The following is a 57671-nucleotide window of genomic DNA, read 5'->3' on the forward strand; positions in this document are numbered from 1 at the left end:
CAAGGGATTGGCAAGCGCTTAATTTCTGACTTTATTTTGCAAAAAATTCAGCAAAATCGACCGCTTGTGGATTATGTTTCAGTCAGCTTCGGACTCACGGAACATCTATTACACTTTTGGCAACAATGCGGTTTTCAGTTAGTGCAAATTACCCCAACTAAAGAAGCCAGTAGCGGCTATCACAGTGCGATGATGCTCTACCCGATTTCAGCCGAAGGTCAGCGGTTTGTACAACAAGCTACTGCCAGATTTGAACGAGATTTAGCATTACAGCCGTTTTATGCAGAATTGCAAAATATGTTGCCAATTCGACCGCTTGTGCAACTGCAAATGGACGAACAAGATTGGCGCAATATAGAAGGTTTCGCATTAGCGCAACGTTCTCTGGCGGCAAGTTATGTCAGCCTAACACGTCTTTACCGGCAAGATCCTCGCAATCATGGTGTATTAGCCAATCTCTGGCAACAATTCGAGCGTATTCAAGGCAAAAAAGAATGGTTGGAAAACTTACGTAGCCTACTTGCTAATTACTTGCAATACACACGCTAATTGGTTGCAAATCGCTATAAAAAAACCACCGCTTATTGCGGTGGTTTTTCATTTACGAATACATTATTTTTTACGTTCTAGCCATTTACCGTCAAGATAATCGACAATCCATTTAGTCGCCTTACCGTCTTTTTCAGAGGTAACATATTGACGTTTTTCTTTACGGCTAAAGCGGATAATCGCTTCATTTCCTTCCGGATCTTGCTGAGGTGCATCGGCAAGATATTGTAATTTTTCCGGTAAACGATCACGGTATTGTGCTAATTCGGCAACTTTTGGCGCGCGTGTTTCACGCGATTTTGGGAAATTATGTGCTGACATAAACACACCGCTTGCACCGTCACGTAATACGAAATACGCATCCGATTTCTCACATTTAAGTTCCGGGAAATGCGTCGGCTCTTCGCGCGGCGGAGCCACTTCACCGTTTTTCAGAATCTTACGGGTGTTATCGCACGCGGTACAACCCATGTATTTACCGAAACGACCAAGTTTGAGGTGCATATCCGCACCGCATTTATCACATTCAACGATCGGACCGTCATAGCCTTTAATTTTGAATGAACCTTGTTCTAATACGTAACCGTCACAATTCGGATTATTACCACAAATATGTAATTTACGTTGCGGATCAATCACATAGCTATCCATTGCCGAATCACATTTCGGGCAACGCTTACGAGCTAATAAGGCTTTTGCTTCCGATTCTTCATCCAGCACATTAAGTAATTCCGCTTCCGGAATCAGATTCATTGTGGTTTTACAACGCTCTTTCGGCGGTAATGCATAACCGGTACAACCTAAGAATACGCCGGTAGAAGCGGTGCGAATTGCCATTTTTCTGCCACAGGTCGGACAGTCAATTTCCGTTGGCACAAGGCTATTCGGCTTCATTCCTCCTTCCAACTCATCTAATTCGGCTTTGGTAAGCTGTTCTGAGAAGTCCTTGAAGAAATTATTAAGCGCTTCTTTCCAGTTTTTATTACCTTCCGCAATTTGGTCGAGTGTTTCTTCCATATTGGCGGTAAAGTCGTAATTCATTAGATCGCTAAAGGATTCGTCTAAACGATCGGTAACGATTTCACCCATTTTTTCCGCATAGAAACGGCGATTTTCAGTACGTACGTAACCACGCTCTTGAATAGTCGAAATAATCGCAGCGTAGGTTGATGGCCGACCGATACCACGTTTTTCCAATTCTTTGACTAATGCCGCTTCAGAGAAACGCGCCGGCGGTTTAGTAAAGTGTTGGCTAGGTAATACTTCCTCTAACGCTAATTTTTCATTGAGTGCGACTTCCGGTAACACTTGGTCTTCAGCGGTTTTACCTTGTACCGGTAATGCCTTTGTCCAACCGTCAAAACGCAATACACGCCCTTTCGCTTTTAATTCATAATCGCCTGCCGTAACGGTAAGGCTGGTTGAATCATAACGAGCCGGTGTCATTTGACAAGCTAAGAAACGACGCCAAATAAGCTCATAAAGACGCTCGGCATCTTTTTCCATACCTTTTAAATCAGACATTTTTACATTCACATCTGACGGACGAATCGCTTCATGCGCTTCTTGCGCACCTTCTTTACTTGAATAGAAATTCGGTTTAGCCGGTAGGTACTCGGCTCCGAATTGATTTTCAATATAACCGCGCGCCATGGCTAATGCATCTTGGCTTAGATTGGTTGAGTCGGTACGCATATAGGTGATATAACCCGCTTCATATAAGCGCTGCGCCAACATCATGGTTTTCTTCACACCAAAACCTAAACGAGTACTTGCCGTTTGTTGCAGCGTTGAAGTAATAAACGGCGGACTTGCTTTTGAGGAAGTCGGCTTTTTATCAATCTCTGAAACGATAAATTCGCCACCTTGTAACGATTTTACCGCTTCATCCGCTTGTTTTTGGTTTTTTGCCGAGAATTTTTTACCTTTATAGCCGGTTAAATCAAGCGGTAATTTTCCTTTAGCCGTTAGCGTATTGGCTAAAATTTCCCAATACTCTTCCGGTTGGAACGCTTTAATTTCACGCTCGCGCTCGACTAAAAGTTTCACTGCAACCGACTGTACACGTCCTGCGGATAAGCCTCGCGCGACTTTTTTCCAAAGTAAAGGCGATACCATAAAACCCACCACGCGGTCTAAAAAGCGGCGTGTTTGTTGCGCGTTTACACGGTCTAAATTCAAATGATCCGGTTGTTCAAACGCTTTTTGAATGGCATTTTTGGTAATTTCGTTAAATACGACACGGCTAAAACGTTCGTCGTCACCGCCGATAACCTCTCGCAAATGCCAAGCAATCGCTTCCCCTTCTCTATCCAAGTCGGTTGCGAGATAAATATGATCGGCTTTTTTGGCTAAAGATTTTAATTCGGAAACCACCTTTTCTTTATCAGGAAGAATTTGATAATTCGCTTTCCAATCATGGTAAGGGTCGATCCCCATACGTTTAACTAATGCGGCACGTTCTTTTTCTGCTTTTAATTTTGCTTTTTGTTCTGCAGTCATGCCTTTGGTGGAAACCGGTTTTGCTTTTTCGTTTTTCTCGCTTTCACTACCGCTTTTAGGTAAATCACGAATATGACCGACACTCGATTTCACTACATAATCGCTACCTAAATATTTATTGATCGTCTTGGCTTTCGCCGGCGACTCCACAATAACCAATGATTTTCCCATGAATAACTACCCAAAATATAAATAATTTAAGAAATATATTAGATTTTATTTCTTTTTAGTTGATATTTAATACTACTTGACCCAAAATGCACCGACAATAGCAAGCCTAATGATAAAAAACAATATCTAGAGAGATAAAAAATGGATAAGCTCAATGCGATTAATCTTTTCTGTCGTGTAATCGAAACACAAAGTTTTACTCAAGCGGCACAACTTGAACAGATCTCGTTAGCAATGGCAAGTAAATTGATTGCTCAACTTGAAGAACATCTCAACGTACGACTATTACACCGTACAACTCGTAAGATCACTCCCACCGAAGCAGGTTTACTTTATTATCAACGCTGCCTGCCCATTCTTAACGAATTAAAAGATGCGGAGAATAGTGTAAGCAATATTACCTCAACATTACAAGGGAAAATCACAATTTCTCTGCCGATGGACTTCGGGTCACGTTTCGTTGCGCCTTATTTAGGGCAATTTATGACAACTTATCCGAATATTCAGCTCAATATTGAATTTAGTGATCGTCGTGTTGATGTGGTGGCAGAAGGCTATGATTTAGTATTACGTATCGGTGCCCTTGAAGACAGCTCTATCGTCGCAAAACGTATTGCCCGTTCGGAACTCGTACTGCTTGCCTCGCCGGAATATTTAGCAAAACACGGTACGCCGGAAAATTTAGCACAATTAGCCGAACATACGTGCTTAATCTATGAAAATCATCAGCAATGGCAATTTACGGACGGTGACCAGAAAGTGAAAATAAAACCGAATGCGCACGTCATTTCCAATAACGGCTATGCGCTATTACAGATGACTAAAGCGGGACAGGGTATCGTTAATTTACCGCTGTTTCTAGCCAAAGAAGAAATAAGTGCCGGTAAATTGGTGGAAATTTTACCTCAATATAAACAACATTCGATCGATATTAGTATTTTATATCCGCACCGCCGTTACTTATCGCCCAAAGTAAAAGTGCTGATTGAATTTTTGGCAACTCTTATGCAAGAGCGTCATCAATATTTAGTGAAATAAGTAATAAACGGTTTGATTTTCTATTTTTTGAAAAAACAAAACGCCTTTCTTTTAAGGAAAGGCGTTTGCAAATATTCAATAAAATCCAACCGCTTACTGTCCGAGATCTAGGATTAAAATCTTTGACATTCGTTGATAGTTATAATGTTCACGTTTCTCTTTCGGTAAATCGTCCGTTGTGGAAAGTACAAAGCCGCGCTCTTGAAACCACTGGGTTGTGCGTGTCGTTAGCACAAATAATTTCTCAACTTGTAATTTATAGGCGCGGCGTTTAATCGCTTCTAATAATACATCGCCTCGTGATGAATCTCGATAATCGGGATGAACCGCCACACAGGCCATTTCCGCCATTTTTTCTTCCGGATAATGATTCAATGCCGCACACGCAATCACAATACCGTCACGCTCAATAATGGTATAATTGCTGATCTCCATTTCTAATTGTTCACGCGAGCGTTTTACTAAAATGCCTTGTTCTTCTAACGGTCGAATCAAATTTAACAAACCGGGAATATCAAATGAGGTTGCCAAACGAATATTTTCCGAACTCTCTTCCGATAACTGCGTACCGATACCGTCACGAGAGAACAATTCTTGCAATAGTGAGCCGTCCTCTTTATAGCTCAACAAATGCGAACGTTTAATACCGGCATGGCAAACTTCAATGGCCGCTTGTAAAAAACGTGCGGCGGAATTGTGATATTGTCCGGATTCAATAAATTGCGTTAAATAACGTTTGGCTTCACGCGGGTGTAAATCCGATAATACATTACCTTCCGAATCCAAGATCCCTTGCTGATCGCAAAAACCGATTAGCTTATCCGCTTTTAACTTAATCGCAATTTGCGTTGCAATCTCCTCAAACGGTAAATTAAACATTTCGCCGGTAACCGAAGGCGCAATCGGACCGATAACCACAATCGCATCTTGTGCCAATTGTTGCTGAATCGCTTCGATATTAATCCGGCGAATCTTACCGCTTAACCCGTAATCCACACCGTCAATTACACCAAGCGGTTGCGCTAATACCGCATTGCTACTTACTACGTTTAGTACCGGAGAATTCGGCAAACGTAATGACAAACGAGAAAAAATATCATAATGCAATCCGCCGACCGCTTGCTTAACCACTTCTAACGTTTTGCTATCGGTAATACGAATATGCTTATGATAGGTGGAACTCATCTGATTTTTTGCCAATAACTCGTCAATTTGGCAACGAGCACCAAACACAATCACCAGCTTGATGCCCAAACTATGCAACAAACTGATGTCATTGGTAATATTAATAAAATTCGGGTGAGCAATCGCATTACCGTCTAGCATAATCACAAAGGTTTTTTCTCTGTGCATATTTACGTAAGGCGTGGATTGTCTAAACCATTGGACTAATTCTGTGTTACGCATAACTTCCTCATTATTTTTTTGTTTCTGACAAATGTATATTAAAATGAATATTTATGCAATTTTATTGAATTAAAATTTGTATCTGTCCATAAAAAAGCGGTTGGATTTGCAAATTTTTTTACAAATTCAACCGCTTATTATCGCTTGTTATGTTCTTTCCGACAACTTCTCAAATTCGGTGAAATAAGTCGGGAAGGTTTTTGCCGTACATTTTGGATCTAAAATCGTCACCGGTGTATCAGACAATGCAATCAACGAAAAACACATCGCCATACGGTGATCATTATAAGTGGCAATTTCTGCATGTTGGAATTGTGTGAGTGGCAAAGGCTGAATGCGAATAAAATCTTCGCCTTCCTCAACGGTTGCACCGACTTTACGCAATTCGGTCGCCATCGCCGTTAAACGATCGGTTTCTTTGACACGCCAGTTATAAATATTGCGAATCACCGTTTCCCCTTCGGCAAATAATGCGGCGGTTGCAATCGTCATCGCTGCATCCGGAATATGGTTCATATCCATATCCACACCTTTAAGCTTACCCTGTTCCGCTTGGATAAAATCGTCACCCCAAGTAATTTTAGCCCCCATTGCTTCTAGCACATTGGCAAACAAGCGGTCACCTTGGATCGAATTTTTACCAATACCGGTCACCTTCACTTTACCTTTAATCGCACCGGCAGCTAAGAAATAAGAAGCGGATGATGCATCGCCTTCTACCAAATATTTTTCCGGTGAGAGATAACTTTGATTACCTTTAACCACAAAGGTCTGGTAATTTCGATTCTCAACTTTTACTCCAAAATCTTTCATCATCGCCAAGGTAATATCAATATAAGGTTTTGATACCAGTTCACCGATAATTTCAATTTCCATATCGCCTTCGGCAAGCGGTGCCGCCATCAATAAAGCGGTTAAAAATTGACTTGAAATTGAACCGTCAATTTGCACCTTTCCGCCTTTTAAGCCGCTGTTTCGGATTGCAACCGGCGGATAACCTTCATTTTCCAAATATTGAACGCTTGCACCGGCTTGACGAAGCGCATCAACCAAATGTTTAATCGGACGTTCTTTCATACGAGGCTCGCCGGTTAAAACTACTTCCGCTTCCGAAGATCCTTTTAAGCAAAGTGCCGCCGTTAAAGGTCGCATTGCCGTACCGGCATTTCCTAAAAATAACGCCAAACCGTTTTTCCAATTAAACGCACCGCCGACACCTTCAACGGTACAAACGGTTTTATCTTCCGATAATGAATAATTAACGCCTAATGCTTTTAGTGCATTGAGCATATGGCGAATATCGTCACTGTCTAATAAATTGGTAACCTTAGTCGTCCCTTTCGCTAAAGCGGCTAATAATAACGCACGGTTTGAAAGGCTTTTTGAGCCGGGTAAATTAATCTCGCCCTCAACACGGCTGATCGGTGCTAATGTAATTTTTTCCATTTTATTCTCTAAATTATCCCAACACTTTTACTAATGCGGCAAACAAGCGGCCATTTTCTTGCGGTAAACCGATACTGATACGTAAATGATTCGGCATACCGTAACCTGCAATCGGACGAACAATCACGCCTTCACGTAATAAGGCTTCGTAAATCGGTGCGGCAGGACGTTTGAAATCAATCGTAATAAAGTTGCCTTTGGAAGGAATATAATCCAAACCTTGTGCTTGGCAGAATGCTTCATAACGTTGCATTTCTCGGCGATTATTTTCCGCAACTTTTTCTACAAAAGCATCGTCATTCATCACCGCAATCGCTGAAACCAACGCAAGGCTGTTACAGTTAAACGGCTGACGTACACGATTGAGTAAATCGGCGATTTCAGCGTTAGATACCGCATAACCGATACGCAGTCCGGCAAGTCCGTAAGCTTTTGAAAGTGAACGAGAAACAATTAAATTCGGATATTTTGCTAATAAACCGAATGAATCGACACGCTCGCAAACCTCTGTAAACTCGGTATAGGCTTCATCTAACACCACAAGCACATTTGCCGGCACTTTCGCTAAGAAAGTGTCAATTTCCGCTTCGGTTAAAAAGTTACCGGTCGGGTTGTTCGGATTGGCGATAAAAATCAATTTGGTTTTTTCATTGATTGCGGCAAGAAACGCCTCTAAATCGTGTCCCCAATTTTTCGCCGGAATCTCACGAGCCACCGCATTAATCGCTTTAGTCACTAACGGATACACGATAAAGGCATATTGCGAATAGATAATTTCATCTTGCTCGCCGGCAAAAGTATGCGCAAATAATTCCAATAAATCGTTTGAACCGTTACCTAAAGTAATTTGATTCGCTTGTACGCCGAATTTTTTTGAAATTGCCGCTTTTAATTCAAAACCGTTTGCATCCGGATAACGAGTGAGATCATTGAGTTGATTAATAATCGCTTGTTTTGCACTTTCAGGGAAACCGAACGGGTTTTCATTGGAAGCGAGTTTAATGATATTACTGATACCCAGCTCACGTTCTAATTCTTCGATCGGTTTGCCCGCTTGGTAAGGAGAAAGGGATTTTACACCCTCATTAGCGATGTTGAGAAATTGCATTTTTACCTCTGTAACATTATTTTTATTGAGTAATGTTCGGATTGTATTAGAGAATCCCAATCTTTGCCAGTAAAAAATATGTTACAGATGGAAAGAAATTAATACAAACGTAATGGATTGATTTTCTCTCTTCCCTTCATAAACAAGCGGTCGTAAGTCTAGGAAAATTTACGACCGCTTATACATTCATATTAAGTCTTTACACAGCTTGCTCAAATGCTTGAGTTAAATCCGCTAGAATATCTTCCAGCGTTTCGATCCCTACCGAAAGACGAATCAATGTTTCGGAAATATTCGCCGCTTTGAGATCTTCCGTACTTAACTGACGATGCGTAGAAGTTGCCGGATGTAACGCACAAGTACGAATATCCGCCACATGCACTTCTCGAGAAACTAACTTAAGCGCATTCAGCCATTTCATCGCAGTTTCTTTATTACCTTTTAATTCAAAAGAAAGCACGCCGCATAAGCCGTTAGGCGTATATTTTTGCTGTAATGCGAAATCCGGTGAACTTGCCAATGCCGGATAATATACGCTTTTTACTTGAGGATGCGCTTCTAAGAATTCCGCAACCGCCTTAGCATTGGCAAAATGTTGTTTCATACGGAGGGATAATGTTTCCAACCCTAAGTTCAGTAAGAAACTGTTTTGCGGTGCGGGCGTCGCGCCTAAATCTCTCATCAATTGCACTCGAGCTTTTACCATATACGCCGCTTTACCGAACGTTTCGGTATAAACTAGTCCGTGATAGGTTTCATCCGGTTGGTGGAAGGCTTTAAATTTAGGGTTATTCCAATCGAAATTTCCGCCGTCAATAATCACCCCGCCCAATGCGACCGCATGACCGTCAAGATATTTTGATGAACTGTGTACCACTATATTGGCGCCGAATTCAAAAGGACGGCAGAAATACGGCGTAGCAAAAGTATTATCGACAACTAACGGACATTCCGCCGCTTGCGCTAATGCGGCAAATTTTTCAATATCCAATACGCGTAACGCCGGATTTGCAATAGTTTCACCGAAGACCGCTTTAGTATTCGGACGAATCGCTTTTTTCAATTCTTCAATCGGGGCAAATTGATCGACAAAAGTCACTTCAATCCCCATTTTGCGGAACGTATGTGCGAATAGGTTATAACTGCCGCCGTAAATGCTGGATGCTGAAATAAAATGGTCGCCGGATTCAAGTAAATTCATCAGCGCATAGAAAACCGCAGACTGCCCCGATGCGGTACACATAGCCGCAACCCCGCCTTCTAACGCCGCAATTTTTTCTTCCACCGCATTCGTCGTCGGATTTGCTAAACGAGTATAAAAGAAGCCCGCTTCTTCTAAATCGAATAATTTCCCGATAGATTCCGCACTATCATAGGTAAATGTCGTACTTTGTACGATAGGTAAAGCTCTCGGCTCGCCGTTTTTCGGCGTATAGCCTGCATGTAGGCAAAGTGTTTCAAAATTCATAAATATTCCCTTTTTGGTTGAGTAAAGTTTTTTGATTGTAACAGAAAACGATACAGTTATACGCTTAGTTTTAGCGAATGATCCGTTAGGATTTTCCTTTCATATCAAAATAAAATAATATATTAAAACTTATCGGAAACATAAAATCGACCTGTAAAAAAACCACCTGCACGGCAGATGGTTTCTTTTTATATACGCTCAAGTATTACGCGTTTTCTTTCGCAAATTTATCCATAAATCCAATTAACGCTTGCACGCCTTCAATCGGCATAGCGTTATAGATTGATGCGCGCATACCGCCTAACACTTTGTGCCCTTTTAAAGCGTGTAAGCCGCAAGCGGTCGCTTCCGCCACAAATTTTGCATTTAATTCGTCATTATCGGTGGTAAAGGTTACATTCATCACGGAACGATTGGCTTCGGCAATATCATTACGATAGAAATTGCTGTTATTTAAATAGTCGTACAACAATTTCGCTTTAGCTTCATTACGTTTTTCAATCGCCGGTAAACCGCCTTCTTTGATTAAATGTTTAAATACCAATGAACATAAATACCATGCGAATGTCGGCGGCGTATTGATCATTGAATCGGCATTGACTTGCGTTTCGTAATTCCAAATAGACGGTGTAGCGGTACGCGCCTTACCAATTAGATCTTCACGTACAATCACTATCGTAATACCTGCCGGACCTAAATTCTTTTGTGCGCCGGCATAAATTAAACCGAACTTACTAATATCAATTTTACGCGAAAGAATATTTGAAGACATATCCGCAACCAATACGGCATTACCTACATTCGGAATCTCGTGAATTTCCACCCCGCTAATCGTTTCGTTCGGGCAATAATGCACATAATCGTATTGATCGGCGATGTCGCTGAAATCGGTACGAGTAACGGAAATGATCCCGTTTTGATCTTTTTCTACAATATTGATTTCATCGATTTCGCAGAAATTACGTGCTTCTTTTGCCGCCGTTCCGGACCAATGACCGCTGTTTAAATAAAGAGCCTTACCCTTTTCGCCGATCAAATTCATTGGAATCGCCGCAAATTGTCCTCTCGCACCGCCTTGTAAAAATAGGATCTTATAGTTATCCGGAATATTATAGACTTCACGCAGATCTTTCTCCGACTGTGTCGCTAACTCCATAAACAATTTACCGCGATGGCTGACTTCTATCACCGAAGTCCCTTGATTTTGCCAATTTAATAATTCTTGTTGAGCTTGTTCCAAAACGGCTTTCGGCATCATCGCCGGACCTGCGCTGAAATTATAAACTTGTGTCATTGTGTTTGCCTCTTTGTGTGTTTTTAAAAACTGATTTAGCCATTCTAGCGAAAATATTCGCTATTTTAAAAGTACTTTTTACGGAAAAACTTTTCTATCAATTATCACTTAACATGTTTAAATTTTTCTCTTTTTAAAGAAACTCCAAACATACTTCCTTTAGTACCTATTAAAAACTGATTATTTTACCTATTTATTTAACCTGCCAAAAAACCTCAAACACTAAACTTTCCTGCATTGTTTGATGAATTTTACCTTTTAACGCTTTCAACAGTTGTAATTCCTGTTCAGCAATTTCATCTTGTACATCGTCTAGCTCATTACGGGCTTTGCGAAGCTGTTTACGGAGTTTAGCCACTTCTTCTTGCAACTGAATTTGTTGCTCTATATCATCGGTTAGCACCAATTCTTTTTCTTTGCTACGCATCGCTTCTTTAAGTTCGCTAATTAAATCTTCTGCGGTTTGCATTTGATCTTTTGCCCAAGCGTTAATCCGTACAGTCTCTGCTTTTAGCAATGCATCATTTTCCGACTTAAGGCGAGCTTTTTCCAAATCAATCTGTTCTTTTACCAAATTTGCAAAAGCAAGCGGTGGACTTTTAGCAACGTTTTGCAAATCAGCCGAAAGTGAAAAGATCTTTTGTGCAAACTCTTTATCTAACGCATTACCTTGCTCGTCGCACACAGTAAAAACTAACGATTCTTGATTTTCAGCATTTGATTCCACGCTAATTTTATCTAAACGTAACCAGCCAGATGTACCTTGATATTGTTCTAACAAACTGATTTTTTCAGGAAAATTCGCATAATCAAAAACCAATGTCGCATTGGGCGTATAGGCATTTAATGCTTCATTGATACACCATTGCCCAAGAGGTTGGTTTAAGCGATATTCGTAACCTTGTAGGGTTGCTAGACGGTCTTTGCGTGGCAATAAATATCGTCCGAGTGGCACGCCGCCAAGCGGTGCATTTTCGAGTAAAAAATACCAATCCGTTTGATTAAACTGAGCTTTACCGTTTAAAGCAAATTGCGTTACGCCCCAAAACCACTGTTCCATTGCGTTTAAACGGTCTTCAGTCATCACTTTAAGTCGTTCCAATACTGACTGGTCAAAGCTCGAAACTAAGGCATTTTTGGTTTCTTGCACTCGCCCTTCAATTTCATCAGCAAATTGGGCTTGTAACTGATCAAATGCTGTCTGAATTTCGTTTTCCGTACGACAAGTGGCGTAGATATTCGCAATTTGATTTTCAATATCTACGCCAGACTCAATCCGCCCCAATACTTCATCAGAAGCCCCTAATACGCCTTGGAATAGCTTAAATTTTTCCGTAAGCAATTCCAAAACACGCTGATCGGCAACATTACGTTTGTTTAAGAAATTAATCACCACCACATCAAACTTTTGCCCATAACGGTGGCAACGACCGATTCGTTGCTCCACTCGCTGCGGATTCCAAGGTAAATCATAGTTAATCAACAACGAACAGAATTGCAGGTTTACCCCTTCGCTAGCGGCTTCAGTAGCAATCATAATTTGAGCTTTTTCTTTGAAATGCTCAATCAATGCCGAACGCTTATCCACTTCTGCCGAACCGGTGATTTTTGCCGTGCCTTGATAGCGAGCAAGCCAATCTTGGTAAATCGCCACCGAATTAGGATCGTTATTCGTGCCACTAAACAGCACCACATCATCGGCATAGCCATTTTGCGTTAAAAAATCAAACAAATATTTTTGTGTGCGGACTGATTCAGTGAAAATAATCGCTTTTTGGTTTGCCCCTAACTTATCCATTTCAGCAAAACCTGTTTGAAGTGCGGTCAATAAAGCGAGAATTTTGCTATCTTTTTGCAAACCTTCCGCCAAACGGATAAAATTTTCAATTTCGGCGATTTCAGTCTGTAATGCAGCTTGATTTAATTCATCACTCACAGATATTTCTGCGTTTTCAGCTTCTAATTCATCGGCTTCAACATCATCTGCGGTTAATTCTTCTCCATCAAATAAGGCTTCAATTTCGCTTAACGGCTCGTCTTGATTTTGCTCTAACTGCTGTAAATGTTGCAACCGTGCTAAAATTGCTTTTAACGTCCCAAGAACCGCTTGTGGGCTAGAGGCTAACAATTTTCGTAAAATCAAAGCAGTTAAATGTTTATGCCGTTTTGGTAAAGCGTAACTGCTTTCTTTGCGTAAAAATTCGGAGATTTGCTCATAAAGGGCAAATTCTGCCACTGTTGGCATAAATTCTTGGGTAATGGTTTTGCGTTCGGTATAACGCACATATTCCAACACATTTTTGCGTAGCGTCCGCTTAACAAAACTTGCCATTCTCGCTTTGAGTTCGGCGATATTGCCACGGCGGACAAATTCTTTTTGGAAAAATTTGCGGTCGCCAAAAATATGCTCATCAAGCAAGGTGGATAAACCATAAAGCTCCATCAGGCTATTTTGTAAAGGCGTTGCCGTCAGCAGTAATTTTTTCTTACTACCAAAGGCTTTACGCATCGCTTGCCCCATTTTGTTATCGGCTTTGTGAGCGTTACGCATTTTGTGAGCTTCATCAATAACGACTAAATCCCAATCAAACTGCTTGAATGTGGCTTGTTCCTTTGTAGCAAATTGGTGCGAAACAATCAGCACATTGTTGCTGATTTGTTCCTTGCAAAAATTAAACAGTTTTCCACCGCTTGTCTTTTTCATTGCTTGATTAACAACGATTTTATCCACCACCATCGTTGGCAAGCCAAACTTCTCGGCAAGCTCATTCGCCCACTGTTTACGCAAAATCGCGGGGCAAACAATCAACAAATTTCGCTTGCGTTCCGCCCATTTTTGGCAAAGCACCAAACCTGCTTCAATGGTTTTTCCCAAACCTACTTCATCAGCAAGCATTACACCTTCTTGCAACGGATTTTTAAGTGCAAATAATGCCGCATCAATTTGATGCGGATTTAAATCTACTTTGGCATCAAATAGCGATTGCGATAAACGGTTGTCGTCCGTACGGCGACAAGTGATTTCGTTGGCAAAATAACGGGCGTGATAAGGGGTAATTTTCATCATTGCATTTTCTCTAACATCTGCTGTAAATAGTTGTTTTCCATAAACAAAATATGTCGCTCGGCAAGTTCTTCTGCCGTTAAAGTCATATTTACCCAATCTTGCAATTTCGTAATCGATAGAATAAAGCTGTTGAGTACCAAATTCGGATCAGCGATTTTCGCTTCTAACGCTTTTACTTCTTGATACAACCCGAATTTTGGATCGTGCAAATCCATATTACGAATGCCTTTCGGATCAACAAAATTCAGCCATTGTTTGCCACTTGCGTGATCCACTACCCACAGCAAAAAGTCAGGATAGAAATTACCTGCCAAAGCAAAGCCCAAGCCTTTATCTTTTCGGTCAGCATTACGCATTAAATAGAGCGATTTTCCCCCGAGCCATTGTGCTAATTCGCCTGATTTTTCCGCTTGCATTAAGTCATCGATAAACTGCATTTCACTTTCTGCGGCAAGTGGTAACGGTGAAATTTTTATCGGCAAACCTGTTGATTTATCAAAGGAAAGTAGTGGATAAAACAAGTGACTGTTAAAACAAATCGCCTTAAATTCAGAAAGTAGCGACTGCCAATTCATCGCCTGCTCAATTTTTTTATCTCGAATTAAATCCGCTAATTCTTCAATTTTTTTGACCGCTTGTTCACGCTCATAAGGCAAGTTTTCTTCCTCGCCAAACAGCATTTTGTAAGTTTCAAAGAACGAACCGTTTTCTTCGGTAATTATCGCTGTTTCCATAAATTGCTGTTCATAGGCGTTTTTCAAACGGCGGTAAAATTGCTCGGTATATTCTTTTAACAACTGGAACAAAATATCCTGTTGCGTTTGAATATCGGCAAAACTGCGAATTTGCATCGCTGAATCTGGCACATAAAGCAAATACCAATCATCTCGACTTTCCACAAATTTACGTAACCCATCACGGCTAACACGCAAATTCGACCAAATGCGTTCCATTTTGTATTGCTGCAAATCCAAATAGAGCTTATCCCAATCAAACAAAGCAAAAATTTCTCGCTGAAATTTATTGCTTTGGCGTTCATCACTCTCGCTTTGGCGAACCGCCTTAGAACTTAGTGCTTCCAATCTTGGATACAGATCCAACACCGCCAAAATCGGCTTAATTTTGCCTTGAGCAAATTCAGGCAATTCATAAAGTTGCACCATTTCTTGGCGTTTAAAACCCATTTTTTGGTTATCTTTATAACCATCTTTTAAACGCAAGGTTTTCAACGCCACATTGGTCGGCAATTTTTTCTGCACAGGGAAATCCAACTGCAACACCTCATCAGGCACTTGAATACTTTCATTTTCCAAGTATTTACGAAATTCATCTATATAATTAGCTTTAATACCGAAAATATTGAGCGTTTCTAATTTATCCAATCCCAAGCCTTTTGGCATTTGATTGATAGGCGTTCTTCGCAACGAAAAATCACGCCCTTTCAAACGCACACCTCGTCCAAAAAGCTGAATAATTTGCGAACCCTCTCCTCTGCCCATATTAAGCAAGCCCATTGTCGAAACTCGCCAACTTGACCAACCTTCGGTAAATTTGCGAGAGCCGATAAGCAAGTTAAGTGTTGAGCTGTCTTGATTGATCGTGCCAAACAAGCCTTCTGAAAACTCGTCTTGTTGCACCGAAACATTATCTAATTTCACCGCACTTTTGAGTAATTCATTGCTGTCTCCCACATTAATCAGTGCAAAGCTCTTTTTTAGATCATTATCAATACTTAAGGCAATTTCACCACTGGCTTTTTTCAAATCATACAGATACAAATGCTGTGAACTGCCTGAATTAAACAACCTCTGCAAGATATCTTTATAAAGTCTGTCCAAATCGCCTTTAAAACTTGCCAATGGCAAAAAGCGGTGACGGAAAATCGCATTACCTTTACTATCCAAAAGTAATGGTTCATCACAAAGCAAATCATTGAGCCACGCCAAAATTTGCGGACGATTTTTACCATCTAAGAAATAGGCTAACTGCTCCACCACCGCCCAAATATCACTGTCTTCCTTATTTACCGTATTACCGACAAATACCCATAACGGCTTATGCAGATTGTAAGCGGTCAATTTTTCCTGATTTTTTGCAAAGAGATACAACTGCTGATAAAACGATAGCAAACTTGCCACAAAATACTTGCGGTCATTATCGGCAACACCATAATCGTCCGCTTTCATATTCAAAATGGAAAACTCTTTACCATAACCATCGGCATAGAAAAACTTATAGGAATAGTCAAACAGCACGCATTTGGCATAGGTTTCAAACACGGCTTTTTGCTTAGCTTCTTGTTTATCGGTAAAGCTAGTTGGGATTTTTTGCACATCAGCTTTTTTGCTTATGCCATTTGCTTTACCGATTTTTTTCTGAATATCAAACAGGCAATCTTTTACCGTTTTGCCATCTTTCACCGCCTGCCCGAACGTTGCCGAATACTCAAAGGCAAAACCATCGCCAATCAATTTTTGACGTCGAGCTAACCACTGATCGCCCGAAGAACCACGATGTCCTTCGTCCACCAATACCAATTTGTTTAAATCCAAAAAGCGATCGACCGCCACCGTCAATTCGCCATCTTTATCTGCCAGTTTGTTGATATCCATAATTTGAATATCATTAAACAAGCCCGTGCCTTGGAACGGTTTATTTTTATCAAACAAATTGGCTGGCAAATTTGAAGCAGAAAACTCCGCCAAATGCTGTTGGGAAAGCCCATCATTCGGTGTAATAACAAATACGGTTAAATCTTTATTTTTTTGATAATGCTGATATTGCAAAATATTAACGTGCATTAACAAAGTTTTACCGCTACCTGTGGCATTCCAAAATGCCAATTTATTTAAATCGCTTAATTCATACAAATCAAAATTAGGAAAATTTTTATCATTGTCTTTGAGTAAAGCCAGCTGTTCATTTAATTGATTTAATAATTCATTCGGGCGGTTAAAATAAAAATCCAAATAAATTTCGGTAAATAACAGAGAAAGATATTGGAAGTATTTAAGGTTTAAAATATGCCCTTCAGCTTTATTACGATTTTCAGTAATTTGTTGCCAATGTTTGACGATATTTAAATCATAACGGCGTAAATCGTTTGCCGAGATTAAGTCCGTTTGAAATAACTGCCCACCTGTCAGTTCGTGGAAAAATTTTGCCTGCCCGTCATTATCAATGCCTTCAAAACGGTCATCGCCCAAACGCTGTTTGAATTTTTCAAGGTTATCTTGATTGAATAATGACAACAAATAGCGGTTTAAAATTAGGTTATCGTGGAAAGTGCGTTTCATTTTTTGTCCTTTTAACATCGTTACAAATCTCCCCCTGCCCCTCTTTACTAAAGAGGGGGGCGATCTTGATAAAGAATAGAGATCTCCAATTTTTTACAACACCATTTCCTTCTTTAGTAAATAGAAGGAGGGATCTTGATGAAGAATAGAGATCTACAATTTTTCACAAAGCTATTTCCCTCTTTAGTAAAGAAGGAGGTAATCTTGATAAAGAATAGAGACCTCCAACTTTTTACAACACCATTTCCTTCTTTAGTAAATAGAAGGGGGGATCTTGATGAAGAATAGAGATCTACAATTTTTCACAAATCTATTCCCCTCTTTAGTAAAGAGGGGTTAGGGGAGATTTGTCATTCAAACATCCGTTGTAAAAACTCTGCTTCAATCGACCGCACTTTCAGCGTTTTTACGCTTTCATCATTGCCTGCAAAAACGGTCGGCACATTGTGATCACCATTGATATAAACCACATCAAATTCGCTGTCTTGCGGGTTAATATCTCGGCTGTCCAAATAGCGATTGAGTTTGTCATAATCGTATTTTTCGCAATCACGCCAAATTACCAACGCATTTTCACCGCTTGCATTCGTGCCTTGCACTGTTACCAAACCATTTTCACGCTTGTCGTTAATTTCACTCACTCGTAAGCCAATCAAATAGTTAAAGGTTTCCACCAAATCAATGGTTTTCGTCTCATATGCTCCCGCAGACGTGGTAGCGATATTGAGCTGATAATCAAACGGTTTGGTGAAATGTTGCGTATTGAGCAAACTCTCACGGCTTTCCACGTCTAGCATATAGTGCAATAAATAGTCGTTTTGCACCGTCTCTGATAAGCCCATATCCGCCAAATCTTGTACAGGTTTGCGTAACTCTAGATTATTGAGTGTGTCTTCGTAGCTTTCCAGTTTTAGCACTTTGACAATTTGCGATACGCCACCAAACGCCCCATTGTCCACTTGCGGTTTGCCGTCTTTCCACTCTTTAGCGAAAATCACTTTTTGCACGCGTGGTTTTAGCACCGTATCAAAATACTCGCCTTGCTCCACCAAAATATATTTACGGTTGCCATTATCTTCTCGGTTAAGGTTGATAACAGCGTGGGCAGTTGTGCCAGAGCCTGCGAAATAGTCGAGAACAAAATTATCTTCATTGCTACCTAATTGAGCGGAAACAATTTCCTTAACTGTATGTATAGATTTCGGATAAGAGAAATTTTTTGCGTCTTCAACACCTAAAACGGCTTGAAGAACTTTTGTTCCATATTCACTTGCATCATACTTAGGATCAATCCAAAGACTTCGCATTACACCAGTATCTTTATTAAAAATAATTTGAATACTACTTCTGCCCGATTTTGCTTCTAATTTATCTAAAATTTTTTCCACTGATTGTCGTGCATATCGCCATTTTTTTTCATTCCCATCTTCATTCAATGGATAAATCGCTATCACGCCATCATCTAATAGAACATTGGCTGTTTTAGGGTGAAAATCATCATCAGGAATATCACCAATTCCGATAATTTTTCCATCTTTAACATAAAATGGATAAAAACAATTTTTCGCATCAGTTCTGTCTGATTCAGTACCACTATCTCGTAAATTTCTAGAATCAATTTCAGCTCGTTTTACATCAGCAATATATTTTTCGCTATCTGTTGGATATATCAAATAAAAGTATTCGTGAACATACGATATATTTTTGCCTTGTTGTCCTCTTGGATTATGGACTATCGGCAATGCAACTTTTGTCCAATCAGTAAAGGTTAGACTTAATAATTGCCCCAATAATTCTTGTTCAACTTCATCAATAGCAACAGCTTGAGAGGATTCTCTTGCCAAAAGATTTTTACCAAGTTCTATTCTGTTACTCATAAGCGATAACCAAGCAGAATGTTTAAAGGTATTTTTATATAAAATTTCCGAAGAATTAGCGTTATACGGCGGATCAATATAAATACATTTCACTTGTTCTTTATATCTTTCTTGCAATAAATTTAAGGCCTGGAAATTATCAGAGTGAATTAGCAAGCCGCCTGTTTTATCGTCCAAATGCTCAATTTCACCCAATACTTCGGCTTGAAATTTCGGTTCAAATAAAGACGTATCCACCACCAAGTGCGGATAATTTTGGCAAATTTCTGTCGCATTTTTACCACTTGTATCCACGTTAAACAAGGCTTGCCATTGGGCGGTTTGTTTTGGATTATTTAATGCCGTCTGTATTTGCTCTTCATTTAAATAATCAAGCGTAATCAGATAATGACAACCTGCGACAAATTTCTTTTTCAGCCATAATTTCTTTTGAAAATCTTCTAACTGGGCTAAAAAGGCGATAATTTCTTTTGCCACCGTTTTTAAGGTTTTAATGGTTTGTAAGTTTTGCTCAATATGAGAAAAATCAGTGCTGTCTTGAATGTTATCCAAGTTCATCACTTCATTTTTGATATAAAAATCAAGCTCTTGATTTAAAAACTTGCCGAGATTTTTGTGAATAAAATAATCAGCGGTATTTTTAGCGGTGTAATCAGTGAGATATTTTTCCAACAAGGTGCGAGTTTTGTTTTTCTCTGTTGGCATTGGTTTTAAAATATCCAAAAATTCATCACTAATGGCAAAAGTTTTTATTTTTTCCACCGCTTGCGTGATGTAATCCGCCTGTTTTTCTTTTTTGTTTACCACGTTGTATTCAAAACGAATGGTGAGTAAATCGCCTTGAATATCAAATGGCAAAATATCGGTTTGGATTTCATCGCCGTTTTCATCTGTGGCGGTTTGAATGCGTGGCTCAATCAACGCAAACACTCGGGTCTGGTCGTTATCTTTGCGGTTGTCTTTTGCTGTGTCGGCTTCTACAAGGCGGAATTGTACTTTTTTGCCGTTTTCCAACGTAAACGCGTAATTACTGAAATTTTCGCCCGATTTGGTGTAATACTGGTCTTTATTTGCCCAATGGAGCATGACTTCTTCGCCTGCGTAAGGAATAGCGTAGGTGTCGCCTTTATAACGGCGTTGGCTGATAAAATCGCCTTGGTCGTAATAGCGTGAAAAGAAAGTATAGAGATGATTGTAAACGCTGTTTGCCTGTTCAAAATTGCCATTAAATGCACCATTGATTTTGTTTGGTAACGTGCGAGTTAAGAACTGCTGAATTTCGTTTTGGCGAGAATTGAGAATGCGATAAATACCGAAATCTAAATCCGGCTGATTGATTTGAAAAATTTCTTGCAATTTAGTGATAAGTTGTGCATGTGCTGTGCTGTGCTGTGCTGTGCTGTGCTGTGCTGTGCTGTGCTGTGCTGTGCTGTGCTGTGCTGTCATTAGGATGATCCTTTGAAAATGAATGTCAAGTGAATTTTACTAAAATCAGCACCGCTTATAAATAAAAATCCTTGTAATTGATAAAAATTACAAGGATTTTAATAGAATTTAGTTAAGTGGTCTTTGTGAAATCACTACATAATATCAAAAATTTCTGCAAATTCGACCGCTTGTAATTTATCGATTATCGACCGTGAACGCGTTGTTCTAAGATTACGTCTAAAGTTTTTTGTTTTTGCTGAATCGATTTTTCCGGCTCCGCTTTAACCAAAAGCGAGTAAATCAGATCAAGTACAAACAATTGCGCCATTTTGGTCCCGATCGAATCTCCTTGCATATGACCTTGTCGATTACCGTTAATCAACACATAATCCGCCACATTGGTAATCGGCGAACGAATATGATGAGTAATCGCAATGGTTTTCGCATGATTTTTTCGTGCGATTTTCAACGCACTGATTACCTCGTCGGAATAACCGGAATGGCTGATACCAATCACAACATCGCCTTCACGTAGCAATGATGCCTGCATATACATAAAGTGGTTATTGGTAACCGCATCGGTTTGTAAGCCGATACGCATCAATTTATGTTTGGCATCTTCTGCGGTAAGCCCCGACGATCCGACACCGAATAAGAAAATACGTTGCGCTTTTTGTAATTCCTCAACCACATATTCCAACTCTTGGAAATCCAATAGATTGATTGTTTCCGCAATCACATTATTTAAACTGCTTTGCAATTTAACCGCAATTTCTTTCGGTGTATCGCTTTCCGATACATCCGTATCAAAAATGGAATTACTGCGTTTTTCTTGCGTGGCTAATTCGATGGCCAAATCCAGTTTAAAATCGGTATAGCCTTTAAAACCCAGCGTTCTACAAAATCGAATAAAGGTAGCTTCACCGACATCCAATTGCTTGGCAACCTCAGAAAGAGAATTCTGACTTAAAATTTCAGGCTGAGCCAAAATCGCCGATGCGATTTTCTTTTCCGTTTTGGTCAGGCTGGTTTGTAACGCACCGATTGTATCTAATATTTTACCTCGAGCAGACATTTGCGCCTCCTATAGATAACTCACAGGTACTTTCACCACAAGTTTTTTAAGTAATTTATTTTGTCCGCCTACCGCATTTCCCGGTTTATGCGGTTCGTAAGGAAGAAAGATCGCAAACATATTCGGTTGTAAAATCAACTCGTTTTTATGTTCGATTTTATCGGTAAGTTGATAGTCGTCTTCATCTCGATATTCGTCATACAGTGCTAAATCAGGCTCGCTCAAACCATATTCAATCATTTCTTCCCCTGAGATAAGTAATTGAATATCAATAAATTTACGGTGCATTTCGGCTTTTTTCTCTTCCGCCGGCGAGGTTTCGAACTCCATCACGTTCATACGAACACCCTCTTCAAGATCCTGCCAACCTAAGGGAAGATTAACTAAATCTAAATTTTTAAGTTTTTCACATAAACGCGCAAAAACAGGGGGTAACGATTTCGCATAATCCGCACGAGATAAATCACCTAATAACATATTAACAGTCCTTACCTTAAATTAACTATTACATAGATTGCCGTATCAATTCAGCAAACACTCCATAAATGAAGATATACTCCAATAATAGTAGGTTAAAGACTTATCTTAGAAATAACAAGGAAGAAAAGGGAAAAATGAGAACTAGATCAAAATTTTATAAAACGCGAGGCATAAATATTTATGCCTCTTTGACAGGACTAACCCACATTGAGTACTAAGCCTAGCGAAGACAAATATTTTTTTTCTTCTTCTAAGTCTGCCAGAACGAGAGGATTTTTAGCTAAAAAACCCGAATCGAACGAGAGAAACCATTCGTTATTATCAATATGCAAGTTTAAGATTTTAGAGGTTACCGTCGCTTGACGAGAACGATTAAGTAAAACGGCCAATCTGAATAATCTTAGTAAGGTAAGAATATCGCGATGCTGATAACGATTGGTACTACGAATATCGCTACGTTTGAAACCTTTAAGATGAAAGCGCATTAAGGTTGCTAATAAATTCTGCTGTTCAAAATCGAATCCGGGTAAGTCTCGATTCGCAATAATATAAGCGGAATGTCTATTAACGCCGTTATGATTGATGACGATCCCGATTTCATGCAACAAACTCGCCCATTTCAGCATACTCGACAATTCCGCCGTTTGGCGACGGTTACGCCAACTTTTCACTTGCTCGAATAATTCCAATGCCGTATGTTCTACTCGATTCGCCTGTTGCTGATCAATATTAAACTGCTCCGCCAATGCTTCTGCAGTACGCTGTCTAATATCGCCGACTTGAAAACTTTTCTCTAACCCGTACATCACGCCTTCTCGCAAAGCTCCGTCGGAATAACGCATCGATTCGATTCTGAAAGTATGGAAAAGCGCGAGCAAAATAGCTAATCCGGGAACTAAAACGTCGGCTCGTTCCTCAAGTAAACCCTTCATCTGGATGCTATTTAACGAATTAAAACGTAAACAGTCGTCGATTAAAGCCTGTAAACGTTCTTCTGTAATTAATCCGTCACGGTAACCGTTCGCAATTAAAACTTTTTGAACGGTTTTTATCGTACCTGACGAACCTAAAACGTGTTGCCAACCGAGCTGACGATATTCCCAAGCCAAATCTTCAATTTTTTCCATTGCAAGTTGATAAGCGCTGTCAAAACGTTCAATGTTTAACTCGCCCTTTGCAAAAAATCGTTTGGCAAAGCTCACGCATCCCATATGACGGCTCTCGGCACGTAACGGCGTAAAATTATCGCCAATCGTCATTTCCGTCGAACCGCCGCCGATATCCACCACAAACTTTCGTCCGCGTTCAGGTTGAGTATGACTGACCCCGGAATAAATTAAACGCGCTTCTTCTTGCCCCGAAATGATTTGAATAGGGAACGGAAATACTTCAGCCGCTTGTGTTAAAAAGTCTTCATTATTAATCGCCCGACGCAAAGTATAAGTCCCGACCACCTTCACGTTTTCCGCAGAAAATCCTTGCAAACGATCGGCAAATAACGCTAAACATTCTACGCCTCTTGTAATCGCTTCTTGACTCAAAATACGATTTTCATCTAAACCGTCCGCCAAGCGAACTCGACGCTTCAAGCGTGAAAGTATTTGGATTGAACCGTTTACAATGCGTGCCACAATCATATGAAAGCTGTTCGATCCCAAATCGATCGCAGCAAACTCTCTCGGCATTAATTGTTTAGACGACGACATAAAAATATCCTTATAAACAAACGATGAAGATAAATATTAAGATTCTATCATTTTTACTACGAATCGATAGAAAATTTCTTCATTAATTTGACGGTATCGTTGTTTCTTTGAACAAATAAATAAAGTGGAATAAAACATTTTGACGAATCAAATTAAAAAGTCTAGGATTCGATTAGTTTTAATATTTACTAACCAAGAGGATCTTCAAATGGCTGATGTTAAAAAACAATCTTTCCAAGATATGTTGGATTATGTTCATCTATACCGTTTAAAAAACAAACTCCATCGTGAAACGGCGGACAATGATCGCAAAATTCGCGATAACCAAAAACGCGTATTACTTTTAGATAACTTGAATCAATATATTAGCGATTCGATGACGGTGGAAGACATTCGTGCCATTATTGCGAATATGCGTGACGATTATGAAAATCGTGTGGACGACTATATGATTCGCAATGCCGAACTTTCAAAACAACGCCGTGAAATCCGCCAAAAAATGGCGGCGCATAAAACGGCAGCATCGGAAAAAAATGAAAAATAATTAATCTCCCTTATCGAGGTCGGAAACATTTAATTTTTTTATAAAGCCGAATTAAAGATCCGACCTCTTTTATTTTCAAGCCTAATTCTTCTCAAATTAGCCCAATCCTTAAGCATTCTTATCATTCCGAATAAATATCGTTTGACACATTTATAAGAAAAAGGTATTTCTATACACGCTTTCCGTACTATTACGGAAGGAAGTAATGATTTTATCATTGCGGGAGAGGCGCAACACTCAGGCAGTTTAATCCAAGGCAACTAGGGCCGTTTGAGGATTAAATGATGGGAGTGCTTGCCGAGGTGTGAATTCACTAGACTGGAATGAACATCGGCTGAGTCAGGTTGAATCCTATCAGCTGTCATTTAACGTAAGTTTAAATGGAGTGCTCTGATTAATTGGTTCTTAAATCAAACCGCCTAATCTACTCAATTTCCTTTCGAATATCCACTACACATATCATCTATTATTTTTGATTTATAGGAAATTCTTATTATGTCTCATCTTTCGGTTGCAAAATTCGGTGGAACCAGTGTAGCAAATTTCGACGCAATGACATCTTGTGCGAATATCGTAACATCAGATGCCAATACGCGTGTTGTCGTACTTTCTGCGTCTGCAGGCGTAACTAATTATTTAGTAGAATTAGCGAACGGTTGTGAAAAAGAACGTCGTGAAGAAATCTTGGATGCGGTACGTACCATTCAATACAACATCATTGAAAAATTACAAAATCAAAGTGAAGTTTCCGCTGAAATCGACGAATTATTACAACATATCGCCGCATTAGCGGAATCTGCAAGTCTTGCTACATCCAACGCTTTAACCGATGAATTAATCTGTCACGGTGAAATGATGTCCACTAAAATTTTTACTCAGTTGCTAAAAGAACGTAATTTCCCGGCAGTATGGGTAGATGTGCGTGACATTGTCGCGACAAATAGCAATTATGGCAAAGCCGCACCAAATGACGAAAAAACGCAACAGCAATCCGATGCGATTATTAAACCGCTAATTGCAGCAGGTAATGTCGTGATTACTCAAGGTTTTATCGGTCGAGATGATGAGGGTAAAACGACCACTTTAGGTCGTGGCGGCTCGGATTACTCTGCGGCATTATTAGCGGAAGTGCTAAATGCGAATGACGTATTAATTTGGACGGACGTACCGGGTATTTATACAACCGATCCGCGTGTCGTACCAAATGCACAGCGTATTGATACCATGGCATTTAACGAAGCGGCGGAAATGGCGACTTTCGGTGCAAAAGTGCTACACCCTGCAACTTTATTACCTGCCGTACGCAGTAACATTCCTGTTTATGTCGGCTCAAGCAAAGCACCGGAACAAGGCGGTACTTGGGTAACGCGTGATCCGCAACCGCGCCCGACGTTCCGTGCAATTGCGTTACGTCGTAACCAAACATTATTAACGCTATCCAGCCTTTCAATGCTTCACGCGCAAGGCTTTTTAGCTAACGTATTCGCTATTCTGGCAAAACACAAAATTTCGGTAGATGTAATTACTACATCGGAAGTCAGCGTAGCATTAACTTTGGATAAAACCGGTTCGGCATCATCCGGTGCGGATATGTTATCAAAAGAATTACTGGACGAATTAAACGCTTATTGCCACGTACAAGTGGAACACGATTTAGCGTTAATCGCAATTATCGGTAATAATTTACATACGCAAGCCGGTGTGGCTAAACAGTTATTCCATACGATTGAGAATTTCAATATTCGCTTAATTAGCTACGGCGCAAGCACAAACAACGTTTGTACGCTTATTAAAAATGACGAAGCGGACGAAGTGGTTCGCGCACTTCACGCCGGACTATTTGAATAAACGTAAACTCCAAATATAAACAAGCGGTTGATTTTTGTAAAAATTTAACAAAAATCAACCGCTTGCATTTCGATAGAAGCGCTAAAAGAGACGACTAAAATACCGTCGTATGCTCTTAATATTCTCTATTCTCTTAACTTCTCAATTTCTTTGGTAAACTCTTCAATATCATCAAAGCTAAGATATACCGAAGCAAATCGAATATAGGCAACCTTATCCAATTGCTTTAGCGCATCCATAGCAAGGCTACCGACTAATTTACTCGGCACTTCTCGCTCGCCGGTGGACTGCAATTGAATAATAATCTTACTGATTGCTTTTTCTAAGTCATCCGCACTGACCGGACGTTTTTCTAAAGCCCGACTTAAGCTGACTCTTAATTTATTCGCATCAAAAGGCACTCGATTGCCGTTATTTTTAATCACATAAGGCACAACTAATTCCGCCGATTCAAATGTCGTAAAACGTTCTTTACAGCTCGTACATTCACGACGACGGCGAATCTGATAACCGTCTGCGGCAAGGCGGGAATCGACGACTTTGGTTTCCTCTGCGGCACAAAACGGACAACGCATTATGCTTCTCCTCTATTTTGCTCGAGAAAGGCCTTTAACAGATTTTCCGGCGGAGGCGGCATCTGTAGGAAAAAGCCTTGTGTTTCGATCGCTTGCAAAACTTCTTCATTTTTTGACCGCTTGAGCTGCTTTTCACCGTTTAAATTAAAAAGCATCACAAATTGCGGTTTACCGAACATTTGACGTAACGCTTCCGGAACATTGTCAAATTGGTCTCGTTTTGCCACATACAGAAACATTCCTTCTCTTTTCGGGCTTTTATAAATCGCACAGAGATTAGTACTCATCGTCATAGGCTCCGCCTGTATAGTTATCAAATCTTGAATATTGTCCTTGGAAAGTTAAACGCACTCGTCCAATCGGACCGTTACGCTGCTTACCGATAATAATTTCGGCAATACCTTTTAAATCGGAATTATCGTTATACACTTCATCACGATAAATAAACATAATTAAGTCCGCATCTTGCTCGATAGAGCCGGATTCACGTAAATCCGAGTTTACCGGTCGTTTATCGGCACGTTGTTCCAAACTTCGGTTTAATTGAGAAAGTGCCACAACCGGCACTTGTAATTCTTTCGCTAACGCTTTCAGAGATCGGGAAATCTCGGCAATCTCTAGGGTTCGGTTATCGGAAAACGCCGGCGCACGCATTAACTGCAAATAATCCACCATGATCATACTTAGCCCGCCGTTCTCACGATATACACGTCTTGCACGAGAACGTAATTCGGTCGGCGTTAAGCCGGAACTGTCGTCAATATAGATATTTTTGCGCTCTTGCAAGATTGCCATCGTACTGGATATTTTCGCCCAATCTTCATCGTCATGAATTTGTCCGGTTCGGATCTTGGTTTGATCCACGCGAGAAAGCGAAGCCAACATACGCATCATAATTTGGTCCGCCGGCATCTCAAGACTGAAAATTAATACCGGTTTCGCCGGCTTTTTGCGAGGATTACCGTATTCGTCCAAATCATTCGGATCTTCTACATCCAGTAACGAAGCATTTTCACATAAGTTCATCGCAAACGTAGTTTTACCCATAGACGGACGCGCCGCAACGATAATTAAATCCGACGGCTGTAAACCTGCGGTTTTTTTATTTAAATCGAGGAAACCGGTTGAAACTCCCGTTACTCCGCCGTTATGACGATTTTTAGAAAGCATTTCGATACGAGCAAGCGTATTAATTAAAATATCATCAATCTTTTGCGGGCCTTCATTCGCCGAATTGCGTTTCTCTGCAATTTCAAACACAATTCGCTCGGCTTCATCCAACACGTCTTTTGAACTTCTGCCTTTGGTATGATAGGCCATTTCCGCAATTTGATTACCGGCCGAAATCACCCCTCGCAGATCCGAACGGTCACGGACAATATCGGCATAAGCAAGAATATTCGCCGCACTCGGCGTGTTCTTAGATAACTCTGCCAAATAGGCAAAACCGCCTACATCTTGTAGTACGCCTTTATCTTTCAACGCTTGATCTAACGTAATAATATCAATCGGTTGATTATGACGTACCAACTCCACCATTTGCTCGAAAATAGTACGATGTGCATAGTTATAAAAATCACCGGCTTGAATACGTTCGGAAACGTTATCCCAATGTTCGTTATTGAGCATAATACCGCCTAATACGGCTTGTTCCGCTTCGATAGAGTGAGGAGCAATCGCAATTTGTTCCACTTGCTTGTCCCTTGAATTCTCTTTATTAGTTGGCGTGTATTCAGGCATATTCATACTCTTTCAGTTAGTGATATAAGTAATTAGTTTAACGGAATTTTGCATAAATTGAAATTTGCAAATGTTCAGTGAAAATCGAACGCTTAAATTTTACTTTACATTATAAAAAATCCGAATAGAATTATTGCTAATCATTTTCATTACATCTACTCACTAAAGGAATGTACATTATGTTTAAAAAGGTATTATTCGGCTTAACGCTTGCAGCGACACTTACGACATCCGTATTGGCTAAAGAAGTGACTATTCCGACTGTTCGCGGCGATGTAACGTTTACTCAAACACCGGCTAAGTTAGCCGTCTTTGATGCGGTTGCTATTGATATTTTATCTCATTTGGACGTACCTATCGCAGGTAGTCCCGATGTAACTAAAACCCTTCCTTATTTAAAACCTGCGGTTGAAAAAGCGGTAAATATCGGTACGTTTTTCGAGCCGAATTTAGAAGCATTAAATTCGTTAAAACCGGATCTTATTATTGTCGCGACACGTTCCGCCGCAAAATTAGATGATGTAAAAACCATTTCAAATGCGATTGATTTAAGTATTCCGACCAATTTAAATACGCTACAAGCAGGCTTACAAGAAATCGAACATTTAGGTAAGCTATTCAATAAAGAAGAAAAAGCGACACAATTAAAAACGGAAATCGAAGCATTACTTCAAGAAACCAAATCTGCGGTAAAAGGCAAAGGTAACGGTTTAATTGTGATTGTAAACGGTGGAAAAATGTCTGCTTTCGGTAATAAAGGGCGTTTAGGTTGGATCCACTCCGCTCTTGATATTCCGATGGCGATTGAAAACGTCGGACAAAAAGGGACAAGTCACGGACAACCGGTATCATTCGAATTATTACAAAAAGTGAATCCGGATTGGTTATTCGTGTTAGATCGTACCGCTGCAATCGGTGAAGAAGGCAAAACGGCTCGCGAAGTACTGGATAATGCATTAGTACATCAAACAAACGCTTGGAAAAATAATCAAGTGGTTTATTTAAGTAGCTCCGCATATTTAGCGGCAGGCGGTGTAACTCAAATGCGTGAAGATCTGACGAATATCAAAAAAGCATTTTCAAAATAACTTAAAAAGTTTAACCGTTAGATAGATAAATGGCACATATCTCAATATATGTGCCATCGTTGATTATTAATATCCCTATAAAAATAATGCAAAAACTAACCGCTTTAAATTTTTTATTTCTGGTCTTACTTTTTCTATTGAGTATTTCAGTAGGGGTTGCCGATTTCCAATGGAGAGATCTTTTCACTCATACCGAACAGCTTGAATTACTTTTTATCAGTCGATTACCCAGAACGCTTGCCGTTGTACTTGTCGGTGCCACACTTGGTATTGCCGGAATGGTACTTCAAATCGTACTTAAAAATCGTTTTATTGAACCCAGTATGATTGGAGCCAGCCAAAGTGCGGCAATCGGTATCTTAATTGTCAGCTTAATGTTTCCTGCCACACCGCTTATTATGAAAATGTCCTTTGCAACGTTAAGCGCATTAATCGGTATGGGGATTTTTATGCTGCTGCTTCGTCGATTACCCCCCCATCAAAAGTTGATGGTTCCGCTCATCGGAATCGTATTCGGTAATATTATTGAGGCCATTACTACTTTCGTCGCATACGAAACCGACTCTTTACAATTATTATCCGTTTGGTTCTCAGGCGACTTTTCCGGTATCTTAGCAGGGCGTTACGAATTATTATGGCTAACAGCCGGGCTGGCCGTCCTTGTATATATTATGGCGGAACAACTCAGCATTGCCGGATTAGGTCAAAATATCAGTACCAGTTTAGGTATCAATTACCGCCAAATGACTTGGTTTGCGTTAATTGTGGTTGCAATGATTACCGCGGTGGTTGTAGTTACGGTCGGACAAATTCCGTTTATCGGATTAGTTGTACCTAATATCATTTCTCGTTTAGCCGGTGACCGTTTACGCCAGAATTTACCTTCAGTAGCATTACTCGGCGCGAACTTAGTCTTACTTTGTGACATTATCGGACGTGTGGTCAATGCGCCTTATGAAGTACCTATCTCGACCATCTTCGGGATTTGCGGAACGGTTGTTTTTCTCTATTTACTGTTTAGAGGGAAAAAATAATGCGTACCTCTAATATATTGTTTTTTTTAACCGGAATCTTATTCGCCAGTAGCCTATTCTTTATGGCATATAACGCTAACGGCAACTGGGATTTTGTCTTACCGTTCAGAGGCAAAAAATTAGTTTTACTCTTAACCATTGCTTATACTATCGGCGTTTCAACATTATTATTTCAAACATTAACTAATAATCCTATTTTAACTCCGAGTATTTTAGGCTTCGATTCGTTATATCTCTTAATACAGACGGCTTTAGTATTTACTTTAGGCGGTGTTGGGTTTACGCAATTGGATCTTATTAGTAAATTCGGGATCGAAACTTCGCTTATGTTATTCGGTTCACTCTTATTGTTCCGCACGCTGAATAAAAATAATACCGATCTTGCCCGAATGATTTTAGTCGGCGTTATATTCGGTGTGTTATTTCGTAGTTTAAATAATTTACTGCAACGAATGATTGATCCCGAAGAATTCGCGGTTGCGCAAAGTACCTCATTTGCAAGTTTCAATACTGCTAACCCTACATTGCTTTGGATTAGCGTCAGTATTACGATATTAAGCGCTTGTTGGATTTGGCATCATCGCCATAAATTAGACATTTTATTACTTGGTAAAGATAGAGCGATCGGATTAGGATTAAACTATTCTCAATTTACACGACAATTACTCGTTTGTTGTGCGTTGTTGGTTGCCGTTTCAACCGCTTTAGTCGGTCCTATTCTATTTTTAGGATTATTGGTATGCGCATTAGTGAATGCAATCAGCCCCGTAATTGCCCATAGCGTCAGAATACCGATGACGGTGATTATCTCCTCTATCACTCTTGTGCTTGGACAGGCTGTCTTTGAGCAGTTACTTAAAATGCAAGGCGTGTTAAGTGTTGTTATTGAATTTGCCGGCGGGATCGTATTCATTTATTTAATTTTAAAGCAGAAGAAATAAGATGATCGAAGTTAAAAATATTACACATAAAATTGGTCAAGCCACTATTTTAAATAATATCAACTTACATATTCCTAACGGCGGTATTACTGCACTAGTCGGAGCTAACGGAGCGGGTAAATCGACGCTACTCTCGCTTATTGCGCATTTGCAATCCATTCAAAGCGGTCAAATTTTGTTGGATCATTACGATATCAGCTCTACCGATTCTCGAATTATCGCTCAAAATTTAGCAATTTTAACGCAAGATAATGTCATTCATAGTCGCATTACGGTAAACGACTTACTGATGTTCGGACGTTATCCGCATCATCAAGGAAGAATCCGTGAAGAAGACAAAAACATCGTAGAAGAAGCGTTACAACGTTTCGAATTATCCGCATTAAAAGATCGATTCTTAAATGAACTTTCCGGCGGACAGCGACAAAGAGCGTTAATCGCTATGACATTCTGCCAAAAAACTCATCATATTTTGCTCGATGAGCCGCTCAACAATCTGGATATGTTTCACGCTAAAGTATTGATGAAATTACTAAGAGAATTAACCGATGAGCTTAATCTGACAACCGTTATGGTTGTTCATGATATCAATATGGCGGCGGCTTATGCGGATACGATTGTCGCAATGAAAGACGGACAAATCGCTATGGTCGGTACGCCCGAAGAAATTATTACGCCGATAAATTTAAAAAATATATTCAATCTTGATGCCGAAGTATTAACCTTGCACGGTAAACGGTTGGTGATACACCATATTTAATCAAAATCGAAATAAACCGCATCCCAAAATCAAGCGACTTAACTGTATAAAAAATCTTACAAAACAGGTCGCTTATTCTCATATTTTTAACTTCCTCCCCGTGATCTTTTATTTTATATAAAGTAAAATATACAAGATTTTGTCTAAGACGGAATCAAGTAAAATTTTATTCACAACGGAGATACCTTATGGCAATGAATAACATTTTTGGTTTATTCGCACAATCGCCGCTTACTCCACTACAAAAACTTGCTTTTAAAGTAACGGAATGTAGTGAATTACTCGAACCTTTTTTTGAAGCGACTTTTGACCGTGATTGGGATAAAGCTGCGGATATTAGAGCGCAAATTATTGATTTAGAACGCCGAGCTGATGCTTTAAAACGCGAAATTCGTTTAAAACTTCCGCGCGGTTTATTTTTACCCGTAGAACGTGGCGATCTATTAGAGATTGTTACGCAATTAGATAAATTAGCTAATTATTCTAGAGATATTTCCGGCCGAATTATCGGTCGCCAGTTAGTCATACCGGAAATTATGCAGCCCGCATTCCGTCAATTCCTCTTCCGTAGTCTGGATTCCAGTCGCCAAATTCGTAAAGTGTTAGATGAAATGGACGAATTACTTGAAACCGGTTTCCGTGGTCGAGAACGTCACTTTGTTAATAATATGATTTTAGAACTTGATCAAATTGAAGACGATACGGATCAACTTCAAGTAAGTTTACGTCATACGCTATTAGGTTTAGAAAAAAATCTGAATCCGATTGATGTAATGTTTTTATATAAATGTATTGAACGAGTGAGCATTTTAGCTGATCAAGCTCAACGTGTCGGTTCACGAATCGAGCTAATGTTAGCTAAAGCGTAGGAGAAAAGAATGGAACTCATTCAGCAATATGGCAATATTTTAGTCATTATTACTGCAATTTTTGGTTTTTTTATGGCTTTCGGTATCGGGGCTAACGACGTATCTAACGCAATGGGAACATCGGTAGGTTCCGGTACGATTACCGCCCGCCAGGCTATCGTAATTGCGATGGTTTTTGAATTTGCCGGTGCTTATCTTGCAGGTGGAGAAGTAACCGAAACAATTAAAAGCGGTATTATTGATATCTCATTTTTTGCCGATAAGCCGGATATTCTGGTATTAGGCATGATGTCGGCGCTTTTCGCCGCAGGTTTTTGGCTATTAGTCGCATCCAAAATGGGTTGGCCTGTTTCTACAACACACGCGATTATCGGGGCAATTATTGGTTTCGGCTGTTTAACTGTCGGTAGCGAAGCCGTACAGTGGAAACAATTGGGTGGGATTGTTGGTAGCTGGTTTATTACACCTGTTATCGCCGGTTTTGTCGCTTATTGGATTTTTATTAGTACGCAAAAACTTATTTTCGATACCGATGAACCGATGAAAAATGCGCAAAAGTACGGCCCGCTCTATATGGCACTTACCGCTTTTATTTTAAGTATCGTGACTATGACTAAGGGCTTAAAACATGTCGGTTTGCATTTAACCACAACGGAAACCGTACTTATTTCCTCAGCCATCGCAGCCGTCGCCGTAGTAACTTGTTACTTCTATTTCCGTAGCGAAGCATTTGCAAAACGCGCTCAAGGTGCTGCATTTGGTGGTGTAGAAAAAGTATTCAGTATTTTAATGCTTTTAACCGCTTGTTCAATGGCATTCGCACACGGCTCGAACGATGTGGCAAATGCGGTCGGTCCGTTATCCGCAGTGGTATCTATCGTGCATAGCGGCGGTGTTGTGGAAGGGAAAGCGGCATTGGCTTCATGGATTCTACCGTTAGGTGCGGCGGGTATCGCAGCCGGTATGCTTATCATGGGCTATAAAGTACTGGGAACGATGGGTACCGGTATTACGGATTTAACGCCAAGCCGCGGTTTCTCTGCCGAATTTGCTTGTGCGACTACCGTAGTAATAGCTTCAGGTACCGGTTTACCTATTTCAACGACACAAACCATTGTAGGGGCAATCTTAGGTGTCGGATTTGCTCGCGGTATTGCAGCCTTAAACTTAGGTATTATTCGTAATATTGTTGCCTCATGGGTCGTCACATTACCGGCAGGCGCAATCATTGCAATTGTTATCTATGAAATCTTATTAATGATTTTTTATTAATTTTATCGTTCGGGGAAAGTATGTTTAAACATATCTTTCCCTTTCATCTAAAAGGACTCGATTATGTTAAAACGGAAGTTAATCCTAATTGCTTATACCTTACTTGGTCTTTCTTCTCCGGTATTTTCCGCAGATTATATTACGGAGAATCTCAGTACTTATATGCGAAAAGGTGCGGGTGATCAATACAAAATTTCAGGTGCTGTTCAAGCCGGTGAAAAAGTAACGGTATTAGACCGGAAAGATCGCTTTGTTTTAATTCGTGATAGCAGAAATCGAGAGGGATGGGTGCTTGCCTCTGAAATTTCTCAGACTGCAAGCCCGAAAGATTTAATTCCTCAACTGCAACAGCAAGTACAGGATTTAAGTAGTAAATTAGGTAAGATTGATGCGGATTGGCAACAACGTACGTTAGAAATGCAACGCCGCAGCCAACAAGCCGAACAGCAAAGTAGCCAACTTCTCGATCAAAATGCTCAATTGAAGCGAGAGTTGGATATTCTGAAAAACAAGAATCGAGATTTGGAAACGATGCATGACTCTGCCAAACGAGAAATTGTGATTCAGTGGTTTATCTATGGCGGTTCGGTACTTGCGGTAGGTTTATTACTCGGATTAATTATTCCGTTTATCTTACCGCGTCGTAAACGTCATAACGGTTGGTCATAGTCTTCTATCAATTAAGCGGTTATTTTTGCAAAAAGCTTGTAAAAACAACCGCTTACTTTTTGCGAATACTCAAGGAATGATACTGGCTGATTTGCGTATCTTGCACGAGTTCATAACCGTATTCCTCACACAACAATTCAAAATCTTGTACGCTACTCGCTAAATCAAGCAATACTACCAACCGTTCGTTTAACGCTAGTCGGTTTAATGCTTTTTTAGTCATTAATAGCGGTAACGGGCAGCGGTATTGACGTAAATCCAATTGATACGTTTTTATCATTGTCTATTAAGCGACTTTACGACGTTCCGCCATAATTTTACCCATACGCTCTAATTCGGATTGCGCCAAATGGGTCCGACCGAGTTCAAATAACGGCTCTTCAATTGCAATATGAACATCGTATCCGGCAATAAAGCGAGCGATAAGCAGCGGATCCACATCATTACGCTCTCCTGTCACTAATGCTTCTAATTGAGCGGACAGTAATGCCCAATTTTGGTGTAACGATTCATGCTGTCTCTCCAGTTCATCAATATCGGCTTGAGCCTGCGGTTGCACTTGAATTAATGCGGGGAAAAAGTCACATTCTTCATCTTCGTGATGTAACGGTGCGGAAAGATTAAAATAATTGATAATTTGCTGCACATCGTTTTTAACTGCCTGATTTACCCCGTTTTTTGCCAAATACTCAGGTAAAATTTGTAACTGCTTGCAGAAACGTTTTACCTTGCTGTGGCAAGCGTACAACATATCTATCGGTTCCGCCCAGCTGGCGAATTGTTGCGGTTCAAGTTGTTGCATAATCACCTCTCTATCTAATCACCCTTTGATAAAAAGGCACAAGCCTAAACTTGTGCCATAAAAAATTTGGAATTATTTATTCACTTCCGATTGTAACGGCGGAACTTCTTTACCGATTTTGGCATAAAATTCAACCACAAAATCATCAAAACGATCTTCTTCAATCGCTTGGCGAATCTGTGCCATTAAGCGTTGATAATAGCGTAAGTTATGAATCGTATTTAAACGCGCGCCTAAAATCTCACCGCATTTATCTAAGTGATATAAATAGGCTTTCGTATAGTTTTTACAAGTGTAGCAATCGCATTCCGGATCTAACGGTGTGGTATCCGTTTTATATTTCGCATTACGAATTTTCACGATACCGTTGCTGACAAATAAATGTCCGTTACGTGCATTACGGGTCGGCATTACGCAGTCGAACATATCAATACCGCGACGTACACCTTCAACTAAATCTTCCGGTTTTCCTACTCCCATTAGGTAACGAGGTTTATCTTGCGGTAATAACGGTGTGGTAAATTCAAGGATACGGTGCATTTCTTCTTTCGGTTCGCCTACCGCCAAACCGCCGACCGCATAACCGTCAAAACCGATATTGACCAAACCTTCTACCGAGATCTTACGCAACTCTTCGTAAGTCCCGCCCTGTACGATTCCGAATAACGCACGCGGATTTTGTAGCTCGTCAAAACGATCTCGACTACGTTTCGCCCAACGTAATGACATTTCCATTGAGTTTTTAGCATAATCAAAGGTTGCCGGATACGGCGTACATTCATCAAAGATCATCACGATATCCGAACCGAGATCGTATTGAATTTCCATCGATTTTTCCGGCGAAAGGAAAATTTTCTCACCGTTAATCGGGTTTTGGAAAGTTACCCCTTCTTCTTTGATTTTACGTAATTTGCCTAAGCTGAATACTTGGAAACCGCCCGAATCGGTTAAAATCGGACCGTGCCATTGCATAAAGCCATGTAAATCACCGTGTGATTTCATCACTTCTTGCCCCGGGCGCAGCCACAGATGGAAAGTATTGCCTAATAAAATTTGCGCACCGGTTGCCGCTACTTCTTCCGGCGTCATTCCTTTTACCGTACCGTAGGTACCGACCGGCATAAATGCCGGCGTTTCAACCACATATTCGCCTTTCGGGCGAGAAAACGTTAAACGACCGCGACGCGCATTGCCGCTGGTCGTTTTTAATTCATATTTCATTCAAATTCCTTATAGATAAACAGTCTATAAACAGCTTAACAAGCGGTCATATTCCACTTATTATTTACAAATTAAAAGCGAATACCGGTTCCTAAACTGAAGCCCGCACCCACACCGTTTGAGCCTCCGCCTACACTCGCACTACCGCCGACAGCACAGCCGGCAATCACACAAACGCAGAGACAGATGACAAATTTTTTAATCATTTTATTTCCTTCATTGAATGAAATTGCTATAGTCCCATCCAAATTAAAAAGGAATTATTTTACTCTTTTTCACACAACAAAACTAGAATAAGCCGTCTTGAATACAAGGAAATATCATGAAAAAGTGCTTAACACTCCTCTTTACCGCTATATCGTTTTCATTGTTCTTAATAGCCAATGTAAATGCATTCACTATCAGCCAAGAGGAAATCAATCGATATCTTGAAACCCGTTTGGCGGAGAAAATCCCATTAAAAGACAAAGTCGGTATCCCAGGGCTATTTCAATTGGATTATCATCTTTACAATCTTGCTACCGAAATCGGGCAGACCGATGAAAAGAAAGTCGCCGTTTCAGGTGTGATCGAGGGTATCTTGCAAGCCAAAGGGAAAAAATACGATGCCCAAATTTATCTGAATATGGATACGGTTCCCTACTATGATGCGGAAAAAGGTACGCTATATTTGCAAGATGTACGTTTGCTTAACTATTCCGCCACTCCAGCAAAATACCAAGACGAATTACAAATGTTTTTACCGGTGCTAATGGACGGCTTAACTCGCATTTTAAACTCTACGCCGATATATACGCTCGACGAAACTAAAGCGAAAGAAGCGCTTGTTAAGAAATTCGGTAAGGCTATTATTGTAGAAAAAGGATCATTGCGTTTAGAAACCTCCGTATTTTAAAAAATTTTGTGATCTTGTTCGAATTTTCAAACATTTCCGATTGTGAGGTTCACTTTTTTGACTACAATGCACCGCGTAATATCAATGCCGTAAGATAGGAGAGAATTATGGAAGTTGGCATCGTGAAATGGTTCAATAGTGCGAAAGGATTCGGATTTATTACAAGCGATAATGTCGAAGGCGATATTTTTGCGCATTTTTCCGAAATTCAGAGCGAAGGATATCGTTCGCTTAAAGTAGGTCAAAAGGTACAATTTGAGCTGATTAACGGTGAACGCGGTGCATCAGCCGCTAAAATTTCATTAGTTGAATAATTCAAAACCCGATTTACAAGCGGTCGAATTTGTATAATTTTTACAAATTCGACCGCTTTTTTATTCTATGCTAGAATGCAGAAAGATTTAGTAACAAATTTTTAACAAGGCTGAACCATGAAACAGATAGAAAAATTGTTTGCCAATAACCATGCTTGGGCAACTCGGATGAAAGACGAACAGTCGGATTATTTTAAACAACTTGCCGAGCATCAAAAGCCGACTTATCTTTGGATTGGCTGTTCGGACAGTCGTGTTCCGGCCGAAAAATTAACCGGTTTAGGTCCGGGCGAGCTTTTTGTTCATCGTAACGTGGCAAATTTAGTTATCCATACCGATCTGAATTGTCTTTCCGTCGTGCAATATGCGGTAGATGTATTGGAGATCGAACATATTATTATTTGCGGTCATACTAACTGCGGTGGTATCCAAGCTGCAATTGGTACTGTCGAAGATTACGGTTTAATCAGCAACTGGTTATTGCATATTCGTGATCTGTGGTTTAAACACAGCTATTTACTCGGTAATCTTCCCTCCGAGCAACGTGCCAATATGCTTACCCGCTTAAACGTTGCCGAGCAAGTTTATAACTTAGGGCGCAGTTCTATTGTTACCGCCGCTTGGAAGCGAGGTAAGAAACTCTCGATTCACGGCTGGGTATATGATGTTAATGACGGTTTCTTAATTGATCAGGGGGTAATCGCAACCAGTACGGAAACACTCGAAATTACTTATCGAAATGCGATTGCGAAACTTGCGACGGAAGTGGAAGAAATGATCGCCAATAAACCCGTCGAACAATCAAATCCAATTGAAAATAATCATATTGATTAACCGTATTTAAAAATAGTGTGATAAATCTCACACTATTTCCTTTTCTCACTACCTATTCCGAATATTTTTACCTTTCTTAACAAAAAAATTAAATTCTTCTCATTTTATAAAATCTGGTTAAAAATACTTTCTAAGTCTAAACCATACTATTTCATTTTATAAAATTCTAAATATACAAAATAAAAAGTATTTTAAACCGCTTATATCGCTTTCAAAAAAGCTTTCCGCCCCCTAGACAAACATTTTATTTTTTTGCAGAATCATTTTCATTATAAAGCAAACACAATATTTCACTTAAAAATCGTTGGAGGATTCAATGAAAAAACTTTCCGGAGCAGAAATGGTTGTTCAATCCTTGAAAGACGAAGGCGTAGAGTACGTTTTCGGCTATCCGGGTGGTTCGGTATTAGATATTTATGATGCGATTCATACGCTGGATAATATTAACCACGTTCTTGTGCGCCATGAGCAAGCCGCGGTCCATATGGCGGACGGTTACGCTCGCTCAACCGGTAAAGTCGGTTGTGTATTAGTAACATCCGGTCCCGGTGCAACCAATGCGATCACAGGTATTGCCACCGCTTATGCCGATTCCGTCCCGCTTGTGATCTTAACCGGTCAAGTGCCTTCCGCTTTAATCGGTACGGATGCTTTCCAAGAATGCGATATGCTCGGTATTTCACGCCCTGTGGTTAAACACAGTTTTATGATCAAAAATCCGGAAGATATTCCTTCAATAATCAAAAAAGCCTTTTATATTGCTTCAACCGGTCGCCCCGGTCCGGTCTTAATTGATATTCCGAAAGATATGGTAAATCCGGCGAATAAATTTACCTATGAATATCCAAAAGAAGTCTCACTACGTTCATATAACCCGACCGTACAAGGCCATAAAGGGCAAATTAAAAAGGCATTAAAAGCCCTATTAGTGGCAAAAAAACCGGTTTTATACATTGGTGGAGGGATTATCTCTGCGGAATGTGCAACGCAACTTACCGACTTTGCAACGAAGTTAAACTTACCGGTAACCAGTTCGTTAATGGGCTTAGGCGCTTTCCCTGCATCAAACAAACAATTTTTAGGTATGCTCGGTATGCACGGTACTTACGAAGCGAATAACGCAATGCACGAAAGCGATTTGATTCTCGGCATTGGCGTACGTTTTGATGACCGTACCACGAATAATTTAGCGAAATATTGCCCGAATGCAAAAGTCATTCACGTGGATATTGATCCGGCTTCTATTTCAAAAACCGTTCCGGCTTATATTCCGATTGTGGGTAGCGCAAAAAATGTCTTGGAAGAATTTCTCAGCCTTTTAGAAGAAGAAAATCTTGCAAAAAATCAAGCGGATTTGACCGCTTGGTGGCAACAGATTAATGAATGGAAAGCTCGTCAGTGCTTAAATTTTGAAGTAAGTAAAGATGTAATCAAACCACAGCAAGTCATTCGATTAATTCATAAAATTACCAATGGTGATGCCTATGTTGCTTCGGATGTCGGTCAGCACCAAATGTTTGCCGCACTCCATTATCCGTTTGAAAAACCTCGTCGCTGGATCAACTCGGGCGGAGCCGGTACCATGGGATTCGGTTTACCGGCAGCAATCGGCGTAAAATTCGCCCATCCGGAAGCAACTGTAGTATGTGTAACCGGTGACGGCTCGATTCAGATGAATATTCAAGAGCTTTCTACGGCGAAACAATATGATACGCCGGTTGTGATTGTGAGCTTAAACAATCGCTTCTTAGGTATGGTAAAGCAGTGGCAAGATCTGATCTACTCCGGTCGCCATTCACAGGTATATATGAATTCACTGCCTGATTTTGCCAAATTAGCCGAAGCTTACGGTCATGTCGGCATTACGATTGATCACCCGAACGAATTGGAAGAAAAACTCACCCAAGCCTTTGCTATCAAAGACAAATTAGTGTTTGTCGATGTAAAAGTAGATGAAACCGAACACGTTTACCCGATGCAAATTCGCGGCGGTGCGATGAATGAGATGATTTTAAGCAAAACGGAGAGAACAGATGCGTAGAACATTATCAGTATTACTCGAAAACGAATCGGGTGCATTATCCCGTGTGGTAGGCCTTTTTTCTCAACGTGGGTTTAATATCGAAAGTTTAACCGTTGCGCCGACTGACGATGAAACGCTTTCACGTATGACAATCGTTGCCCAAGGCGATGAAAACGTCCTTGAGCAAATCGAAAAGCAATTGCATAAATTGATTGACGTGTTCAAAGTTTCAAACTTAAGCCCTACCGAGCATATTGAACGTGAAGTCTTATTATTAAAAGTGCGTGCGACAGGTTCATCTCGTGACGAATTAAAACGAATGGTCGATATTTTCCGCGGGCAAATTGTTGATATTACGCCGAAACTTTATACCGTGCAATTAGCCGGCACCAGTGAAAAACTGAATGCGTTTATTGAAGCGGTAAAACAAGAAACGACAATAGTCGAAATCGTACGATCCGGCGTTATTAGTCTTTCTCGCGGCGATAAAAACTGTTTATAACATTTTACAGGGCGAACGCATTGTTCGCCTTTTGTTTTAACTGAAAGACAAGCGGTTAAATTCGCTCAATTTTTTGTAAAAAAATAGCTAATCCTTTCGGATTAGCTATTTGAACCTAACGAATTTACTTTTACCCTAATTGCTTTATAACTTTAGGTGACGATAAAGTTATTTAGCATTTGTTACATTACCCTAACAATGTAACTGAGTTCATTCTAAGAAATCTTATTAATAATGTCAATAAGAATTATTCTCAATATTGTAAATTTTTATTCGCCGGAAATTTTCATCTTATCCAATAAAATCGAACCGGTTTGAATATTCGAACGATGCTCGATATCATCCGCCACTGCAATCAGATTTTTATACATTTCTTGCAATTGACCGGCAATGGTAATTTCCGCCACCGGATACTGAATCTCGCCGTTTTCCACCCAAAAACCTGCCGCACCGCGCGAATATTCGCCGGTTACCGCATTAATTGCCGAGCCTAAAAATTCAGTCACCAATAAACCGCTACCCATCTCTTTTAGAAGCGTATCCAAACCGCCTGTACGATTCGGTTTGACTAACCAGTTATGAATACCGCCTGCGTGTCCGGTCGTTTTTAAGCCCATCTTACGCGCCGAATAGCTGGTCATCAGATAAGTTTGCAATACACCGTCAGTAATAATTTCTCTATCTTGGGTAATTACCCCTTCGCTATCGAAAGCGGATGAAGCTAATTGACGTAATAAATGCGGGCGCTCAGAGATTGCAAACCAACTTGGTAAAATTTGCGTGCCTAATTTATCTAATAAGAAACTCGATTTACGGTACAACGCTCCGCCGCTAATAGCACCGGCTAAATGTCCGATTAAACCAGTTGCTACATCGTTGTAAAAAATTACCGGCACTTCACAGGTTTTGATCTTTTGCGGATTCAAACGATCAACCGCTTTAAACGCTGCCTGACGACCGATCCATTTCGGCGATTGTAATTTGTCGAACTCACGTGAAATCGTGTATTCATAATCACGTTCCAATTGATCTTCATAGGCGGAAATCACACTACAAGACAGCGAATAACGGCTGGAGAGGTAGCTTTGTAACATTCCGTGAGTATTGCCGTACACTCTCACACCGCTATGCGAATTAAAGGTTGCGCCTTCACTATTCACAATTTTCTCATCCGCATTCAGGGCGTGATGCTCCGCTTCTAAAGCTAATTCAACCGCTTGTTCGATCGAAATATCCGCTTGGTGATAAAGTTCCAGATCCGGTGCTTCAAACGCCATCATCTCTTTATCGGCTAAACCCGCACACTCGTCTTCCGAGGTATATTTTGCAATCGCTAACGCGGATTCGACCGCTCGTTGAATCGATTGCGGTTGTAAATCCGAGGTCGAAGCATTACCCTTACGTTTGCCGACATATACCGAAATCCCGAGTGAGCCGTCATTATTAAATTCGATATTTTCCGTTTGTTCTAAACGAGTTGAAACCGAAAGTCCGGCAACTTTAGTGACGCCGACTTCCGCTTCTGCGCCTGATTTTTTGGCAAAATTCAGTGCAAATTCGACCGCTTGACGAAGTTCTTGTTCTTGCTTTTGGAGATCTTGTTTTGTTGTTAATGACATGATTTTTTAACTTAAAATTGATAATTGAAAATGGCTAAGGAGGATGCGTATATTCTACCTTAAATTTCTGTTAGAATACGGTATTTTTTACGATTGAAGGAATAACAATGGCTAAAAAACGTAGCAAAAATGAGATTGATTGGACGGATGAGGAAGAAGAAATCATCTGGGTAAGTAAAAGTGAAATCAAACGAGACTCGGAACATTTAAAAAAACTTGGGGCGGAACTTATTGAATTAACCCAGCAGAATCTTGAAAAAATTCCGCTTGATGACGATCTGAAAGACGCCATTCGTCAAGCGCAGAGCTTCAAACTAGAAGCGCGCCGCCGTCAGATTCAATTTATCGGGAAATTATTACGCAATCGTGATCCGGAGCCGATTCAAGAAGCGTTGGATAAAGTAAAAAATCGTCATAACCAACAGCAAGCGTTATTACATAAATTGGAACTAGTACGTGATCAATTGGTGAATATGGGCGATTCGTCTTTAGAACATTTATTGACCGAACACCCGCAGTTGGATCGCCAACATTTACGTAATTTAATTCGCGGCGCACAAAAAGAACGTGAGGCGAATAAACCGCCTAAAAATTATCGTGAGATTTTCCAATATTTAAAAACGGAAATTGCAGAATAATCGGCAATTTTAACCGCTTATTTTTCATTTAACTTGGAGTGATTATGGAATTTTTTCCTCAATTAGTATTAGGTCATGTAGGCTTTGCCTATATCAGTTTGATTTTGTTGCTGACACGTGGCGTCTTAGCCTCGAAAATGGTGAATTGGCGTCAATATAAAGTTTTACGTATTGCACCGCATATTGTGGATACGTTACTACTGGTTTCAGGTATCGCATTATTAGCGATCTTACTTTCAAACGGTATTTATGCGTTGAATGAAATGCAATGGCTTATCCCTAAAATTGCATTTTTAGTGCTTTATATCGTATTCAGTGTGAAAGCATTCAAAAAATCACAACTGTTCTCGCTTAAAAACTTTATTTTAGCCGTGGTAAGCTTTATGCTGTCCATGCTTGTAGCAACCTTACGCTAATCTTATAAGCGGTCAAAATTTGCAATTTTTTGCAAAATTCGACCGCTTTTCCATTATCTATGAAACAACGAATTATTATTGGTATTAGTGGTGCAAGCGGCTTTCAATACGGCTATAAAGCACTTGAGTTACTTAAATCGCTTGATGTGGAAACCCATTTAGTACTCACTAAAGGGGCGGAAATGACTCGTTCTTTAGAAACAAAGATTGAGCGAGAGCAGCTGTTGGATTTGGCTTCACAAGTACATTCTATCCATAATGTCGGCGCCAGTATCGCCAGCGGATCTTTTAAAACCCTCGGGATGCTGGTTGCGCCATGTTCTATCCGTACACTTTCAGCGATTGCTCTTGGCTTTAGCGATAATCTTTTAACTCGAGCGGCAGACGTGGTACTGAAAGAACGCCGTAAATTAGTACTGATGGTACGAGAAACCCCGCTTAACTTAGCCCATATTGATAATATGCGTCGAGTGACGGAAATGGGGGGGATTATTTTCCCACCGGTGCCGGCTTTTTATCAATATCCGACGACAATTGACGAACTGGTTACTCATAGCGTAGCCAGAGCATTAGATCTATTTGATTTTGATTTACCTATGCCTCGTTGGGGCGAAGCGAATAATAAGGAGAAAGAATGCTTGTAGGTCCTTATGTAAACGGCGCGGCGGTATTGATCGGCGGACTTATCGGTGCATTTTTAGGTTCAAAATTGCCTGAACGAGTAAAAAGTAATTTACCGCCGTTATTCGGACTTTGCTCAATGGGCTTGGGTATTATGCTGATTATCGGTGCAAAAAATATGTCTGCCGTGGTATTAGCATTAATTGTCGGCACCATTATCGGTGAATTAATTTATTTAGAGAAAGGTATCGGCAATTTAGCCGGAAAAATGCGTAGTACGGTAGATAAGATTTTTCCGCCATCCAGTATTTCACATCAAGAATTCTTAAATCAATTCGTTGCGATTCTTATTCTATTTTGTGCCAGCGGTATGGGGGTATTCGGTTCAATGAAAGAAGGCATGACCGGTGATCCGTCCGTGTTGTTTATTAAAGCGATTTTAGATTTCTTTACCGCCGGTATTTTTGCCGCTACTCTGGGCTATGCGGTTTCCAGTATCGCTTTGCCGTTAATCCTTGTGCAAGTTAGTTTAGCATTATTAGCCAGTTTGATTATGCCGCTCACTACACCAAATATGTTAGCTGACTTTTCAACTGCCGGCGGCTTTATTATGCTAGCAACCGGTTTACGTATTTGTGGTATTAAACATTTTGCCGTGGCCAATATGCTGCCGGCTCTGATTTTAGTGATGCCGTTCTCTTATTTTTGGCAAATGTTTGTCGCTTAATAGATACAATATCCCACTGTTATGGTGGGATATTTTAAAAGAATATATGATACAGAAACTTCCCTCCCATATCAGCCGTTTTATCCGACAAAATCACGTCGTAAGTTTTGCCGTCTATGGCGCAAACGACTTTTGGGCGGCAAACTGTTTTTATGCTTTCGATAGCGAACAAGTTCGGTTAATCATTCTGACCGATAAAAACACGCGCCACGGTCTGTTGATGCAAGAAAACGCACATATTGTAGGCACAATTGCCGCTCAAGTTGAAACCCTCACTGAAATTGAAGGTATTCAATTCTCGGCGTATTGCACCCGTTTGACCGATTATACGGCATGCCAAGAGGCTTTAGATTGCTATTATGCTCGCCATCCAATCGCCCGCTTAAAACCGAGCGATTTATGGGAAATTCGCTTGGATATGATAAAACATACCGGGAATAAATTAGCTTTCGCAAAGAAAACCATTTGGGAAAGAGAAAAAGTCTCGTTTTCCTAAGAAAACAAGCGGTCAGATTTCACTCATTTTTTGTAAAATTTTTTCTAAATTTCACCGCTTGTATAGGGATGATTAACCACCGGCAAGTTTTACCTTGAAACCTTTCTGTTCCAAAATCTGCTTCAGTAAATCGCGATTATCGCCTTGAATTTCAATCAGCCCGTCTTTTACCGAACCGCCGACACCACTGCGCTTTTTCAGTTCTGCAGCTAATAATTTGAGTTCAGCATCATCCAAATCCAATCCGCTAATTACACACACGCCCTTTCCTTTTCTGCCGCTGGTTTGACGCTGAATACGGACGATGCCGTCACCTTTCGGACGCTCCGCTTTCACTTTCTCAGGTACGATACGTCCGCTTTCCGTTGAATAGACTAATGTCATGAGTAAAAAATCCTTAAAATTCGACCGATTAAAACAAAAAGGCGGGCAAAAAAGCCCACCTTATTTAATCCGTGACTAATTAACGAATAGAGGCGTTAATTGATTTTAATACCGATAACGGGTCTTGAGCCTGTGTAATCGGACGACCGATAACCAAATAATCGGATCCGGTTTCAATCGCTTGTTTAGGCGTCATAATTCGACGTTGATCGCCGACATCAGAACCCTCCGGACGAATACCCGGTGTGACTAATTTAAAATCTTTGCCGCAATGCGTACGAAGCACTTCCACTTCTTGCGGAGAACAAACCACACCGTCTAAACCGGCACGTTGTGCAAGGTGCGCCAAACGAATCACCTGTTCCATCGGCGAAGCGTTAATACCGATTTGTAATAAGTCTAAATCTTCCATACTGGTTAAAACCGTTACTGCAATAAGTAACGGCGCATCTTTACCATACGGCTCTAAGATTTTTTTCGCTTCTTCCATCATGGTTAAGCCGCCCGAAGCGTGTAAATCTACCATCCACACGCCTAAATCCGCAGCGGAACGTACCGCACGAGCCACGGTATTCGGAATATCGTGATATTTTAAATCAAGGAAAACATCAAATTTACGTTCATGTAATTGTTTAACAAAATTTGTGCCTAAAGTTGTAAACATTTCTTTGCCCACTTTCACACGACAAAGAGACGGATCAACTTGATCTACAAAACTCAATGCTTCGTATTCTGTTTCATAGTCTAAAGCAACAATAATTTTATTATCCATAAGGACTCCTCAATTTTAGTTTATTCAATTAATTTGTGAATCAATGCTGTGTATAGGTTTAATTTGTTCCCATCGGCGACAAGACGGACAATGCCAACTTAGTCTATAACTTTGATAGCCGCAATTTAAACATCGGTACTGAAAACCCTTTTTCATTCTTGCGCCGACCATATTATATAGCAACATCAAACTTTCTTTTGCTCTTCCTTCCTCCGCTTCATTAATCTGATAATGAATAAAGCGATGAAACGTAATCATACTGGGATATTGTCTTAACTGTTGGTACAGCTTGGAATGTGCGGCGATTATACCGTCTTTTTGCTCAATATATTCCGCTAAAGCGAGATCCACGCTACTATTATGCTTAATCTGATTTGCTCTAATTAAAAACAACTCGTAATTCGCCAAATCGTTTTCTGCCATATAGCAGGCTTTTATTTTCTCTATCACTTCACTGATAAAATCCGGATCTTGCTGCAAAATATGCTCGTAATTTTTTAATGCGCTTTGAAATTGATTTTGTGCTAAATAATAATCGCCTAATAAGATCGAGGCTCTGGCACATTGCGGAGAATATTCCAAGGTTTTGGATAATGCGCTCAAATGTCCGTCTAAATCTTCATTTTTTATCGCCTGAGCATATTCGCAATAATAATGAGAAAGCGGGATTTTATCCGTATCCGGCTCTATTTTAATGAGCTTTTCCGCAACATTAATCGCTTTCTTCCATTCCTTGGTTTTCTGATAAACCGTCATCAATTGAGTTAGTGAATTTACCGCAAACTCCGGCTCATCGAGCAACATAATATAATAATTTTCAGCTCTATCATAAAAACCCGCCGCCATAAAATCTTTCGCTAATTGTTGTTTCGCTAATAATTTCTGTTCGATGGAATAATCCGGGCTGGCATCTAAAGCTTGATGAATACGTAAGGCGCGATCCACTTCACCACGCGAGCGGAAAAGATTACCGAGCGTTAATTCCGCTTCAAATTGTGATTCCGTTGCAATCTGATTTTCGGCTTCTTGTTTCTGAAGCATGGAAAGGAAAAGATCGACCGCCTTTTCCTGTTGATTAGATAAAAGAAAATTAAGCCCCGTCACATAATCACGGGAAAACTTATTATTAACAGTTTCTTGATCCTTCTTTGCACTGCGTTGCCCCATATACCAGCCGTAAAGCGCAGCTATAGGTAACAAAAGGAACAGTAATTCTAGCATTACTCAGCCTTCGGCGTAGTTGTTGTTAATTCAGTAATTTGTTGTGCCTGACGTCTAACGCGACGATTAAGCGTAATATTTTGCAATTTAATACGTAAATAGAAAATACCGGTAATTAACCAACCTAAAATCAAACCGAAACCGAATAAAATCGCGACTAAAGTCGATAAACGCAATTCACTTTGAGCAATAACATAATTAAATGTAATTAGTTGATCATTGTTTGCACCAATTGTTATCGCAACGATAATTACTGCGAGAGTAATCAAAATACCAAAAATATACTTCATGTCATGCTCCGTTTGCTTTACCGATAAATAAAAAACGATACGATAGACTATTGTCGCATCTTGGAATTCTATACTAAATCGACACGTTCTTTCAAATCTTTCCCCGCTTTAAAATGCGGGACATATTTTGCATCCAATTTGACGCTTTCACCCGTTTTAGGATTGCGACCGACACGAGGTTGTCGATAATGTAGAGAAAAACTGCCAAATCCTCTTACTTCAACACGTTCTCCTCGTTCAAGAAACAGCATAATTTGTTCTAAAATTTCTTTTACGCCGTCTTCTACCGATTTCACTTGTAAAGCAGGATTAAGTGATACTAAATTTTCAATGAGTTCTGATTTAGTCATAGCTTCCTCTGATTATTTAAATTAAAGCGGATATGTCTTTCCACATACCCGCTTTTAATTAGAAAGGCTCTAATTATTCGCCTTTAGCTGCTTTGAAAGCTTCAGCCATAGCGTTTGGAATTGCAACTTCTTCTTTATTCACTTGAGCGATTGCCGCTGATTCTTCAGCTTCGTCTTTCGCGCGAACAGATAAGTTCACAACACGCGCTTTACGATCTACACCTGTATATTTCGCTTCGATAGTATCACCTGCAGAAATAACGGTTGTAATATCTTCAACACGGTCACGAGTTGCTTCGTTAGCACGGATAAATGCTTCCACGCCGCCTTCTAATTCAACTTTAACGCCTTTCGCATCAACTTCTACAACTTTACCAGTCAAGATTGCACCTTTTTTAGTGCTTTCTACGAAGTTAGTGAACGGATCCGATTCTAATTGTTTGATACCTAAAGAAATACGTTCTTTAACCGCATCAACTTGTAATACAACAGCTTCTACTTCGTCACCTTTTTTGTAGTTACGAACAGCTTCTTCACCTGTCGCATTCCAAGAAATGTCAGATAAGTGAACTAAACCGTCGATACCGCCTTCAAGACCGATGAAGATACCGAAATCAGTGATAGATTTGATTTTACCTGTCACTTTATCGTTTTTGTTGTGAGTTGCTGCGAAGTGTTCCCAAGGGTTTGCTTTACATTGTTTTAAACCTAATGAGATACGACGACGTTCTTCATCAACTTCAAGAACCATTACTTCAACTACATCGCCTACGCTAACCACTTTAGACGGGTGAATGTTTTTGTTTGTCCAGTCCATTTCTGAAACGTGAACTAAACCTTCAACACCGTCTAAAATTTCAACGAAGCAACCGTAGTCGGTTAAGTTAGTTACTTTACCGGTTAATTTGCTGTTTACCGGGTGGTTTTGAGCGATTGCAGCCCATGGATCTTGACCTAATTGTTTTAAGCCTAATGATACACGAGTTTTCTCTTTGTCAAATTTAAGTACTTTAACAGTTACTTCTTGACCTACAGCAACCACTTCGCTTGGGTGTTTAACACGTTTCCATGCCATATCAGTGATATGTAATAAACCGTCCACACCGCCTAAATCAACGAATGCACCGTAATCCGTTAAGTTTTTAACCGTACCGGTTACAACAAAACCTTCAACTAAGTTCGCTAAAACTTCGTCACGATCTTGGTTGCTTTCAGATTCGATTACCGCACGACGAGAAACAACTACGTTGTTACGTTTTTGATCGAGTTTGATAACTTTGAATTCTAATTCTTTACCTTCTAAGTTTAAAGAATCGCGAACCGGACGAGTATCAACTAATGAACCTGGTAAGAATGCACGAACACCGTTTAATTCAACAGTGAAACCGCCTTTCACTTTACCATTAACAAAACCGATAACTGTAGCTTGTTCTTCGAACGCTTTTTCTAAAGCAATCCAAGCTTCGTTACGTTTTGCATCACCACGAGAAACTACTGTTTCACCGAAGCCGTCTTCAACAGCTTTAAGAACTACATCCACTTGGTCGCCGACTTGAACTTCAAGTTCGCCTTGAGCATTTGTAAATTCTTCAGCAGGAATTGATGATTCAGATTTAAAACCTGTATCAACGATTACATAGCCTTTTTGAATAGCTACTACAGTACCTTTAACCACAGAACCTAAACGAGCTTCTGCCGCAAGGAATTCTTCAAGTAGTTGAGCAAAATTTTCTGACATAATTTTCTTCTTAAATAAAAATGAACATCCATTTAACATCCTGTTTAAACGGGGTTAGTAATAATGACCGAACACATCCTATGTTCGGCGAATAAATTAAAATTTAATATATTGACTAATATGATCCAAAGCCTGTCGAACCACTTCATCGATAGACAAGCTGGTTGAATCAAGTAGCAATGCGTCTTTAGCCGGAACCAAAGGCGCAACCTCACGATTTCTATCTCGAAAATCACGCTCTTTAATCTCGGCTAAAATCTCGTCAAAGTTAGCATTAAATCCCTTTTCTTGCAACTGTTTTACACGTCTTTTTGCGCGCTCTTCGGCACTTGCGTCCAAAAATAATTTTACTTGCGCCTCAGGGAATACCACTGTTCCCATATCTCGACCGTCTGCAATTAAACCTTTAGACGTACTGAAATCTCGCTGGCGTTGCAATAATGCCTCTCGAACCTTAGGAAATACTGCAACTTTAGAGGCATTTTGACCCGCTTCCGCCGTACGAATTTGATCTCCGACATTTTCACCGTTTAGAATGACATTAATTTCACCGTCTTTCGGCACGAATTTTACATCCAAACGACGACCGATTTCCGCTAAAGCATCTTCATCATCCAATGCAATCCCCGCTTTAACCGCAGCTAATGCCGTAATGCGATAAATCGCTCCCGAATCTAAAAAGTCGAACCCTAATTTTTCGGCCAACGCATGGCATAAAGTACCTTTGCCCGCACCGCTTGGACCATCAACGGTAATAATAAAATGATTCATATCTTTTCCTGACTTATCAACCAATAGCATTATAGTTCCGGAAATTCGCCGATAACCACATCGGCATCAAATTCTTTTCCGTCACGTAGCACTTTTACCTGAACTTTCGCTCCGGGCTTCATATTCCCGAGCAAATCCATCATCTGTGTCGGAGATACCGCATCCACTTCTCCGACTTTTAAAATTCTGTCGTTTTCTTCAATACCCGCCTGATACGCCGGACCGTTAATCGCGACGCCGGTAATTAATACGCCCTTTGCATCTTCCTCGTCAAAAATTGACGAATATAGCGAACTGTTTACGCCGAAATATCCTCTTATTACGCGTCCGTCTTGAATAATCTTCGACATAATTTGAGTCGCTAAATTAATCGGTATTGCAAAATTTAACCCTTCCGCCAATTCATCGCTGGTTTTGCCTAAACTGAGCGTATTAATACCGATAAGTTCTCCGGCGGAATTGACTAAAGCACCGCCGGAATTGCCTCTATTGATAGAGGCATCGGTTTGAATAAAGTTTTGACGACCTCCGTCCGTTAATGCGTTACGCCCCGTAGCGCTAATAATTCCTTGAGTAATACTTTGCCCTAAATTAAACGGGTTACCTATTGCTAAAACTACATCGCCGATTCTTACCGGTCTTTCATTATTTTGCGGTATCGTAGGAAGGTTATCCGCTTCAATTTTTAATACTGCCAGATCCGTTAACGTACCGTCACCGACTAGTTTTGCATTTGAAATACTGCCTGTTTGCAGTGCAACGATAATTTGAGCCGCATTCTGAACCACGTGCTTATTCGTGAGAATATACCCGTCGGAAGTCATAATAACTCCTGATCCCAAGTTTTTCACTTCAAAGGTTTTTCCGTCCTGACTGAATGCATGGTTATATACGTTTACTACTGCGGGAGACGCCAATTGAACGGCATCATGATAACTTTCGATATGCGTGGTTTTTCCATTTACCGTAACCGATCTGTCTTTTAGTAACGGAGAAACGAAAATGATGAGAAACGCACAAAATAAGCCTAGTGCAATCGCTTGTACAATCTTCTTTACCATACTTATCTCCTTTTTATATTCTTATGCTTAAATATTATATAAGAATACCATCGCTACGAACAAGGTTAAAACCTTAAACTTATTCCTATTTTTAAAAATTAAGTTATAAAAAAAGCCCTAATCTTACGATTAAGGCTTTATATATGGTGCTCTGGGCGAGACTCGAACTCGCACATCCTATGGACACTACCCCCTCAAGATAGCGTGTCTACCAATTCCACCACCAGAGCTTTTATACTGTTCCCAAATTATTGAGGAATATCGTTATTTGGGTTTTCTACTTTCGGTTGCTCAACTTTTTGTTGAACGCCGCTTAAATCTTCGAATTGACTTTTCGGTGCGGTTTGATGTGAATTCAAATTACCGATTAATAAACTGATACCGAAAAAGATAATTGCTAAGACCGCTGTTGTTCTTGATAAAAAGTTTGCCGAACCTGCCGAACCGAAAACGGTTCCGGAAGCACCTGCTCCGAAAGAAGCGCCTGCATCAGCACCTTTACCTTGTTGCATTAATACGAAACCGATTAATGCAACCGCAACAACGAGATAAATAATTGTTAATACGTTTAACATCTAAACTCTCTATTCTTTTATCCGCGTTAAATTCCAGATTTTAAAGTTAAAATCAACTTGCGATGGCGTGCATCATATAGATTTAGCCATTCGCTTGCAAGTAATTTTTTTATCCGAACGATACATTTGCCTTATTTTTCAGCAGTTTGTAAATTTTTCTTAAAATTTGACCGCTTACGATAAGAGGCGGGCGGTTGAATTCGACTTAAATTTTGCAATTTTTGTCGTTCCGTATGTAATAACTCAGGTAATTTACTCGTAAGTACTTGCATAAACTGCTGATAACTCGCTTGCTTCTTACTAATGTCGGTAAGTTGCATTTCCCAATGCGCAGTCATATCCGGCTGAGTCGCTTCGTCCGGTAAGGCACTAATTAGAATTCGCCCGGCTTCCGTACTGTGGATATTTCGTCCTTTTTTGATTAAAAATCCGCGTTTAAACAGCAATTCGATAATACCGGCACGTGTTGCTTCAGTACCTAAGCCGTCCGTTTCACGTAAGACTTTTTTAAGTTGTTTATCTTGTACGAAACGAGCGATACCGGTCATTGCCGATAATAAACTTGCGTCGGTAAAATGACGAGGCGGCTGGGTTTTCTTACTGACAATCTCACCTTTTTCACAATGTAATTGCTGCCCTTTTTTCACAACCGGTAATAACGGCTCTAACACTTCGTCACTGTCTTCTTTGCCTAATAAGGCTTTCCAACCGGCAACAATTAAGTTCCGAGCCTGCGCGTTAAAGGTTCCTCCGGCAATCTCCAATACAATTTTACCTTTGCGATATTCCGCATCCGGACAAAATTGCATTAAGTATTGACGGGCAATCAGTTGATAAATACGCTTTTCGTTTTCAGTTAGTTTTACCGAGCCTTGGCGTACGGTCGGAATAATAGCATGGTGCGCTTCTACCTTTTTATCATTCCAACAACGATTACGAATTTCCGGATTAACCGCCTCCGGTTTTTCTTTATACTCATCCAGATGATGTGCAATCGCCGCCATCACTTTAAAACGATCAGCGTAATGCTCATTCGGTAGATAACGGTTATCCGAACGGGGATAGGTAATCAGCTTATGCGTTTCATACAGTTTCTGACAAATATCCAACACAGCTTGTGCCGATAGGCCGTAACGGCGTGCCGCATCAATTTGTAATACCGATAATGAATAAGGCAGCGGTGCGGTTTCCGTTTCAATTTTATCTTGATAATCCGTTACTAATGCTGCTTGGTCGGTAATGCGTTTAACGACATTTTCCGCCAAACTTTTAGATAATACTCGACCGTCTTCATCTTGATAATCTTCGCACGCCTTACTCGGTTGCCATTGGGCAGTAAAACGTTCTTGAGTTTCCGGCACAACGATATGCGCCAATACTTCAAAATAGTCTTTCGGCACAAAGTTTTCTATTTCCAGATCGCGGCGCACAATTAAACCTAACACGGGGGTTTGAACACGCCCCACCGACAATACCCCCTGATAGCCCGCCCAACGTCCTTGTAAGGTATAAGCTCGCGTCATATTAATGCCGTATAGCCAATCGGCTCTTGCACGTGCTAAGGCAGAGGTGGCAAGCGGTATAAAATCACGATTATTTTGCAATTTATCAATCGCTTTTTTTACCGCACTCGGGTTGAGATCGCTCACCAAACAACGTTGAATCCGATTACGTTTTTCCGGCGGTACGTTCAGATAGCTAAAGACCTCATCAACTAATAGCTGCCCTTCTCGGTCTGGGTCGCCGGCGTTTACCAATACGTCCGCTTTTTTTACTAATTTTTCGACCGCTTTCAATTGCTTCAAAGTATCTTTTTTCGGTACTAATTTCCATTGTTGCGGAATAATCGGCAAATGTTCCATACGCCACATTTTAAAACGCTCGTCATAAGCATCCGGCTCAGCCTGCTCTAACAAATGACCGATACACCAAGTCACCACATCATTCTCGCCGCATTGGATATAACCGTCACCACGGGTATGCGGCTTCGGCAATACGTCTGCGATTGCTCTTGCCAAACTCGGTTTTTCCGCTAAAAATACTCTCAAAATTCTTTTCTCTGATATCATTCTGATTTTATTAATGAAAATTGTCTGATTTTTCTTTTTAAAAAGCAATAGCGGGTCTTATATCCGCCTTTCTTACGGAAAATATTTACTGTCATAGAAATGTCATAATTAATCCATAAAATACGCCTCGACTAAATAAATAGTCAATCTAAGAAGTAATTATGAAATTATCTAAAATCGCGCTTGTTTTATTTGTAGGAGCAACCGTTCATCAAACCGCTATCGCACAATCGACCGCTACGGGCGATGCTCAAGCGAAAAACGTTATCTTATTAATTAGTGACGGTGCGGGTATCAATACTTGGAAAGCGGCAAGCTATTTCCGTCACGGCGCATTAGGCAAAGAAGTTTACGATAAATTCGATGTCAAATTATTTGCCTCTACTCACCCTCTCAATACTTCGACCAAACCGACTCATTCATTAAAGAATTCCGTAAAATTTGATCCAAAAGAACTGTGGAATAAAGAGAAATCAAGCTATCAACATAAAGGTAATTTAAACAATTACACCAGTTATTTCGGCGGCTACGAATACGCTCAAACCAACTTTACCGACAGTGCGGCGGCAACCGCCTTAGCAAGCGGGCACAAAACTTATAATAATGCGATTAACTGGTCGAACGACGATACCCGCTTAAAAAACATCGGCGAATATGTCGTTGAATCCGGTCGTGCGCTCGGTGTAATTACTTCCGTGCAATGGAGCCATGCAACGCCGGCAGGCTTCCTCTCACATAACGTCAATCGCAACAATTATGCGGAAATTGCCAAAGAAGCGGTAACGTCCGGTAAAGCGTCTGTCATTATGGGAACCGGTCACCCGTACTTTGATAAAAACGGGAAAGCCGTTCAACCGAAAGACGAAAAAGATTTCCGCTATGTCGGCGGCAAAGAAACTTGGGATAACTTAGTTGCCGGTAAAACCGACTATACGCTGATTGATAGCAAAGAAGATTTTATCGCGCTTGCCGAAGGTAAATTGGATTTTAAAGGTAAAACGAAAGTTTTAGGTACCGCACAAAATAACGCTACTCTACAATTTAACCGTTCGGGTGTGAGCGCAGGAAATTTACTCGAAAATCAACCTGATTTGGCAACCATGACGTTAGGTGCATTAAATGTAGTCAGCAAAAATAATAAGGGTTTCTTCTTAATGGTTGAAGGCGGTGCGGTGGGCTGGGCGGCTCACGCCAATAACCTGCCTCGTATCGTAGAAGAACAAATTGACTTTAATCTTGCGGTAGAAGCGGCGGTAAATTGGGTGGAGAAAAACAGCTCTTGGGATGAAACGTTACTTATCGTAACCACCGACCACGGCAACGGTTTCTTACAAGGCCCGCATTCTAATGAAAAAATCTATTCGGAAATCGTAAATCAAGGTGCCGGCGCACTTCCTCTCGTACGTTGGTATTCGGATAACCATACCCGAGAATTAGTACCGGTATATGCGAAAGGTTTCGGTGCAAAACATTTCCTTGAAATTGCAAAACCGGAAGCAGGTTTAGGTACGTACTATAAAGCCGCACAAGAAAGCCAATTCTATGTAGATAATACCGATATTTTCCGTACTATGCTCAAAGCATTTGCGATTAAAGCGGAATAATCGTTAAACGGCGAAAGTAAAAAACGCACCTGTAAAGGTGCGTTTTTTGTTAATTAAGTCCTTGTGACGAAAGAATCATCTGACATTGAACCGGTGGTGTCGGTAACACTTTCGGTTTTGATACCGTCGAACCTGCCGGTGCCGGCTCAAACCAAGAATAAAGTTCCGCACCGCAGCCGTCGCCCACCGGAATCGGGGCTTGGTTTTCACAATTCGGTGCGTTTTGCGGACAACTTAAACGCACGTGCATATGCGAATCGTGTCCGTACCAAGGACGTACTTTACGCAGCCAGATTCTATCCGAACCGGCGGTATTGCATAATTTCACTTTAACCGCCGGATTCACGAAAATTCTATCCACTCTTGCATCTTGTGCCGCCAGTTTTACCATCATCGCATGTTGCGATGTCCATACGCTTTCATCAACCACCTGTGCATCGCGATTCACCATTAAAGTGGCTAAACCCGCCGGATTC

At 40.4% G+C, this 57671-nt stretch carries 53 protein-coding genes, 1 tRNA gene and 1 riboswitch (2 of these 55 only partly in view); of the genes, 22 read left to right on the top strand and 32 right to left on the bottom strand.

From position 1 onward, the window contains the following. Window positions 1–549, top strand: the 3' end of a protein-coding gene (locus DRF63_RS03705) for a tRNA(Met) cytidine acetyltransferase TmcA domain-containing protein (protein ID WP_005597036.1). It extends 1254 nt beyond the left edge of the window; only the last 549 of its 1803 coding nucleotides appear in the window; the start codon falls outside the window, past its left edge; its stop codon occupies window positions 547–549. A gap of 63 nt (window positions 550–612) precedes the next feature. Here DRF63_RS03705 and topA read toward each other — a convergent pair whose 3' ends face one another. Further along, entirely contained in the window at window positions 613–3222 is a 2610-nt protein-coding gene (gene topA / locus DRF63_RS03710) for a type I DNA topoisomerase (protein ID WP_005597038.1), read from the bottom strand. 141 nt (window positions 3223–3363) lie between these two features. Here topA and DRF63_RS03715 point away from each other — a divergent pair, with 141 nt between their 5' ends. Continuing rightward, window positions 3364–4260 carry a LysR family transcriptional regulator gene (locus tag DRF63_RS03715; protein ID WP_005597040.1) on the top strand — a complete coding sequence of 299 codons (897 nt, stop codon included), beginning with the start codon at window positions 3364–3366 and terminating at the stop codon, window positions 4258–4260. Between the two features lie 93 nt (window positions 4261–4353). On the opposite strand, the gene argA is transcribed toward DRF63_RS03715, so the two are convergent. The 11 genes from argA to ppx form a co-directional block, all read right to left on the bottom strand. Next, the gene (argA, locus tag DRF63_RS03720) at window positions 4354–5667 is read right to left on the bottom strand and encodes an amino-acid N-acetyltransferase (protein ID WP_005597042.1); all 1314 of its coding nucleotides are present in this window, start codon (window positions 5665–5667) and stop codon (window positions 4354–4356) included. A 147-nt stretch (window positions 5668–5814) separates the two neighbouring features. Further along, window positions 5815–7113, bottom strand: a complete 1299-nt coding sequence (aroA, locus tag DRF63_RS03725) for a 3-phosphoshikimate 1-carboxyvinyltransferase (protein ID WP_005597044.1) — start codon at window positions 7111–7113, stop codon at window positions 5815–5817. 13 nt (window positions 7114–7126) lie between these two features. Next, window positions 7127–8221, bottom strand: coding sequence for a histidinol-phosphate transaminase (hisC, locus tag DRF63_RS03730; RefSeq protein WP_005597048.1), 1095 nt, complete (start codon window positions 8219–8221; stop codon window positions 7127–7129). A 199-nt stretch (window positions 8222–8420) separates the two neighbouring features. Next, window positions 8421–9689, bottom strand: a complete 1269-nt coding sequence (locus DRF63_RS03735) for an O-acetylhomoserine aminocarboxypropyltransferase/cysteine synthase family protein (RefSeq protein WP_005597053.1) — start codon at window positions 9687–9689, stop codon at window positions 8421–8423. 205 nt (window positions 9690–9894) lie between these two features. Continuing rightward, window positions 9895–10983, bottom strand: coding sequence for a 3-phosphoserine/phosphohydroxythreonine transaminase (gene serC / locus DRF63_RS03740; protein ID WP_005597054.1), 1089 nt, complete (start codon window positions 10981–10983; stop codon window positions 9895–9897). A gap of 193 nt (window positions 10984–11176) precedes the next feature. Beyond that, on the bottom strand, window positions 11177–14050 hold the full coding sequence (locus DRF63_RS03745; RefSeq protein WP_005597056.1) for an SNF2-related protein: 2874 nt from the start codon (window positions 14048–14050) through the stop codon (window positions 11177–11179). Further along, window positions 14047–17364: a DEAD/DEAH box helicase family protein gene (locus DRF63_RS03750; RefSeq protein ID WP_005597057.1), complete on the bottom strand. Its 3318-nt coding sequence runs from the start codon at window positions 17362–17364 to the stop codon at window positions 14047–14049. Before DRF63_RS03750 ends, DRF63_RS03745 begins: the two co-directional genes overlap by 4 nt. Before the next feature lie 332 nt (window positions 17365–17696). Continuing rightward, on the bottom strand, window positions 17697–20579 hold the full coding sequence (locus DRF63_RS03755; protein WP_005597066.1) for a site-specific DNA-methyltransferase: 2883 nt from the start codon (window positions 20577–20579) through the stop codon (window positions 17697–17699). Window positions 20580–20853: 274 nt separating this feature from the next. Further along, entirely contained in the window at window positions 20854–21726 is an 873-nt protein-coding gene (locus DRF63_RS03765; protein WP_005597069.1) for a MurR/RpiR family transcriptional regulator, read from the bottom strand. 9 nt (window positions 21727–21735) lie between these two features. Further along, the gene (gene nanQ, locus DRF63_RS03770) at window positions 21736–22203 is read right to left on the bottom strand and encodes an N-acetylneuraminate anomerase (protein WP_005597071.1); all 468 of its coding nucleotides are present in this window, start codon (window positions 22201–22203) and stop codon (window positions 21736–21738) included. A gap of 200 nt (window positions 22204–22403) precedes the next feature. Beyond that, on the bottom strand, window positions 22404–23912 hold the full coding sequence (ppx, locus tag DRF63_RS03775) for an exopolyphosphatase (protein ID WP_005597073.1): 1509 nt from the start codon (window positions 23910–23912) through the stop codon (window positions 22404–22406). 208 nt (window positions 23913–24120) lie between these two features. On the opposite strand from ppx, the gene DRF63_RS03780 reads away from it, so the two are divergent. Both DRF63_RS03780 and lysC read left to right on the top strand, forming a co-directional pair. Continuing rightward, on the top strand, window positions 24121–24456 hold the full coding sequence (locus DRF63_RS03780; RefSeq protein WP_005597075.1) for a DUF496 family protein: 336 nt from the start codon (window positions 24121–24123) through the stop codon (window positions 24454–24456). 215 nt (window positions 24457–24671) lie between these two features. Then, a riboswitch (Lysine riboswitch) is annotated at window positions 24672–24855 on the top strand. A 96-nt stretch (window positions 24856–24951) separates the two neighbouring features. Then, window positions 24952–26304: a lysine-sensitive aspartokinase 3 gene (gene lysC, locus DRF63_RS03785; RefSeq protein WP_005597077.1), complete on the top strand. Its 1353-nt coding sequence runs from the start codon at window positions 24952–24954 to the stop codon at window positions 26302–26304. A 125-nt stretch (window positions 26305–26429) separates the two neighbouring features. Here the strand turns inward: lysC and nrdR are convergent, their stop codons facing one another. From nrdR to DRF63_RS03800, 3 genes are read right to left on the bottom strand one after another with little or no spacing between them, the layout of a single operon-like run. After that, window positions 26430–26879 (bottom strand): transcriptional regulator NrdR, encoded by a 450-nt coding sequence (nrdR, locus tag DRF63_RS03790; protein ID WP_005597079.1) that lies wholly within the window; start codon window positions 26877–26879, stop codon window positions 26430–26432. Then, window positions 26879–27166, bottom strand: coding sequence for a YcgL domain-containing protein (locus tag DRF63_RS03795; RefSeq protein WP_192876864.1), 288 nt, complete (start codon window positions 27164–27166; stop codon window positions 26879–26881). Before DRF63_RS03795 ends, nrdR begins: the two co-directional genes overlap by 1 nt. Further along, window positions 27156–28619 (bottom strand): replicative DNA helicase, encoded by a 1464-nt coding sequence (locus tag DRF63_RS03800; RefSeq protein WP_005618968.1) that lies wholly within the window; start codon window positions 28617–28619, stop codon window positions 27156–27158. The genes DRF63_RS03795 and DRF63_RS03800 overlap by 11 nt, the downstream gene beginning before the upstream one ends. Before the next feature lie 179 nt (window positions 28620–28798). Between DRF63_RS03800 and DRF63_RS03805 the strand changes: the two genes are divergently transcribed. From DRF63_RS03805 to DRF63_RS03835, 7 genes are all read left to right on the top strand, one after another. Beyond that, window positions 28799–29707, top strand: a complete 909-nt coding sequence (locus DRF63_RS03805) for a siderophore ABC transporter substrate-binding protein (RefSeq protein WP_005597086.1) — start codon at window positions 28799–28801, stop codon at window positions 29705–29707. An 86-nt stretch (window positions 29708–29793) separates the two neighbouring features. Then, complete coding sequence (locus tag DRF63_RS03810; RefSeq protein ID WP_005597088.1) at window positions 29794–30741, top strand: ABC transporter permease; 948 nt, start codon at window positions 29794–29796, stop codon at window positions 30739–30741. Beyond that, window positions 30741–31682 carry an iron chelate uptake ABC transporter family permease subunit gene (locus DRF63_RS03815; RefSeq protein ID WP_005597090.1) on the top strand — a complete coding sequence of 314 codons (942 nt, stop codon included), beginning with the start codon at window positions 30741–30743 and terminating at the stop codon, window positions 31680–31682. The genes DRF63_RS03810 and DRF63_RS03815 overlap by 1 nt, the downstream gene beginning before the upstream one ends. Before the next feature lies 1 nt (window position 31683). After that, on the top strand, window positions 31684–32442 hold the full coding sequence (locus DRF63_RS03820) for an iron ABC transporter ATP-binding protein (RefSeq protein WP_005597092.1): 759 nt from the start codon (window positions 31684–31686) through the stop codon (window positions 32440–32442). A gap of 188 nt (window positions 32443–32630) precedes the next feature. Continuing rightward, complete coding sequence (locus DRF63_RS03825; protein WP_005597094.1) at window positions 32631–33311, top strand: TIGR00153 family protein; 681 nt, start codon at window positions 32631–32633, stop codon at window positions 33309–33311. Between the two features lie 9 nt (window positions 33312–33320). Next, a complete protein-coding gene (locus DRF63_RS03830; protein WP_005597096.1) occupies window positions 33321–34583 on the top strand; it encodes an inorganic phosphate transporter in 1263 nt (420 codons plus the stop codon). 63 nt (window positions 34584–34646) lie between these two features. Continuing rightward, the gene (locus DRF63_RS03835; protein WP_005597098.1) at window positions 34647–35252 is read left to right on the top strand and encodes a TIGR04211 family SH3 domain-containing protein; all 606 of its coding nucleotides are present in this window, start codon (window positions 34647–34649) and stop codon (window positions 35250–35252) included. 52 nt (window positions 35253–35304) lie between these two features. On the opposite strand, the gene DRF63_RS03840 is transcribed toward DRF63_RS03835, so the two are convergent. The 4 genes from DRF63_RS03840 to DRF63_RS11355 all read right to left on the bottom strand — a co-directional run bounded on the left by DRF63_RS03840 (window position 35305) and on the right by DRF63_RS11355 (window position 37481). Continuing rightward, on the bottom strand, window positions 35305–35532 hold the full coding sequence (locus DRF63_RS03840) for a sulfurtransferase TusA family protein (protein ID WP_005597100.1): 228 nt from the start codon (window positions 35530–35532) through the stop codon (window positions 35305–35307). Window positions 35533–35538: 6 nt separating this feature from the next. Next, window positions 35539–36054 carry a hemerythrin domain-containing protein gene (locus DRF63_RS03845; protein WP_017357669.1) on the bottom strand — a complete coding sequence of 172 codons (516 nt, stop codon included), beginning with the start codon at window positions 36052–36054 and terminating at the stop codon, window positions 35539–35541. A gap of 72 nt (window positions 36055–36126) precedes the next feature. Then, complete coding sequence (gene tgt, locus DRF63_RS03850; RefSeq protein ID WP_005597105.1) at window positions 36127–37275, bottom strand: tRNA guanosine(34) transglycosylase Tgt; 1149 nt, start codon at window positions 37273–37275, stop codon at window positions 36127–36129. A gap of 71 nt (window positions 37276–37346) precedes the next feature. Beyond that, window positions 37347–37481 carry a hypothetical protein gene (locus DRF63_RS11355; protein WP_005597107.1) on the bottom strand — a complete coding sequence of 45 codons (135 nt, stop codon included), beginning with the start codon at window positions 37479–37481 and terminating at the stop codon, window positions 37347–37349. A 116-nt stretch (window positions 37482–37597) separates the two neighbouring features. Between DRF63_RS11355 and DRF63_RS03855 the strand changes: the two genes are divergently transcribed. The 5 genes from DRF63_RS03855 to ilvN all read left to right on the top strand — a co-directional run bounded on the left by DRF63_RS03855 (window position 37598) and on the right by ilvN (window position 41843). After that, window positions 37598–38170 carry a YceB family lipoprotein gene (locus DRF63_RS03855; protein ID WP_005620830.1) on the top strand — a complete coding sequence of 191 codons (573 nt, stop codon included), beginning with the start codon at window positions 37598–37600 and terminating at the stop codon, window positions 38168–38170. Window positions 38171–38277: 107 nt separating this feature from the next. After that, a complete protein-coding gene (gene cspD, locus DRF63_RS03860; protein WP_005597111.1) occupies window positions 38278–38484 on the top strand; it encodes a cold shock domain-containing protein CspD in 207 nt (68 codons plus the stop codon). 117 nt (window positions 38485–38601) lie between these two features. Continuing rightward, window positions 38602–39318, top strand: coding sequence for a carbonate dehydratase (can, locus tag DRF63_RS03865; protein WP_005597113.1), 717 nt, complete (start codon window positions 38602–38604; stop codon window positions 39316–39318). Window positions 39319–39634: 316 nt separating this feature from the next. Beyond that, the gene (locus tag DRF63_RS03870; protein WP_005597115.1) at window positions 39635–41359 is read left to right on the top strand and encodes an acetolactate synthase 3 large subunit; all 1725 of its coding nucleotides are present in this window, start codon (window positions 39635–39637) and stop codon (window positions 41357–41359) included. Beyond that, window positions 41352–41843, top strand: a complete 492-nt coding sequence (gene ilvN / locus DRF63_RS03875; RefSeq protein ID WP_005597116.1) for an acetolactate synthase small subunit — start codon at window positions 41352–41354, stop codon at window positions 41841–41843. Before DRF63_RS03870 ends, ilvN begins: the two co-directional genes overlap by 8 nt. A 269-nt stretch (window positions 41844–42112) precedes the next feature. Here ilvN and pmbA read toward each other — a convergent pair whose 3' ends face one another. Further along, entirely contained in the window at window positions 42113–43462 is a 1350-nt protein-coding gene (pmbA, locus tag DRF63_RS03880; RefSeq protein WP_005597118.1) for a metalloprotease PmbA, read from the bottom strand. Window positions 43463–43569: 107 nt separating this feature from the next. Between pmbA and yjgA the strand changes: the two genes are divergently transcribed. The 5 genes from yjgA to DRF63_RS03905 are packed head-to-tail and all read left to right on the top strand — an operon-like array spanning window position 43570 to window position 46360. Beyond that, window positions 43570–44100, top strand: coding sequence for a ribosome biogenesis factor YjgA (gene yjgA, locus DRF63_RS03885; RefSeq protein WP_005597120.1), 531 nt, complete (start codon window positions 43570–43572; stop codon window positions 44098–44100). A 44-nt stretch (window positions 44101–44144) separates the two neighbouring features. After that, window positions 44145–44516, top strand: a complete 372-nt coding sequence (locus DRF63_RS03890; protein WP_005597121.1) for a SirB2 family protein — start codon at window positions 44145–44147, stop codon at window positions 44514–44516. 59 nt (window positions 44517–44575) lie between these two features. Further along, a complete protein-coding gene (locus DRF63_RS03895; RefSeq protein WP_043991801.1) occupies window positions 44576–45160 on the top strand; it encodes a UbiX family flavin prenyltransferase in 585 nt (194 codons plus the stop codon). Continuing rightward, a complete protein-coding gene (locus DRF63_RS03900) occupies window positions 45151–45864 on the top strand; it encodes a DUF554 domain-containing protein (protein WP_005597125.1) in 714 nt (237 codons plus the stop codon). The genes DRF63_RS03895 and DRF63_RS03900 overlap by 10 nt, the downstream gene beginning before the upstream one ends. A 46-nt stretch (window positions 45865–45910) precedes the next feature. Next, on the top strand, window positions 45911–46360 hold the full coding sequence (locus tag DRF63_RS03905) for a PNPOx family protein (protein WP_005597127.1): 450 nt from the start codon (window positions 45911–45913) through the stop codon (window positions 46358–46360). Window positions 46361–46432: 72 nt separating this feature from the next. On the opposite strand, the gene yciH is transcribed toward DRF63_RS03905, so the two are convergent. The 11 genes from yciH to DRF63_RS03960 form a co-directional block, all read right to left on the bottom strand. Further along, entirely contained in the window at window positions 46433–46744 is a 312-nt protein-coding gene (yciH, locus tag DRF63_RS03910) for a stress response translation initiation inhibitor YciH (protein ID WP_005597129.1), read from the bottom strand. A 79-nt stretch (window positions 46745–46823) separates the two neighbouring features. Further along, window positions 46824–47516: an orotidine-5'-phosphate decarboxylase gene (pyrF, locus tag DRF63_RS03915; protein ID WP_005597131.1), complete on the bottom strand. Its 693-nt coding sequence runs from the start codon at window positions 47514–47516 to the stop codon at window positions 46824–46826. Window positions 47517–47540: 24 nt separating this feature from the next. Beyond that, window positions 47541–48737, bottom strand: a complete 1197-nt coding sequence (gene lapB, locus DRF63_RS03920; protein ID WP_043991803.1) for a lipopolysaccharide assembly protein LapB — start codon at window positions 48735–48737, stop codon at window positions 47541–47543. Beyond that, window positions 48737–49027, bottom strand: a complete 291-nt coding sequence (locus DRF63_RS03925; protein ID WP_005597136.1) for a LapA family protein — start codon at window positions 49025–49027, stop codon at window positions 48737–48739. The genes lapB and DRF63_RS03925 overlap by 1 nt, the downstream gene beginning before the upstream one ends. A 68-nt stretch (window positions 49028–49095) precedes the next feature. After that, window positions 49096–49377, bottom strand: coding sequence for an integration host factor subunit beta (locus tag DRF63_RS03930; RefSeq protein ID WP_005597138.1), 282 nt, complete (start codon window positions 49375–49377; stop codon window positions 49096–49098). 73 nt (window positions 49378–49450) lie between these two features. Then, window positions 49451–51115, bottom strand: a complete 1665-nt coding sequence (rpsA, locus tag DRF63_RS03935; protein ID WP_043991806.1) for a 30S ribosomal protein S1 — start codon at window positions 51113–51115, stop codon at window positions 49451–49453. A 96-nt stretch (window positions 51116–51211) separates the two neighbouring features. Next, window positions 51212–51886 carry a (d)CMP kinase gene (gene cmk / locus DRF63_RS03940; protein ID WP_005607632.1) on the bottom strand — a complete coding sequence of 225 codons (675 nt, stop codon included), beginning with the start codon at window positions 51884–51886 and terminating at the stop codon, window positions 51212–51214. A 29-nt stretch (window positions 51887–51915) separates the two neighbouring features. After that, window positions 51916–52947 carry an outer membrane-stress sensor serine endopeptidase DegS gene (gene degS / locus DRF63_RS03945; protein ID WP_005597144.1) on the bottom strand — a complete coding sequence of 344 codons (1032 nt, stop codon included), beginning with the start codon at window positions 52945–52947 and terminating at the stop codon, window positions 51916–51918. A 144-nt stretch (window positions 52948–53091) separates the two neighbouring features. Further along, window positions 53092–53177, bottom strand: a tRNA-Leu gene (locus DRF63_RS03950). A gap of 18 nt (window positions 53178–53195) precedes the next feature. Continuing rightward, on the bottom strand, window positions 53196–53522 hold the full coding sequence (gene secG, locus DRF63_RS03955; protein ID WP_005597146.1) for a preprotein translocase subunit SecG: 327 nt from the start codon (window positions 53520–53522) through the stop codon (window positions 53196–53198). 131 nt (window positions 53523–53653) lie between these two features. Further along, entirely contained in the window at window positions 53654–55570 is a 1917-nt protein-coding gene (locus tag DRF63_RS03960) for a DNA topoisomerase III (protein WP_005597148.1), read from the bottom strand. A gap of 182 nt (window positions 55571–55752) precedes the next feature. On the opposite strand from DRF63_RS03960, the gene DRF63_RS03965 reads away from it, so the two are divergent. Continuing rightward, window positions 55753–57195, top strand: coding sequence for an alkaline phosphatase (locus tag DRF63_RS03965; protein ID WP_005597151.1), 1443 nt, complete (start codon window positions 55753–55755; stop codon window positions 57193–57195). 49 nt (window positions 57196–57244) lie between these two features. Here the strand turns inward: DRF63_RS03965 and mepA are convergent, their stop codons facing one another. Then, window positions 57245–57671, bottom strand: partial view of a penicillin-insensitive murein endopeptidase gene (gene mepA / locus DRF63_RS03970; protein ID WP_043991807.1) — the 3' portion only. 404 nt of this gene lie beyond the right edge of the window; 427 of the gene's 831 nt are visible here — the last part of the coding sequence; its start codon lies off the right edge, out of view — the gene reads right to left on this strand; it ends in the stop codon at window positions 57245–57247.

The organism is Actinobacillus pleuropneumoniae (assembly GCF_003290385.1).
Taxonomy (GTDB): domain Bacteria; phylum Pseudomonadota; class Gammaproteobacteria; order Enterobacterales; family Pasteurellaceae; genus Actinobacillus; species Actinobacillus lignieresii.

Coding starts and splice junctions, on each gene's coding strand:
- yjgA (WP_005597120.1), top strand. CDS start 43,570: ATGGCTAAAAAACGTAGCAAAAATGAGATTGATTGGACGGATGAGGAA.
- secG (WP_005597146.1), bottom strand. CDS start 53,522: ATGTTAAACGTATTAACAATTATTTATCTCGTTGTTGCGGTTGCATTA.
- cmk (WP_005607632.1), bottom strand. CDS start 51,886: ATGAATCATTTTATTATTACCGTTGATGGTCCAAGCGGTGCGGGCAAA.
- DRF63_RS03715 (WP_005597040.1), top strand. CDS start 3,364: ATGGATAAGCTCAATGCGATTAATCTTTTCTGTCGTGTAATCGAAACA.
- DRF63_RS03780 (WP_005597075.1), top strand. CDS start 24,121: ATGGCTGATGTTAAAAAACAATCTTTCCAAGATATGTTGGATTATGTT.
- DRF63_RS03810 (WP_005597088.1), top strand. CDS start 29,794: ATGCAAAAACTAACCGCTTTAAATTTTTTATTTCTGGTCTTACTTTTT.
- topA (WP_005597038.1), bottom strand. CDS start 3,222: ATGGGAAAATCATTGGTTATTGTGGAGTCGCCGGCGAAAGCCAAGACG.
- ppx (WP_005597073.1), bottom strand. CDS start 23,912: ATGTCGTCGTCTAAACAATTAATGCCGAGAGAGTTTGCTGCGATCGAT.
- DRF63_RS03750 (WP_005597057.1), bottom strand. CDS start 17,364: ATGTTAAAAGGACAAAAAATGAAACGCACTTTCCACGATAACCTAATT.
- can (WP_005597113.1), top strand. CDS start 38,602: ATGAAACAGATAGAAAAATTGTTTGCCAATAACCATGCTTGGGCAACT.
- DRF63_RS03895 (WP_043991801.1), top strand. CDS start 44,576: ATGAAACAACGAATTATTATTGGTATTAGTGGTGCAAGCGGCTTTCAA.
- tgt (WP_005597105.1), bottom strand. CDS start 37,275: ATGAAATATGAATTAAAAACGACCAGCGGCAATGCGCGTCGCGGTCGT.
- cspD (WP_005597111.1), top strand. CDS start 38,278: ATGGAAGTTGGCATCGTGAAATGGTTCAATAGTGCGAAAGGATTCGGA.
- DRF63_RS03805 (WP_005597086.1), top strand. CDS start 28,799: ATGTTTAAAAAGGTATTATTCGGCTTAACGCTTGCAGCGACACTTACG.
- serC (WP_005597054.1), bottom strand. CDS start 10,983: ATGACACAAGTTTATAATTTCAGCGCAGGTCCGGCGATGATGCCGAAA.
- argA (WP_005597042.1), bottom strand. CDS start 5,667: ATGCGTAACACAGAATTAGTCCAATGGTTTAGACAATCCACGCCTTAC.
- yciH (WP_005597129.1), bottom strand. CDS start 46,744: ATGACATTAGTCTATTCAACGGAAAGCGGACGTATCGTACCTGAGAAA.
- DRF63_RS03840 (WP_005597100.1), bottom strand. CDS start 35,532: ATGATAAAAACGTATCAATTGGATTTACGTCAATACCGCTGCCCGTTA.
- rpsA (WP_043991806.1), bottom strand. CDS start 51,115: ATGTCAGAAAATTTTGCTCAACTACTTGAAGAATTCCTTGCGGCAGAA.
- nrdR (WP_005597079.1), bottom strand. CDS start 26,879: ATGCGTTGTCCGTTTTGTGCCGCAGAGGAAACCAAAGTCGTCGATTCC.
- DRF63_RS03890 (WP_005597121.1), top strand. CDS start 44,145: ATGGAATTTTTTCCTCAATTAGTATTAGGTCATGTAGGCTTTGCCTAT.
- DRF63_RS03800 (WP_005618968.1), bottom strand. CDS start 28,619: ATGCCTGAATACACGCCAACTAATAAAGAGAATTCAAGGGACAAGCAA.
- DRF63_RS03735 (WP_005597053.1), bottom strand. CDS start 9,689: ATGAATTTTGAAACACTTTGCCTACATGCAGGCTATACGCCGAAAAAC.
- degS (WP_005597144.1), bottom strand. CDS start 52,947: ATGGTAAAGAAGATTGTACAAGCGATTGCACTAGGCTTATTTTGTGCG.
- DRF63_RS03930 (WP_005597138.1), bottom strand. CDS start 49,377: ATGACTAAATCAGAACTCATTGAAAATTTAGTATCACTTAATCCTGCT.
- lapB (WP_043991803.1), bottom strand. CDS start 48,737: ATGCTAGAATTACTGTTCCTTTTGTTACCTATAGCTGCGCTTTACGGC.
- DRF63_RS03900 (WP_005597125.1), top strand. CDS start 45,151: ATGCTTGTAGGTCCTTATGTAAACGGCGCGGCGGTATTGATCGGCGGA.
- DRF63_RS11355 (WP_005597107.1), bottom strand. CDS start 37,481: ATGATTAAAAAATTTGTCATCTGTCTCTGCGTTTGTGTGATTGCCGGC.
- aroA (WP_005597044.1), bottom strand. CDS start 7,113: ATGGAAAAAATTACATTAGCACCGATCAGCCGTGTTGAGGGCGAGATT.
- DRF63_RS03765 (WP_005597069.1), bottom strand. CDS start 21,726: ATGTCTGCTCGAGGTAAAATATTAGATACAATCGGTGCGTTACAAACC.
- DRF63_RS03965 (WP_005597151.1), top strand. CDS start 55,753: ATGAAATTATCTAAAATCGCGCTTGTTTTATTTGTAGGAGCAACCGTT.
- ilvN (WP_005597116.1), top strand. CDS start 41,352: ATGCGTAGAACATTATCAGTATTACTCGAAAACGAATCGGGTGCATTA.
- DRF63_RS03855 (WP_005620830.1), top strand. CDS start 37,598: ATGAAAAAGTGCTTAACACTCCTCTTTACCGCTATATCGTTTTCATTG.
- DRF63_RS03745 (WP_005597056.1), bottom strand. CDS start 14,050: ATGATGAAAATTACCCCTTATCACGCCCGTTATTTTGCCAACGAAATC.
- DRF63_RS03795 (WP_192876864.1), bottom strand. CDS start 27,166: ATGAGTACTAATCTCTGTGCGATTTATAAAAGCCCGAAAAGAGAAGGA.
- DRF63_RS03820 (WP_005597092.1), top strand. CDS start 31,684: ATGATCGAAGTTAAAAATATTACACATAAAATTGGTCAAGCCACTATT.
- lysC (WP_005597077.1), top strand. CDS start 24,952: ATGTCTCATCTTTCGGTTGCAAAATTCGGTGGAACCAGTGTAGCAAAT.
- DRF63_RS03905 (WP_005597127.1), top strand. CDS start 45,911: ATGATACAGAAACTTCCCTCCCATATCAGCCGTTTTATCCGACAAAAT.
- DRF63_RS03835 (WP_005597098.1), top strand. CDS start 34,647: ATGTTAAAACGGAAGTTAATCCTAATTGCTTATACCTTACTTGGTCTT.
- DRF63_RS03815 (WP_005597090.1), top strand. CDS start 30,741: ATGCGTACCTCTAATATATTGTTTTTTTTAACCGGAATCTTATTCGCC.
- DRF63_RS03870 (WP_005597115.1), top strand. CDS start 39,635: ATGAAAAAACTTTCCGGAGCAGAAATGGTTGTTCAATCCTTGAAAGAC.
- nanQ (WP_005597071.1), bottom strand. CDS start 22,203: ATGTTATTAGGTGATTTATCTCGTGCGGATTATGCGAAATCGTTACCC.
- DRF63_RS03845 (WP_017357669.1), bottom strand. CDS start 36,054: ATGCAACAACTTGAACCGCAACAATTCGCCAGCTGGGCGGAACCGATA.
- DRF63_RS03830 (WP_005597096.1), top strand. CDS start 33,321: ATGGAACTCATTCAGCAATATGGCAATATTTTAGTCATTATTACTGCA.
- pyrF (WP_005597131.1), bottom strand. CDS start 47,516: ATGGATAATAAAATTATTGTTGCTTTAGACTATGAAACAGAATACGAA.
- DRF63_RS03825 (WP_005597094.1), top strand. CDS start 32,631: ATGGCAATGAATAACATTTTTGGTTTATTCGCACAATCGCCGCTTACT.
- pmbA (WP_005597118.1), bottom strand. CDS start 43,462: ATGTCATTAACAACAAAACAAGATCTCCAAAAGCAAGAACAAGAACTT.
- DRF63_RS03925 (WP_005597136.1), bottom strand. CDS start 49,027: ATGAAGTATATTTTTGGTATTTTGATTACTCTCGCAGTAATTATCGTT.
- hisC (WP_005597048.1), bottom strand. CDS start 8,221: ATGCAATTTCTCAACATCGCTAATGAGGGTGTAAAATCCCTTTCTCCT.